This is a genomic window from Ruegeria sp. AM1 (genome assembly GCF_056540745.1).
Window position 1 is genome coordinate 53,696 of the sequence record NZ_JBQFXH010000008.1, and the last position, 53,175, is coordinate 106,870.

Here is a 53,175-nt window from a genome sequence, read left to right on the forward strand (position 1 = left end):
GCAGCTCATCTGCGGCGGCCAGCGCTTCTTCGGCGGCCTCAGCAGCCTCGCGGGCCTCTTCTTCACCCTCTTGCGCGGCCTCAAACGCCTCGCTGGCGCGGGTCAGGGCATTGCGCGCCTCATCCACTGCCGCGCGGGCTTTTTCTTCTTCGCCCTCAGAGCGGGCCAGCGTTTTGCGGCTGTCCTCGACCAGACGTTGCGCCGATTGGTGGCGCGCGACGAGGCGGGCCATGTCTTCGGTTTCCTGCGAGAGGTGATCCTCGCGGTCTTGCAGAACCGATGCCGCCTCGCGCGCGATCTCGGCAGCTTCGGCGACCTTTTCGTCATGGCCCTCGGCAGCTTTGGTCAGCTCGCGGGCTTCCCATTCCAGCCGTTCGATCATCTCACCCGCGTCCCGGTTCAGGCCGGTTTCGCGTTCGATATCGTTGCCGAGTTGCTGGATGCGGTTGGTCAGCGTTTCAATAGTCTGGCGCGCGCGGGTTTCCTGATCCGACAGCTGATCACGCTGCACCTGCTGGCGTTGCAGAACGGCGGCAGCGATGGCCTCTTCCTCGCGCAGGGGCGGCAGGGTTTCTTCGATCTCGGCGCGTTTGGCGGCGGCTTCGCGGGCGGCGGCCTCAGCGCGGGAGGCCTCAGTCAGGCGGTCACGCAGCTTTTCTTCTGCGGCCTGACGGGCCATGTCAGCCTCTTTCCAACGACGGTAGAGCAGCATGCCTTCGGCCTGGCGCAGTTGCTCGCCAATCTCGCGATAGCGCGCGGCCTGACGGGCCTGACGGGCGAGTTGCGCCAGTTGACCACCCAACTGTTCCAGCACGTCATCGACACGGGTCAGGTTGGCCTCGGTGCCTTTCAGCTTCAGCTCGGCTTCATGGCGGCGCTGATAGAGGCCCGAGATCCCGGCAGCCTCTTCCAGAATGCGGCGGCGGGCGCGGGGTTTGGCGTTGATCAGCTCGGCAATGCGGTTCTGCCCCACCAGCGCGGGCGAATGCGCCCCGGTTGAGGCGTCGGCGAACAACATCTGCACATCGCGGGCGCGGACATCCTTGCCGTTGGTTTTATAGGCGCTGCCCACGTCGCGGGTGATGCGGCGGACGATCTCAAGCTGGTCGTTGTCATTGAAGCCCGAGGGCGCAAGGCGTTCCGAGTTGTCCATGGTCAGGACCACCTCGGCAAAGTTGCGCGCGGGCCGTGTGGCGGCCCCGGCAAAGATCACATCCTCCATCGCGCCGCCGCGCATGGATTTGGGGCGGTTTTCACCCATAACCCAGCGCAGTGCTTCCAGCAGGTTGGACTTGCCGCAGCCATTGGGACCGACCACCCCGGTCAACCCGTCCGCGATGATAAGATCGGTCGGGTCCACAAAGCTTTTGAAGCCGGTCAGTTTGAGTTTGCTAAAGCGCAATGGCTGCTCTTGATATGATTCCTATGGATAAGAAGTCTGCGCAACCAACAGGCAAGGTGTCAACGTGATTGCGCCGGATATGGGGTGTTTGCCCGAGTTATCCACAATATCTTGCTGAAATACGCGGAAACAAGCGCATATCAGTATGGGTTGCATTCAAAGACCTGATAGCCGTAGCCGGCGCCGATATTTTCATAGATGCCATAATCGACGCATTCGTAATTGGGCGTTGAGGCCGCGGTCAGCAGCAGGCGTTCGCCCGCGGCGCGGTCGCAGGCCAGAACGCCAACCGTGACCGCCGCATCGCCCAACACGTCCAGGATCGGGCAGCCCGAGACCTGCGCCATGGCCAGCGCCGCCCGGTCGCGGATCGGGCCCAGACGCGGGGCGTATTGGGTGTTGATCCGCACGGCCTCAGCCAGTTCCCCGCGCACGCGCACGTCAAACACGCTGCCATTGACGGCCACCCGTGTGGCAGGCAGGTCGCGGAAATGGGGGGTGCCGGCGGAACAGGCCGCCAGCAGCATCAGGGCAAAGAACCGGATCATGCCGCAGCTTTGCGGCAATATGGTTAACGAAACCTTTCCCGGCTCAGGCGCGCAGCACCTCGCCCAACCTCCGAATGCCCTCGCGGATGGTGTTTTCGTCCGAGTTGGAGAAGCTCAACCGGATCGTATTGGCCCCAGAGCCGTCGGGAAAGAAGGCACGCCCCGGCACAAAGGCCAGCTTGACCGTCTCAAGCGCGCGGGCCAGCAACTCGGCCCCATCGGTGCCTTTGGGCAGGGTGACCCAGACGAACATGCCGCCTTCGGGCCGGGTCCATTCCACCCCCTCAGGCATATGCCGGGCCAGCGCGTCCAGCATGGCGTCGCGGCGGGTGCTGTAGACCTGACGCAGCATTGGCACATGCGCATCAAAACGGCTTTCAGCAACCTGATGCACCGCCATCTGATTGATCGTGGCCGAATGCAGATCGGCGGCCTGTTTCAGCAGCACCAGCTGCGAGATTACGGGTTTGGCGGCCACAACCCAGCCCATCCGCAATCCCGGCGACAGGGTTTTCGAGAAGCTGCCGCAATAGATCGTCCGGCAGTGTTCGATCGAGCCTTTGCGCGCGATTTCCAGTGCGAGGATCGGTGGGATCGGGTCGCCGTCATAGCGCAGGGCCTGATAGGCGCCGTCTTCGATCACCGCGCAGTCCAGTTCGCCGGAGAGATCCAGCAGAGCCTCCCTGCCCGCGATATCCACGGTCTCACCGGTTGGATTGGCGAAATCGGCAGAGAGATAGGCAAACTTAATCGGGCTGCCATTTGCGGCGTCGCGATATTCCGCCGCGCCGCGATTGCCCTGCGGGTCGAGCCGGTCAAAGTGCGGCTCATAGGCGTCAAAAGCGTTGACCGCGCCCAGATAGGTGGGCCAGCCGACCAGCGCGGTATCGCCCGGTGACAGAAACAGCTTGCCCAGATAGTCCAGCGCCTGTTGCGAGCCGGACGTGATCAGGATGTTGTCGATGTCGCAGTCCACGCCGATCTCGCGCATATGGTCCACCAGCCATTCGCGCAGCGGCGCGTACCCTTCGCTGACGGAATATTGCAGGGCCTGCGCCTGCTGTTCAGGGCCAAGCGCCTGTTGAAAGGCAGTTGCGAAATCGTCTGCCGGGAACAGGGCCGGATCGGGGATACCGCCCGCAAATGAAATGATACCGGGCTGGCCGAGCAGCTTGAGCAATTCGCGGATTTCAGACGCCTTCATCCGGGACGTGCGCGTGGCGTAGAGCTGGTCCATCTGTGCGGGGCCTCCTCTTCCCCTTGGGACGCAGCCTAAGTTCAGAATCATTTAAGTCAATAAAACTGACCTAATGTTTCAGTGGTACGTGAACAGCTTGAACACCGACCGCATACGTGGTCATGTGAGTTGACCAATTTCAAAACGCAGATCCGATGCCGTTTCAAAAAGTTCAGACCGAAAAGCTGTCTCTGGCGGTGATGCGCCAGATCGAATTGCTGATCCTGCGCGGCATCCTGCGCCCCGGTGAGCGCCTGCCATCAGAACGTGAACTGGCCGAGCGGATGGGCGTATCACGACCATCCCTGCGCGAGGCGATCTCGGACCTGCAGGCGCAGGGGTTGCTGACCGCAAAGGCGGGATCGGGAATTTATGTGGCCGAGGTACTGGGCTCGGCCTTCTCACCTGCCCTGATCCGGTTGTTTGGCAGCCATGATGAGGCGGTGTTTGACTATCTCTCGTTCCGGCGCGACATGGAGGGGCTAGCGGCAGACCGCGCCGCGCGGCTGGGCTCGGAAAGCGACCTGAAGGTGGTGCAGGCCATCCTGGACAAGATGGAAGCCGCCCATGCCCGCAATGCCTCGGACGAAGAGGCGCATCTGGACGCGCAGTTTCATATGGCGATTATCGAGGCCAGCCACAACGTGGTGATGTTGCATATGATGCGGTCGATGTTCGATCTGCTGCGGCAGGGCGTGTTCTACAACCGCAAGATCATGTTCCATCAGCGCACTACACGCGAGTCCATTCTGGATCAGCACCGCGCCATCAACGCGGCCCTGCAAGCACGCGATCCTAAAGGTGCCCGGCAGGCGGTCGAAGACCATCTGAACTTTGTCGAGCGTTGCATGGAAGACCAGCAAAAAGCGGTTCGGAACGAAGAGATTGCACAACAGCGGTTGCAGCACGAAACCGGAGAGGTCTGATGTTCATCGGACATCTGCCCGGCGCGTATCTGTTCTTTCGAGCAGCTGCGCCCAATATCGGACGGCTGGCCTTTGCTGCAGCAATGATTGGGGCCATCGCGCCAGATTTAGATATGCTGTGGTTTTACCTTGTCGATCACCGCGCGCATCATCACCATGAATATCTGACCCACCGCCCGGCCCTGTGGGCCTGTATTGCAGTGCTGGGATTGCTTCTGCGACTGTGGAGGCCGACCGCCGGCACGGTGCTGGCCTTTTTCGGCACCGGAGGGCTGGTGCATATGGCGCTGGATTCGATTGTCGGCAACGTGGCCTGGGCCTGGCCGTTTTCCGATTACACCCATCCGTTGGTGACCGTTCAGGCGACCCATTCGCACTGGATCCTGTCTTTTCTCAATCACTGGACTTTCAGTGTGGAAATCCTCATCACCCTTACCGCCTTGGCGGTCTGGTTCAGGCGTTCAAAGGTCAAGTAGGCAACACGCACGGGTGCCCGGTACGCTCAGGAATTCGACCCGCTGTCGCGCGATTTGACGCGCTGCTTCATCTCTTCATAGTCCTGCGGGGTAAGGCTGGCGTCGCGGTATTGCTTCTCAATCCGCCGCCGGTGCCACCAGTTGGGCCAACCAAGGTCCTTGCGCGTTGTGAACGCATAAAGGTCCCCTTTGATGTGGACTTTGTGCAGGCCAAGCTGACCGGCCATGTAATCCAGACATGCTTCGGAGAAAAAGCTGATATGCTGACCCGTCTCAAAGGCCCAGTACCACCAGTCCTGTTCGGGGATGGCATTGGGATCGAAACAGGTCGCGGTGAAAAAGACGGTATCGAACCCAAATGTCTCACGCGCCTCCCTGAGATGGGAGAGCGGGTCTTGCAGGTGCTCCAGCACTTCAAAAGCCGTCGCGACCGAATAGGTTCCACCATCTGCCTCAAACCCGCGGGCCAGCAGGTTGTCGGCATAAGGGTCAGACCAACTGAAATCGAGCCCCCGATCGCGCAGGCCCCGCACCAGCAGGCCATAGCCGCCACCGATATCGATGCCGCGCGCATCGGCAAGACCGTTGGCGCGCATCACGGTCGAGATGATCCGGATATTGGTCAGGTTCCGCGCCACAATACCCGTGTCGGTCAGGGCAATCGCATCACTATAGGCCTCGTCCAGCCAGGTGGGATTGTCGACCCAGATATAGCCGCAGCTTTCGTCCAGAAAGTACTGGGCGGCATGGCGTCCGATAACCTTTGTTTCGAAAAGTAGTCTGCCCGGCTGACCGGTGAGGGGTGAGTTTGGCATAGATCAGTCTGTTTTGCTTGGCGAGGTGTTCAGATGCTGTGGAAAAGGAAGGCCGCTGCCTTCGCCACAATGCTCCATCGCGGCGTTGGTGGTAAATGCCGGATCGATGAATAGGCGCGCGCCACGCGCACGCATCTGCTGATGCAGTGCGACATGTTCACAGATCAACCCGCCCTGCGGGTCGTGGCAGGCATATCGCAGCCCCTGCAGCGCCTCGGTACGATAGAGCCCCGCGCCCGCGAACGCGCTGTCGACGGGGATCAGCGGGCCGGTTTCGGGGATATCGAACTGACGCGCGTAGACCACAGACCTCAGCAGGTTGCGGCGCCACTTTTTCCGGCCGAACAGCGGCTTACGTGTCTTTCTGATTTTTTGCCAGATATCTTCGTCGCACCAGCCGGGACAGCGCAGGGCATACAGGTCATAATAGACCGGACGGGCATTGGCGAAAACCGCGTCCCAATGCGGTGTTTGACGGGCCGCAGCCTTTAGAACCTGATCGGCTTGCAGAGCCATGTTTGGCCCGTCCATATCCAGGATCAGCGTGAACGGGTGTGCCGTCTCTTCCTCCATCGCGTGATCGAGCACGGCATTTCGGGCAAAGGTGATCCGCTCGACCCGGTCCGTCACACGCGCGGCCAGACCATCCAGCGTGAGGACATGCACATCGGGATCTTGTGCCGCGTATTGCGCAAGATGCCGGTCGGTTCCGTCGGAATTGTCGTTGGTGGCAAGGGTGACGCGGCTGGCGGGCAACCGCGCGCGCAGCGCTGTGATCTGTGTCAGCGTTTCAACAAGAGCTTCACCGCCGTTGCGGACAACCCCAAGAATGTTCATTGACGGTTTCATCGCTCACAAACAGTGCCCTAAAACACTTGACCCGAAAGCAAGCTTTCGGGTCAAGGTTCTGATTGTCTCAAACTGTTAGTGCAGCTTGTCGCCGACATCGGCTATGGCCGCGTCGATCAGCTTGTTCGCCTGAGTGGCGGTCATCTGCTTGGCCAGAACCGCATTTGCGGCAGATACCGCAACGGTGATGGCCTGATCGCGCACTTCTTTGACAGCTGTTGCTTCGGCCGATGCGATCTGATCCTGAGCCGCAGCCAGACGGCGCGCGATGGATTTTTCCAGATCAACCTTGGCCTGTTCCGCAGCAAGTGCCGCATCTTCTTTCGCAGCGGCCACAATGGCATCCGCCTGCGTTTGCACTTCGCGCTGCTTGCGCTCGTACGAGGCCAGCAGGCTGCGGGCTTCTTCGTGCAGGGCGCGGGCTTCGTCCAGTTCGGATTTGATGCCAGCGGCACGATTGTCCAAAGCACCACCGATCATGCCGGGGACCTTGAAATAGAACAGGACCGCGATGAAGACGATGAAGCCCAGCGTGACGACAAAGTCGGTGTTGCCAAGCGAGAAGAACGGGCCGCTTGCGGCCAGCGCGGGGCTGGCTGCGCCAAAGGTCAGGATAAGGGCAAGAGTGTTCCGCATGTCACTTATCCTTTCATCTGCGAGTCGATTGCACTGTCGATGGCTTTGGCATCCGCCTCGCCGCCCAGTGCGGTGACCAGTTCAGCCGCCGTATCCTTGGCAACCACTTGAATGCTTTCCAGCGCACCGGCACGGATGTCGGCAATTGCCTTTTCCGATTCAGCCGCTTTTGCAGCGATATCCGCATCCGCCTTGGCAATCGCGTCATCCAGACCAGCCTGAATTTCCGCGCGTGCTTCGGCAGCGATCCGCTGCGCTTCGGCACGGGCATCGGCCAGCGCCTTGTTATAGGCCTCTTCGGCCTCGACCGCCTTGGCCTTCAGATCTTCGGCCGCAGCCAGGTCATTTGTAATGGTCCCCTGACGTTCAGCCAGGATTGCCGCGATGCGCGGCAGAGCCACGCGGGACAGGACCAGAAAGATGACGACCAGCGTGATGACCAGCCAGAAAATCTGGTTGGGGAACCACTCGAAGCAGAGCTGCGGCATCCCGATGGCAGAGCCATAGGAGTCGACGCACGAGCCGGCTACTTCTTTTGAAATCGGTTCAGTCGCCATGATGTCCTCCGTCGGAACGTTGTCTTTACAACAGGCGGGCCGCTATGGCTTGGGCCCACCTGCGCGTAAGGATCAGGTTCCGCAGATTATACGGCGAACATCAGCAGCAGCGAGACCAGGAATGCGAAGATCCCCAGGGCTTCTGCGAACGCGATACCGATGAACAGGGTTGCAGTCTGCGACGCAGCTGCCGAAGGGTTGCGCAGGGCGCCGGCCAGGAAGTTGCCTGCTACGTTACCCACCCCGATTGCGGCTGCGCCGGAACCGATTGCTGCCAGGCCTGCGCCGATGTGTGCGAGATCGCCTTCCATGATGTTTCTCCTTACGAATTGGAAGTTTCGATGTTGGGTGTTCGGACCTTAGTGCGACGGATGCAGCGCATCCTTGAGATATACACAGGTCAGAATGGTAAATACGTAGGCCTGGATGAAGGACACGAGGACCTCAAGGCCATACATTGCGGTGATCGCCAGCACGGACACGGGCGAGATCGCGGCAATCGCGGCAAAGCCTGCGAACACCTTGATCACGGCGTGGCCTGCCATGACGTTACCGGCAAGACGAATGGAGTGGCTGACAGGGCGCACGAAGTACGAGATCAGCTCGATAATCGCCAGAACGGGGCGCAGCGCCATCGGTGCGCTGGAGACCCAGAACAGGCCCAGAAAGCCAGCGCCGTTCTTGACGAAACCCAGAACGGTCACGGTCAGGAACACGGCCAGCGCCAGCGGGATGGTCACGGCGAAATGCGAAGTGGTGGTGAAGGACATGGGCAGCATGCCCAGGAAGTTTGCGCACACGATGAACATGAACAGGGTCATGACATAGGGGAAGTACTTGACGCCTTCCTTGCCGCAGATGTCTTCCAGCATCTTGTAGATGAAGCCATAGGCCAGTTCGGCCACCGACTGCATCCGGGTCGGAACAATCGCGCGTTTCGACGTGCTGAGAACCAGCAGAGCAAAAACCGCGGCAATCGCCAGGAACAGCCACAGGGTCACGTTGGTGGGCGTGTACCATGCAATTGCACCGTCGCCGAACAACGGCTTAACGATAAACTGGTCCATCGGGTGGAAAACCAGGCTGCTGCCTTCTGCTGCGGTGGTCTCAGTTGCCACGTTCAGTCCCTCTCGTCCTTCTCAGCAGCCGCCGCTGCCGCTTGTTTCTCTTGAACCTCTTTCGCGCTGCGGAGCATAACCTTCACGCCCGCGACAAGGCCCAGCAATGTGAACAGCACCAGAAAGATCGGGATCGTCCCGAGCAGGCTGTCCAGCCCATATCCGATGCCAAATCCGATCCCCAGACCGGATACCATTTCGATGACCATCCTCCAGGCAAGCTCACCCCCGGACACGTCAGCATCTGCGCGGGGTTTCGGCGCCTTGGCCTTTTTCGCCGCTGCGATCTTGGCCTCAAGCTGCGCCATACGCTGCTTTTGGTCATCATCGGTCACGGGCGTTTCCCTCGCACAGTCTTGGGTAGGGTGCTAAGGGGCTGAGGGCGCAGAGTCAACGGCGTTAAGCGCGCAGGCAGATAGTATGTAATTTATTGATTTTAATATATATAATATCACATCAACTTAGCCGCGCCGGAACATGAGGGACGCGGATTGGGCAGATTCACCCAAATCCGCATATTCAACCTTTTGGTTGATCTTTGCCTGGCCCTCCGCGCAACAGCCGCCTGACAATACGCCCGTCGATCAGCAGAAGGCTGACAAAGATTGCCCCCATTCCCAGCAGATGTTCGGGCAAAAGCGTCTCGCCCAGAACCCATGTGCCAAGCACCAGAGCCGAAACCGGCGCGATCAGCGTCGCGGTAGACATATTGGTCGGCCCCGCCTTTGGCAGCAACCAGTAGAAGGCGATGAAGGCGGCCGAAGTCAGGACAAATCCGATGACCAGCAGCGACGCCCATGTTTCCGGGCGCGTGACCACCGGCAGCCCCTCATGCCAAAGCGCAAGCGGGGCGATGGACAGGGTGGCCCCCGTCAGCGCCAGCGCCACCAGCACAACCGGCTGCATATCGCGAAACGCGCGGGCGATGTTCAGCGAGAAGGCATAACAGATCGGCGCGCAGAGGATCAGCAGGATCGCCCAGAATTCCGACGTCGCACCGGCCCGCACCACCGGCAGCGACAGGATGACGATGCCAGCAAAACCACAGACCACGCCGAGCGATTTCAGCAGGGTGGCCCGTTCGCTGCCCGGCCAGAAATGTGAAACAAGCACAGCAAAGGCCGGAGTGGTCGCGTTAACGATACCGGCGACACCCGAGGCAACATGCTGTTGCCCCATCGCATAGAACGCAAACGGCCCGGCATAGCTGAGCGCACCAAAGCCCAGCAACCCGAAGGCGCGGGCGAGGCTTAGGCGCACCGGCATGCGCGCTCCGATGACATAGATCCAGCACCCCAGCGCCCCGAACGCCACGCGCCCCATCGAGACGGATAGCGGCCCCAACTCGCGCAGCAGGATGGCGTTGAACATGAAGGACATGCCCCACCCGATCCCAAGGATACAGATCACCAGCCAGTATTTGAGTGACATTCTCTGCCCCTTCAGCGCGTTCCGGGGCACAGTGACTTTATCGCGGAAATTGTCAAACGGGTTCCTGCACTTTAGGAAAGGACCATGTCCAACGACCTCGACACCGTCTTTGCGGCGCTTGCCGACCCGACCCGCCGCACCATCCTTGCGATGCTGCTGGAGGATGATATGGCGGTCACTGACGTAGCCGAACCGTTCGAGATGTCGCTGGCCGCGATCTCTAAACATCTGGTAATCCTGACCAAGGCGAGGCTGATCTCGCAGGAGAAGCGCGGTCGGGTGAAATGGTGCAAGCTGGAGCCTGACGCGCTGCGCGATGCCTCGGTCTGGATGCAGGGGTTTGGTCAGTTCGAACCTGTCAATCTGGACGCGTTCGAGCAGTTTCTGGCCCGTGAGCTGCCCGACGCGGACGAAGACGCAACCGTTTAGGGTCAGGACCCCTTAATCCTGCGCCACTGGCGCGCGAACGGCAAGAAAGCAGAGGATTTGGGCGCGCAGGGACTGGCGGGGTCAATTCCAAGCGGTCAAAGCCGCTTTGCAGCGGTTCTCGCGTCCGAAGGATTGACCTGATTTTGCCTCTGAGCGTCGTTGCAGCCCCTGGAAATAGAACCATTATTCCTGCGGGGCTGCGCCTTGTCAGCGGCAAAATCAGGTCAACCAGTGGTGCAGGATTAAGGGGTCCTGACCCTAAGCCGCGTTTGGGGCGGTCAGCTCATCAGGTTTCAGCAACATGAGCAGCGCGACAATTGTCAGCACGACGCCCAGAAGGATCATGGCGGTGGGGACACCATTGCCCAATGCGATCTCCCACAGGATGACCCAGCTGGGCACAAGATACGTATAGGCCATGACCTTGGCGGACGGCAGACGCAGGGCCGAGTACTGCACCAGAACAAAGCTAGCCGCCGTGGCAAAGAGCGCCAGATAGAGCAGCCCCAGCCATACGATGAATGGCAGCGCCCTCCAATCCGTTGCCATGATGTCGGACCAGCCAAAGCCGAACAGCACCAGACATCCCGCAACCAGCGTGCCAAAGGTAAAGACCACAGCCGGTTCGCCCCGGTTCAGCTTACGCACCATCGGCGTATAGATCGCATGCGCCACACAGCCGCAGAAATAGATGATCTCGCCCGTACCGATTTCAAAGACGCGGAAGGCCTGCCAGTCGGCCCGAAAAATGACCCACAACGCGCCAACCGCGCCGATAGCTAGCGCAAAGGCCATCCGCGGCGTGGTGACCTGGCGCAACAGTACCCATCCGGCCAGCGCCGCAATGACCGGGGTCAGCGTAAAGACCGCCGCCGCGCTGACCGGCGGCGCCGTCCTAAGCCCGTAAAACATCAAAACAAAGTAGCAGGCAAAGAGGCCACCCAGTATCAGATAGCGCCAAGGCGCCTGCGCAGCGCTGCGGGAAATGCCCGTTGTCATCAACGCCGCCGCCCCGATCACAAGCGCAGCAATTGCAAACCGCACCGCATTCAGCGCAGCAGGCGCGATTTCGTTTGCAATCATAGAGCCCAGCGAAAAGCTGCCCGCGACAAGGGCCGAAAAGACCAGCATGGCCAGATGGCCACGCGCCTGCGGACTCATACCATCCAGTCCTTGGCGCGTTCTTTCAGGAAGGTCAGAAACGCTTGAACCTTGGTGGTGCGGTGCAGATCCACATGTGTCACCAACCACAATTTGCCGGACCAGTCGGGCAAGGGTTCCATCACCTCGACCAGTTCGGGATGGCGCGCCGCTTCCCACCGCGCCATGAAGCCGATACCGGCCCCTGCCAGAACCGCTTCACCCCCGGTGAAATTGTTCGAACAGCGAAAGGTGATCGCCTCAGCCGGTGCGTTGGCCCGCAACCATTTGGAAAACGGCGCCCGGCTGTTTTCGTCATCATTGCCAACAAAAGTATGGCCGGCGAATTCGTCGACGCCCGAGGGTTTACCGTTGCGCGCGATGTAGTCCTTGCTGGCATAGAGACCCACCTCTTGCGAAACAAAGGGCTGCACCACGTTGTCCGGCTGATCAGGGGCAGCGCCGGCACGGATGGCAACATGCGCCTCGCCATATTCCAGCCGAAACAGGCGGTCCCCGGTCAGATACCGCACGATCAGCCCCGGATGCATCTTTTGAAATTCGCTGAGGATCGGCACAACAAGCGGCCCGAGCGATGCAAGCGAGGTCACCACCAGCTCACCCGAGACATCATCGCCCCGCCCTTTCATGCGACCAATCAGCTGATTGAACTGATCTTCGGTGGCCTGCGCCACGCGCAACAGATCTTCGCCCGCTTCGGTCGGTGTATACCCGCGCGCATGGCGCTGAAACAGCTTGACCTTCAGGCGCGCCTCGATCGCATCAATGTGGCGGATGACCGTGGCGTGATGAACGCCCAGCACTTCGGCGGCGCCACTGACAGTGCCCATCCGGGCAACCTGAAAGGCGGTTCTGACTTCGTCCCAATTGTCCATGACCGTATCTACTTATGTGCGAATTCCAACAATTGATGTTGATATAACTCTGTTTTGTTCATCTGCGCAACATTCATATTGGTCACAAGAGCAAATCCTCGTCCATATCGGAGACAGAAAATGACCAGAACCATCCTGCACATCGACGCCTCAGCCCGCCGCGCGGGCTCGGCAACCCGCGACCTGTCCGAGCGCGTTGTCCGCCATCTGGGAGCCGAGCGCATCATCCGCCGCGATCTGGCCACGCCGTTGCCGCTGCTGACCGAGGACTGGATCGCCGCCAATTTTACGCCAGCCGATCAGCGCGACGCGGTGCAGCGCGATCAGCTCGCTCTGTCCGATGAACTGGTGCAAGAACTTCAGGATGCGGATACGATCGTGATCGGCCTGCCCATCTATAACTTTTCGGTGCCCGCCGCGTTCAAGGCCTGGATCGACCTTGTGGCCCGTGCCGGGGTGACCTTCAGCTATACCGAAAGTGGCCCCAAGGGCCTGCTGGACGGCAAGCGCGCGGTGCTGGCGGTGGCGTCGGGCGGGACCGCTGTCGGGTCCGAGATCGACTATGCCACCGGCTATGCGCGCCATGTGCTGGGTTTCATCGGCATCACCCAGGTGGACGTGGTCGCGGCCGACCAAATGGCGCTGGACCCCGAAAACACGCTGAGCAAGGCGCAGAAGGCAGTGTCCGAACTGGCCGCGTGAGCCCTCTGGCAATAGACCGGCAAAACGTCCAAGCTGCGCACGGATTAACTGCGTGGCTTGGGCGTTTGATATGAAAAAGATCGGCATTCTCGGTGGGGTCGGATGGGCCTCGACACTGGACTACTACAGGGCGATTGCAGAAGGAGCGAGCCGAACCGCTGCCGCGCACGGACATAGCACGCCGCTGCCAATCCCGCCCATGACCATCGAATCCGTCGTGCAGGCGCAGACCCGTGCCCTGCGGGGCATACCGGGCGAAGAAAACAGCTGGGCTGATTTCGACGCGGTGTTCCGGGCCGCACTGCTGACGCTCGAACAGGCCGGTTGCGATTTTGCGGTCATGGCGTCGAACACGCCGCACGCGCGGTTGCACGCGATCCGGCGCGGCGTGTCGATGCCCATTCTCAGCATCTTTGACGCCACGGCCGACGCGACCGCAAAGACCGGCGCCGACAGGGCCCTGGTCCTTGGAACCACTGTGACAATGCAGGCGCGCAACTATGCGGACCGGCTGGCCGAGGACGGGATCACCGCAAACGCGCCACTGGCCGACGAAGAAATCGCCGAGATGCAGGCAATGATCGATACCGATTTCCATGGTGGGGCATCGCAAAACGCACGGCAGCGTCTGCTGGCGTTTTGCAAACGTCATGCGGCCCCCGGCACCGCGATTCTATTGGCCTGCACTGAGCTGCCGCTGGCCTTTCCCGATCATCTGGACGATGCGATTTTCGAAGCTGACGGTTTTTTGTTCGTAAACCCGTCAGCCGCCCATGTGGCTGCAGCGCTGGCTCTTGCGCTGTCCGAAGGCTGATCAGGGCAACCAGTTCACCGCACATCCGATCCGGTCAAAGAATGCCATCAGATCAGACGGTGACATGGCGACGGTTCGGTCATTGACCAGCGGGTGCATGTTTATCATATCCGCAGTCTGCGCCGCCGCGTCCATGTAAAAGCTTACGTTGTGTTCCACCCCGTTGATCATTGCCAGCGGACTAACCGCGCCGGGGCGGATGCCCAGGTTCTGAAACAGACGATCTGCCGAACCAAAGGACAGGCTTCCCAAACCCAGTTCAGCCCCCAGCGCCTTGAGGTCGATCTGACGGTCCTGATCCAGCGTCACCAGATAGTTCCGCTTTTTCCGGTCGCGCAGATAGAGGTTCTTGAGCCGCAGCGTGTTTTCCCCCGGCACTATAAACCGATGTTCAACGCCCTTTGCATCCTCGACGGTACGCAACGGGATGTGGGTATGCAGCCGGTAGGTCAGCCCCCAATCTTCCAATTGCGCAAGCAACGCATCCGAGCTGAGTGGCAATGTATCCTGATAGCTGGATGATGCGTCCATGGAACCCTCCTGTCTGCCGCGCTCTTGACGCATGCGGCCGTTGAATTCAAGCGGGGACAGGCCCGAAAAACGGTGTTAGCGTGCGGCCATGAGAGTTAAACGTAACACGCCCAACCAGTTAATCCTGTCTGACACCCCTTGGTTCATCGGGATCATGCTGATCATCTTTATACTGGCCTTCGTCGGTGCGGGTCTGTTCGTCGCGAGCGAAGGCAGCAAGAACATTTTATTCGGGCTGGTTTTTGCGTTGGGCGGTGGCGGGCTGGGGTTTGGTGCCTTCTGCGCCTTTGTCCAACGTGTTCAGGTGATATTGGACCGGAACAAAAACTCGATCCTGATCCGGCGCCAATCCGTATTCGGCTATCAAGCGGTTGAGCATGAGCTGTCCAATCTGTCCCATGCAGAGACAGAAAGTACCGTTTCGCACAGCGACAAAGGATCCTCCACGCTGTATCGCCCAGTTCTAATACTGGATAAGGGCATGAGCGCAGGCCGTCATCCTATTGTTGAGGCATTTTCCAGCGGACGCGGAGCGCACCGGTTTGCCGAAGCCGTGAATGACTGGCTGCCATCGAAACGCAGGCAGGATGATGGTGTCAGGTCGGCGTAAGGACAATCCCCTCCTCAAGCCACGCGCGTTCTTCGGGGTTAACCAGCGCTGCCATATACGCATCATATCGCACCATGTCGTTCGGCGTCAGCTTCCCCTCCCACTTATTGCTGGTGCCTGCGGCAAAGAATTGAGCGTAGTCGCGGAAACCCGATTGGAAATCTGGTGCTTTTGCTGCGCGAACTGCGTTGTTTCTCATAGACGCAAAGCTGCCCGCCCTAGCGAAGTCGTTGACCAGTTTTTGATCGGCAGCGATTTTCATGATCTGCGCAATTCGCGCCACCTGCGCCGGCAAATCGCGACTGAGTTCTGCGTAATGCAGGAAATGAATATTCGGGAGGTTCCGGTAGGTCCAAAACGATCTGAAGTGATGCACAAAAGACTGGAGTGTCAGGTCGTCCGTGCCTTTGGGCGTCGAGGGATAATCCAGAAATCTGTCAAACGCCTTGGAAATATCATCAACGTACATATAGTCCAGCCAGTCATGCTTCATGTTCTCGACATGGCCACGCAGCGAGAAATGAACATCAACCGGGTGGCGGTGCACAACCAGATATTGCGCGTCAGGAGAATAGGTGATCCCGTCCAGCGGCGTATGTGTTTTGATGCAACGCCGATGGGTTTGTGCCTGCAACATATCTGTCAGCACGTCAGTCTTCCGAAAGCGAAAATCCAACCACGGTGAGATTTTGTTGTCATAAACACTCGGATCAGCCTTTTGGGTGATCAGCATTCGAACCAGCGTTTGCGTCCATGTTGTTCCGCATTTCGGCGGGGTGCAGACGAAGATATCTCCGGGCCTCAGTTCAAAACTGGACCAGATGGCCGTGTCCGTGACCTCACCGAGATAGTCGGCTGTTCTGGTTGGTAGATTGTCTGTCATGTTGCCCTCGACTGAGCCTGATCTGATCAGAGTATCCGATAGCGAGGGCCTGACATAGCTTGTCTTGACTCAAACAGCCCAGAGGCGTAGACGACCCCAAACATCCGGAAGCGTCTGACCTTCCGGTCCCTTGAGTCGTTCAGGGATCGCCCCCCACCAGCGAGTTTCGCCCGTGGGGGCAATTGTGTATTTAGCCGGCGTTTCTTATCTGAGAAGCGCCACCAGATAACCGGCATAGGAGGCCGAAGGCATGTTTGAAAATCTATCCGAACGCCTCTCTGGCGTCTTTGACCGGCTGACCAAACAAGGTGCCCTGTCCGAGGAAGACGTCAAAACCGCCCTGCGTGAGGTTCGCGTGGCCCTGCTTGAGGCTGACGTCTCACTGCCGGTGGCGCGCGCATTCGTCAAGAAAGTGCAGGATCAGGCGACCGGTCAGGCCGTCACCAAATCGGTCACCCCCGGCCAGCAGGTCGTCAAAATCGTGCATGACGCGCTGGTCGATACCCTGCGCGGTGAGGAAGACCCCGGCAAGCTGAAGATCGACAATCCGCCTGCCCCGATCCTGATGGTCGGTCTGCAGGGTTCGGGTAAGACAACCACCACCGGTAAGCTGGCCAAGCGCCTGAAAGAAAAAGAGGGCAAGAAGGTCCTGATGGCCTCGCTCGACGTCTATCGCCCGGCGGCGATGGATCAGCTGGCCGTTCTGGGTACGCAGGTTGGTGTCGATACGCTGCCGATCGTGCCGGGCCAGTCGCCGGTGGATATTGCCAAACGCGCCAAACAGCAGGCGACACTGGGCGGCTACGACGTCTACATGCTCGACACTGCGGGCCGTCTGCACATTGACGAAGTGCTGATGGACGAGGTCGAGCAGGTCCGCAATGTGGTCGATCCACGCGAGACCCTGCTGGTGGTCGACGGTCTGACCGGTCAGGTCGCCGTTGAGGTCGCCGAAGAGTTTGACGCCAAGGTTGGCATCTCGGGCGTGGTTCTGACCCGGATGGACGGTGACGGGCGCGGCGGTGCAGCGCTGTCGATGCGCGCCGTCACCGGCAAGCCGATCCGTTTCGTCGGTCTGGGCGAGAAGATGGACGCGCTCGAAACCTTCGAGCCGGACCGGATCGCCGGTCGTATTCTGGGCATGGGCGACATCGTTGCTCTGGTCGAAAGGGCCCAGGAAACGATGGAGATGGAACAGACCGAGCGCATGATGAAGCGCATGGTCAAAGGTCAGTTCAACATGAACGACCTGAAAATGCAGCTGGAGCAGATGATCCAGATGGGCGGCATGCAGGGCATGATGGGCATGATGCCGGGCATGGGCAAGATGGCCAAACAGATGGATCAGGCAGGCCTGGACGACAAGATCCTGCGCCAGCAGATCGCGTTGATTCAGTCGATGACCAAGCGCGAACGCGCCAACCCTCAACTACTGCAGGCCAGCCGTAAGAAACGGATTGCTGCGGGTTCGGGGATGGAGGTCAGCGACCTCAACAAGCTGCTCAAGATGCACCGGCAGATGTCGGACATGATGAAGAAGATGGGCAAGATGGGCAAAGGCAAGATGCTGAAACAGGCCATGAAGGGCATGTTCGGCAAAGGCGGCCCCAGCCCCGAGGATATGGCCGCAGGCATGGATCCCAAGGCGCTGGAACAAGCCGCCAAAGCCATGGGCGGCAAGATGCCCGGCGGCCTGCCCGGACTGGGCGGTGGCATGGGTCTGCCCCCGGGGCTCAGCGGGTTCGGAAAGAAAAAGTGAGCCTGATCGCCCAACATATCCCCAAGCTTGAGACCGAGCGCCTGATCCTGCGCGCGCCGTCCGAAGCAGACTTTGACGCCGAGGCAGAGTTCTTTGCCAGCGACGCGTCGAAATTTGTCGGCGGGCCAAAGCGCCCGGACGAAACATGGCGCTCCATTGCCATGCTGTTGGGCCACTGGGCGATGCGGGGCTATGGGTTCTGGGGCGTCGAGGAAAAAAGCACCGGCACCTATGTCGGACATGTGGGCCTGTGGTTCCCGCACAGCTGGCCCGAACCGGAAATCGGCTGGACGTTGATGAATAACGCCACCGGCAAGGGCTATGCCACCGAGGCCGGGCTGGCCGCGCGCGCATATGCCTATGACGTGTTGGGTTGGGAGACAGCGATTTCACTGATCGACCCCGACAATACCGGCAGCCGTGCGGTCGCCGAACGTCTTGGGGCGCAGTTTGACTACATCTTTGAGCATCCTGCTTATGGCACGATGCAGGTCTGGCGCCATCCGGCCCCCGGTGAGCTGGAGAACGGTGGAATGGAGGCCTACGCATGACCTCTTTCAGCATTCCAAGCTTTGAGACCAACCGTTTGATCCTGCGCGCACCGCACGAGGATGACCTGCCTGCGATGATCGACTTCTTCGCGACCGAGCGCAGCCACATGGTTGGCGGACCCAAAGACGCATTCGCCTGCTGGAGCTCTTTGGCGGGTCGCTTGGGCCATTGGGCCATAAAAGGGTTTGGCCTTTGGCATCTGACCGAAAAAGCCAACGGCGCATTTGTGGGATGGGCCGGTATGATCGACGCCCCTGGCTGGGCCGAGCCCGAGCTGGGCTGGACGCTGATGGCTGAGGCCGAAGGCAAAGGGCTGGGCTTTGAGGCGGCGCAGGCCGCGCGCGCCTACGCGGCGCGGCATCAGGGGCTGAACGGCGTCATGAGCTATATCGCGCATGCCAATGACCGTTCGCGCGCACTGGCCGAACGCCTTGGGGCCACTTACGAGCGCGAGGCCGAACTTTTGGGCAAGACAGCCCAGATGTGGCGCCACCCGCATATCGACATATCTGACACCGTTTCGACCTCTGAGGGAACCGGCCAATGAACAACCCTGTCACACGCGCAGCCACGTTGCTGAAAGAGCATCGCGAAAGCATCGACCGGCTGGACGCGATCCTTGTCTACACGCTGGGTGAACGATTCAAACACACGCAGGCCGTTGGCAAGCTCAAGGCCGAACACGACCTTCCCCCGTCCGATCCCTCGCGCGAGGCCGCGCAGATCGCACGGCTTGAAGACCTGGCGAACCAGGCCGATCTGGACCCCGATTTCGCCAAGGCTTTCCTGAATTTCATCATTCAGGAAGTCATCCGACACCACCGGAAACATCAAAAGTGAACCTCCGGTTCAACAAACATCAGAACTAACCGGCACTACGCCGGATACGCCATTCAAAGGAGATATCACCATGGCAATGAAAATTCGTCTCGCCCGCGGCGGCTCGAAAAAACGTCCTTTCTATCGCATCGTTGCGGCTGACAGCCGTATGCCCCGCGATGGCCGTTTCATCGAGAAACTGGGCACCTACAACCCGCTGCTGCCGAAAGACAGCGAAGAGCGCGTGAAAATGAACATGGAGCGCATCCAGTACTGGCTGGATCAGGGCGCCCAGCCCACCGACCGGATCGCACGCATGCTGGAAGCTGCGGGCACCCGTGAAAAGGCCGAGCGTAACAACCCCAACAAGGGCACCCCGGGCAAGAAAGCTCAGGAACGCGCCGAAGAGAAAGCTGCTAAAGCTGCCGAGGCGGCCGAAGCAGCTGCTGCACCGGCTGAAGAAGCGGCAGCAGAAGAATAAGCAGGCGGACGCGTGCAGGATCAGGCTTTTACCGACGATTTTCGCACGCAGTTCGATCTGTTGATGCGGCTCCGGCGCGATGTGCGCCGGTTCCGCACGGATGCAATTGACGAGGCGGTGCTGAAGCGCTGCCTCGACGCGTTTCGACTGGCCCCCTCGGTTGGGCTGAGCGAACCCTGGCGCGTGATCCGCGTCGAAAGCGAGGCCGCGCGTGCTGCGGCATTGAAGAATTTTCAGGCCGCCAATGCAGAGGCTTTGGATGGCTATTCCGGCGCGCGGGCGCAGCTGTATAGCACATTGAAACTGTCCGGTATGCAGAACGCCCCCGTGCAGCTGGCGGTGTTTTGCGACGACGCCACCGATAAAGGGCATGGCCTGGGCGCCGGGTCCATGCCCGAGATGCGGCGCTATTCCGTGGTGTCGGCCATCACCCTGTTCTGGCTGGCACTGCGGGTCGAAGGGCTGGGTCTGGGGTGGGTATCGATTCTGGACCCCGATCAGATGGCGCTTGATCTGAACGCCCCCAGAGATTGGCGGCTGATCGGGTATTTCTGTGTCGGCTGGCCCGAGGCCCCTTCAGACACGCCGGAACTGGAACAGGCTGGCTGGGAAACCCGCGAAGACGCCCTGCAGATTGAAGTGCGATAGCAGTATGTTTGGATTGATACGACTTCCCATCCTGTTGATGATCGCCTTTATTGCGGGAGTGTTTTTTGAACGCTCGAACCAGCGTGAGGCCTGCGAGGTGATCGGGCAATGGCGGGATGGACTATGTGTAACGGAAGGCTCAAATGAGTGATCTGATCTGCGTCGGCAGCGTTGCGGGCTCTTACGGCGTGCGCGGCGAAGTGAGGCTGAAGAGCTTCTGCGCCGTCCCCGAAGATATCGAGGCCTATTCGCCGCTGACCGATGAGGCCGGGCAAGAGCGTTTCCCGGTGGTTTTGACCCGTACTATCAAGAACGGATTTGCGGCCCGTCTGGGCGGGATCGAGACCAAGGAACAGGCCGACGGACTGAATGGTCTGCGCCTTTATGCGCGGCGCGATCAACTGCCTTCGTTGCCGGATGACGAGTTCTATCACACCGATCTGATCGGGCTTGAGGTTTACGATACCGGCGGCACGTTGCTGGGGCGCGTGAAATCGGTTCAGAACCACGGTGCCGCAGACCTGTTGGAACTGCACGGGTCGGGCCTGAAGGCAACCGTTTTTCTGCCCTTCACGCTGGAGGCCGTGCCAACGGTTGATCTAGACAAGGGCCGCATCGTGGCTGACCCGCCCGAAGGTCTGTTCTGATGCGGCGCGTTCTGCTGCATCTGGGGCTGCACAAAACCGGCACCACTGCGGCGCAGTCGTTCCTGCATGAAAACCGCGAGCTGATCTGGCCGCATTTTGCGCTGATCCTACCCTATAAGACGCGCAAGTCAGGGCTGTCCGACGCGGCCACCCGACACTCGATCTATGGCACGGTCGGGACGCTGGCCGATTTTGGCAACCAGGCCCGAGAGCTTCTGGACAGCTTGGATTTTGGCGACAAACGCGGGCTGATCCTAAGCGAAGAGAACCTGTCAGGGCTGCGTCCCAGTCGGAATGTGGCCGTCGGGTATCTGGCTGCCCCCGAGCTTGCGGCCTGTCTGATCGATATGGTCCACAACCGGTTTAAGCATCAGAAGATCGAAGTAACTGTTTATCTGTCGCTGCGCCAGCGCGGCGGATGGTTGCGCAGCCTCTGGGCGCATGATCTGCAACGCACCCGGCTTGTGCAGGACTTTGACACTTTCCGCAGCCATATGGACGAGCTTCCATCGCCTCAGGCCACGGCAGAGGCCATTCGCAAAAGGCTGCCTGCCATTGACGTGCAGACCGAGTGGCTGGAAGACCTGCAGGAGCGCAGATTTGGCCCCGGCGCGCCGTTTGTCGATTTCCTCGACCTGCCGCGCAACAAGATGTGGGAGCTGACCACAGCCACCCGGACCAATCCGCGCTTGCCCGAGGACGCGTTGCAAGACCTGCTTGCGCTGAACCGATCGGGGCTGGACGACGCGGAACTGGTGCGACAAAAGGCTGACATCGTTCAATCCGTTCAAGATGGGCTGGTCAGCACCAAATGACAGAGAAACCCGGCAAATCCCATGGCCGCAAAGCCATTCGTCCGACGCTGAAACCGCGTGAATTGCTGACCCCGACACCCGACCTGCATGGCGTGTGGAAGGCCAAGATCATCACCTTGTTTCCCTCGGCCTTTCCGGGCGTTCTGGGCGAAAGCCTGACGGGCAAGGCGCTGCAAGAGGGGCTGTGGCAACTGGAAACCGTGGACCTGCGTCAGTTCGGCATCGGCAAGCATCGCAATGTCGACGGCACGCCAGCAGGCGGCGGCGCCGGGATGGTGCTGCGTGCGGATGTGCTGGGGGAGGCTATCGAACACACGATGAGAGGCGTTCAGGGGAACTGGCCGCTGATCTACCTCAGCCCGCGTGGACGCCGGATGGATCAGCGCATGATGCAGACCCTGGCGCGGTGTGAAGGGATGACCCTGCTGTGCGGTCGCTTCGAAGGCGTCGACGAGCGCGTATTGGAGCATTACGGCGTCCAAGAGGTCAGCTTGGGTGATTTTGTGATGACCGGCGGCGAGATCGCCGCGCAGGCGCTGATTGATGCCACGGTGCGCCTGATCCCCGGTGTGCTGGGCAATCAAGCCTCGACCGAAGAAGAAAGCTTTTCTTCCGGCTTGCTGGAGCATCCGCAATACACCCGCCCCGCAGACTGGAAAGGCCGCCCGATCCCCGAGATTCTGATGTCCGGTCACCATGGCCGCATCGCGCAATGGCGGCACGAGATCTCGCAGTCTTTAACCCGCGAGCGGCGCCCTGATCTGTGGGCAGACTACCTTAAATCACAAGGCGATAAGCCCGAGTAATCGTGGCACGTGTGGCCCTCACGCCTCAGCACCGGAATTTGGCGGAATGCGATTTGCAGTTGAACCGCGCAGGGTCTACTCACCCCAGGAATCATTTTGAAACCAACCTCTTGAACTGCGAGTCCGCCTGAAACATGAGAAAGATTCTGCTTGGCACAGCCATGTGCCTGTCTGCTTGCGCGTCGTCACATGGCCCTTCGATCCCCGTCAAACCCGGCCACGACATGGATTATGCTCGACGTGCTGTCAGCGCCTGCACGGCTGACGCCAAAGAAGGTGGAAACAGCGCTGTCGCGGGTGGCTATGTCACAGGGATCATTTTGGGTGGGTTGATCTTGGGGCCAGCTGTGGTCGGCGCGTCTCAGGACAATATTCGGGCGACCGGCGAAGTTGACGCTGTTGACCGCTGTCTGGAAGAAAACGGCTTTGAACGCCGCGATCTGACAAATGCCGAAACCCTGTGGCTGAACAACGCCTATGGCAGCGAGCGGGAACGCAGGCTTGATCATCTGGTCGGCGGCGGCACCATCGAAACCTATACGCTGACGCCCGTTCAGTAAGCAGCGCCCGCCTTCCAGCGCGCCCAGATATCCGGTGTACCGTTAAAGGTATTGATATCCACCTTGCCCTGTACGCCGGGCACCAACCCGGTGCCGGTGTACTGCCAGAACCGCCAGATGGCCTCGGGGTAGACCTGTCTTGGATGCCCCGCCACTGACCTGAGCCAGAAGTCGGTGTTGGACAGGCGGCCAATATCGGTGTCTTCGTAAAAATCTACGGTGGTGTAGACGATCGGCCTGCGCCCATAATGGCGTTCAAGGATGTTCAGAAACTTCTGCGCCTCAGCGCGCACGGTCCGCCCGTCGGGGCGCAGGGTGCAGGTTTTGGAATGGGGCGTCCATTCCATATCCAGCACATGCGGCAGTTCAGCCCCTTTGGGTACGTTCTGAATAAACCAGCGGGCCTGCTCCTCTGCCGGGCGGCAGAAGTAGTAATAGTGATACGCCCCCCAAGGCACACCCGCCGCCTGGGCGCCGCGCCGGTGGTCGTCAAACAGGGGATCAGAGAAATCGCCGCCTTCGGTGGCCTTTAGGAACGCAAAACTGACGCCCGAAGCGCGCGCTGTATGCCAGTCAATCGGCCCCTGCCAGCGCGACACATCAAGCCCGTGGATCGGATATTGGCCGGGATGGCGCCCCTCCCACTCATGCGGGTCGGCATCGCCAAAGCGGGGATAGATCACCGCTGGGGCCGTTCGGTCCACAATCTGCTGCGAAGGCTCGACTACCTGAGGCTGGGGTCCGCGCCGCCCGCATGACATAAGCACAACGCCAATCAAGGCCAGCATCACCGCAATGCGCATTATCTGTTCCTGTCTGAAATATCTGCTCGTATTATTGCAACCAGAATGCCTGATCCCCCGGGCAACGCAACGTCCTATTTCGCAGGCGGCAAAAACCCACCTGCCGCTTTGAAAATATAGCAATTTAGGCTTGATCCCTGCCCGCAAATTCCTTAAACGAACGCCATCCGGTGCCGCGCCTGTGCGACTCCGGTGTTTTTGGTTTGCCTGATGTCGTGGCGCCTGACCTTCTTCGGTCAAGGCGCGACAAGGTGGACCAAACATAAGGAACAGTCGATCTGACCTCTGGCGGGCTGCAATGCGGGACCCGGTGAAGACCAAGAGCTCTCAGGCCGTACCCAAACTTCGTGGACCAACCACGAGCAGATAGGAGTAAATGCGATGGACCTGATCGCACAGCTTGAGGCGGAACAGATCGCCGCCCTGGGGAAAGACATCCCCGATTTCAAAGCCGGTGACACCATCCGTGTCGGCTTCAAAGTGACCGAAGGGTCGCGTACCCGTGTGCAGAATTACGAAGGCGTCTGCATCGCGCGCAAAGGTGGCAGCGGCATCGCCGGTTCGTTCACCGTCCGTAAGATTTCGTTTGGCGAAGGCGTGGAGCGTGTGTTCCCGCTGCATTCGACCAACATCGACAGCATCACCGTTGTCCGCCGTGGCCGCGTCCGTCGCGCCAAACTGTACTATCTGCGCACCCGTCGCGGTAAATCCGCACGTATCGCAGAGGTCACCAACTACAAGCCCAAGGCTGGCGCCGAGGCGTAAGGAGCGGAAAGATGAAAAAAGACATCCATCCCGATTATCACGTCATCAACGTCAAAATGACCGATGGCACCGTGGTTCAGATGAAATCCACCTGGGGCGCCGAGGGCGACCAGCTGGCTCTGGAAATCGACCCCTCCTCGCACCCGGCATGGACCGGTGGCGGCACCCGTCTGATGGACGCTGGCGGCCGCGTGTCGAAGTTCAAGAAGAAATACGAAGGTCTGGGTTTCTAAACTCACACCTCGATACGTTTCCGAAGGGCCGTCCGATTGGGCGGCCTTTCTTTTTTGGTCAGAAGGTTTCGAAGTCTGGGGCTTGCGAACATGGGTGGCATCTATTGGGCGACGCGGTCTTAGAGTGCCTTGCCCTGCATTGCATATCTTCTGTAGCGGCCAGTTCCATGGCAATGTAGCTGTGGTCCGTCAACAGAAGGAGACCGCAATGGCGCAGACATCGGATGTAAACCGTCAAATTGTGCTCGCTGAGCGCCCCAAAGGTCAGCCAGACGACAACACGTTGAAATTACAGGCAACCGATGTGCCCGTGCCCGGCGAAGGCGAAATGCTGGTGCGCACGGTGTATCTGTCGCTGGACCCTTACATGCGGGGACGCATGAATGATGCCAAGTCCTATGCCGAGCCTGTGGCGATCGGAGAGGTCATGACAGCTCAGGTCGTTGGGCAGGTGGTGATGTCCAATTTGCAGGGCTATGAAGAAGGGGACTTCGTACTGTCCGGCAGTGGCTGGCAGGACTACGCAATCTCGGACGGAACGCAGGTCATGAATCTGGGTAAGGACCCGCAGAACCCATCATGGGCCTTGGGTATTCTTGGGATGCCGGGCTACACCGCCTATGCGGGTCTGTTGAAAATTGGCGAGCCGAAACCGGGCGAAACGGTTGTTGTGGCAGCGGCAGCTGGCCCGGTCGGTGCAACTGTCGGGCAGATCGCAAAACTGAAAGGGTGCCGGGTGGTTGGCATTGCAGGAGGCCCCGAGAAATGCGCCCATGTGGTCGAAAATCTTGGGTTCGATGCCTGCGTCGATCACCGGTCAGAGAATTTGGCCGCTGAATTGCGTGAAGCCTGTCCGAACGGGATCGATGTCTATTTCGAAAATGTTGGGGGCAAAGTACTTTATGCGGTGTTGCCGCTGCTTAACCCGTTTGCCCGCGTCCCGGTTTGTGGCGTGGTGGCCTGGTATAACTTGCCGGGTCTGCCAGAAGGGCCTGATATGGGGCCGGCTATCATGGGCACCATTCTACGTATGAAGGTAAAGTTGCAGGGCTTTATCATTTTCGACAGCTTTCCAGCGTCGCTTTACAAGGAGTTCGCACGGGACATGACGGCTTGGCTTCAAGATGGGTCGGTCAAATACAAAGAACACGTTGTGGACGGGCTTGAGAACGCGCCTGAAGCATTCAACCAGCTATTGGCTGGCGGGAATTTCGGAAAGATGGTGGTGAAAGTAGGCTAGGCTCACCACGTTTTAAAACCCCAGACCGTCAGAGACGCGCGCTGAACTCTGAGAACAGCAGCGGCACCTCATACATTTTCAGAACCTTGGCGGCCGTCGGGCCATAGCTGTTACGCGACAGCGACAGGATATCGGGAAATATCTCGTACAGCTCGCGCTTGGACTCAGCCGCCATGCCGCGCAGGGCGATGTCACCGGGATAGAGGCTTTCGGTCGGGGCACCGTTTGAGATGACAATCTCATGCGTGTCGAAGAGGAAATGATAGTATGCGACGCGCGGCGTTTGATGCTGAACACGCACCCCCGGCAAATCCAGCAAAGCCTTGGCAGGAACAAGGACAGCCTCGGCCTCGAAGTAGATCTCGCTGTTGGCGTTTGCGATCATGATCCGATGGTTTGGCGACACATACAGATCCGTCCTAGGAACCCCGGCACCTAACGCACCTGCGGCAATTCGAATGGGCTTGAGATGCGCAAACTGCTCCTGCGACACATCCACAATGCGCGAGCCGATCCAACGTATCGTCCGGGTATCGCCGTCCACCGTCGACACCGGATCGCCTGTCTCCAGATGTTCGACAGGGGTTTGACCGAAAGGGGTCGCGATCAATGTGCCTGACACAAAACAGGGCACATCGACCAACGCAGTGGGATCGGTTGTGTCCGGCGCGTTGGTGGGGGTCACGTTCGAGCGCACGAATGTATATGTCACGCCCGCAACCAGCGGCTCGGAGGTGATGTAGCCTGCCAGCGCGCCTTCGACCTCGACCCGGTAGACATCGATGGTGCCGCCGCCCGGCTTGGCTAGCGCATAGGTTTCTTCAAGATAGATCGCGCCGCTCAGAAACGTCGTCGAGCCATCCAGATTGGTCACATCACCTGATTGCGTAAGGTCATCCCCATCCTCATCATCGAACCTGTCACCGTTGAAATCTGTGCCATTGTCCGGAGCGCCATTAACCAGGGTGCCACCCGCCGCGTCCTCAACGTCAAACACGCGCCGGTCGGTGGACGGGTCATAGCTGGCCGACAGGGTGATGTTCCCCGTGCTGAACGTGGTGAACGAAACAGAAATGACACCTGGCGCATAGCCGATATAGGAGTAATTCGCCATGATCTGACCTCGCGATCATATTGAGGTATATGAATATACATACCGAAGCGGGCTTTTCTATGGCTTCGAGTGGACATTCAACGCAGACGTGGCGTCAACTTACGTCAGAGGCCGTAAGACAGCGCCAGTGGCAGAACCAGAATAGTCGTTAGTGTCGAGACCAGAATGAAACCCGCAACGTCGGGGCCGTATTCCGGAACATGCTGATCGATGAACAGATATGTGGCGACCGAGGATGGCATCAGACAACACAGGATCAGGGCGCCCCGCTCGACCCCTGTAAATCCGAACAGCCAGACCAGCGTGCCGGCGATAAGAACCGCCATCACCAGATGCAAAATGGTCAGCAGCACCGCAAGGCCAAGGGATTTGATCCGCAGGGTTGCCAGCGTATGCCCAAGCGTCAACAGCATCAAAGGGATCGAAAGACCGCCCAATATGTCAAAGGATTTGGCGAGCGGGTCTGGAAGACTTTGCCCTGTTGCCATCAGGATCAACGCGATGACAACCGCATAGATGATCGGAGAGGTCGCCAGTTTCCGGGCCGAGAACGTTCCGGCCGGAATCCACATACCAAGTGTGAAGATACTGACCAGTACAACAACGACAAAGGCCATCGTATAGGCCATACCTGCGTCGCCCAGCGCAAGCAGCGTGATCGGCAGCCCGATATTGCCGACATTCCCATGCATCAACGGGGTCAGAAAAGCGCGCACTGGCAGGCGCAGCACCTTGAGGACCGCAAAGCCAAGCACACCGAAGCTGGCCACCGCCAACGCCGCGGCGCTCATCATATCCAGAAATGTGCCGATCTGGATGCTGGTGGCCGACAGATGCGATATAATCAGTGTCGGGTATCCAACTCTGGACACGATCCCTCCGATCACCTTGTTGTCGAACGGGGCGTTCATCAGGGCGAGGCAATATCCCACCCCCGCGCAGATCAGCACCGGCAGAACCACATTCAGCACATTCAGAAATAGGTGATCCAACCCTGCCCCTTTCGTGCTGAACCGTTGATGAGGACAGTGAAACAGGTCCGCGCGATTGGCAACCATAGCCTGCAAACCACGGTCAGCGCGTCTTTTTCGAAATTAGAGCCGGATATTGCGGGCGAGAGCGGCCCGAGGTTCTTCCCTTCACTGTCCACACAACATATAGTGGCCAACAACAACGTGTAGATAAACACGGCGGGACTTGGGAATACAAGCATGGCACATATCATTGTCGTCGGGAATGAAAAAGGTGGCGCAGGGAAATCGACCGTGTCGATGCATGTGGCGACCGCTCTGGCCCGGTTGGGTCACAAGGTCAGCACGCTGGATCTGGACCTGCGTCAGCGCAGCCTTGGGCGCTATTTCGAAAACCGCATGAATTTTCTGAACGGCGCCGAGATCACGCTGCCCAGCCCGCGCCACCACGATCTGCCGGAAATTGATGCCAGCCAGCTGAAACCCGGCGAGAACATCTATGACCATCGCCTGTCGGCTGCAGTTGCTGAACTGGAAAGCGACAGCGACTTTATCCTGATCGACTGCCCCGGCTCGCACACGCGCCTGAGCCAGGTGGCGCATTCGCTGGCCGATACGCTGATCACGCCGCTGAACGACAGCTTTATCGACTTTGATCTGCTGGCCCGGATCGATTCAAAGGGCGAAAAAATCCTTGGCCCGTCAGTCTATTCCGAGATGGTTTGGAACGCACGGCAGTTGCGGGCACAGGCCGGTCTGAAACCTATCGACTGGGTTGTGGTGCGCAACCGGGTGGGCACGCAGCGCATGGTCAACAAGGAAAAGATGCAGCGCGCGATCGAGATGCTGTCGCAGCGCATCGGCTTCCGCGTCGCATCAGGCTTTTCCGAACGTGTGATTTTCCGCGAGCTGTTCCCGCGCGGCCTGACCCTGCTGGACCTCAAGGATATCGGTGTCAAACAGCTCAACATCTCAAACATCGCGGCCCGGCAGGAATTGCGCGATATGATGAAAGAGCTGAGCCTGCCGGGGGTAGAGATCGACTTTTGACAGAGCGCAGTTGGTGCTGAGCGGACAAACCGGGTGCGCAATCTTCAGTCACTCCGGTTTGCCCTGTCTGCGGTCTAGCGCAAGCAGTTACGCGTCATAGGCAGAGGTGTCCCAATATTCGGGCTGCATGACAGGCTCTACAGCAACCGTTTTACCGCTGAGCGGCGCCACGGCCCCGGCAGTCAACTCAAGCACCATCCACGACTGCGGGATCGTCAACAGGTCCGGATATGGCGTTTGCTTGTCGGTCGGAACATATCCGTATCTGGGATAGAACGCAGGCACGCCCAGCACGAACACCGCATCAACCCCGATAGAGCTAAGATGCTCTGTGCTGCGCTCCATCAGTTCTTTCCCGACGCCGCGCCCCTGAAATTCGGGCAGCACGCCACACGGGGCCAGCAGATAGCATGTCGCTTCGGGGTGGTCCTGAAAGACAAACGGCGTGAACAGGACATTGCCCACGATTCTGCCCTCACGCGTTGCGCTGATTGAAATCGTGTCCGGCAGATCCAGAAATCCTTTGGCAAGATGCGCAACTTCGGGACCTTCTGCATCGCCGAAGGCCAGCCTGTGGACCTGCAGAACGGCCTCTTCGTCTGATTTGTTCATGGCTTTTCCTATCTTTGGTTCATTTGCGCGCGCGCGGATTTGACCCCCAACGGAGAGGCCCTGTAGGGCCCGCCGTTTTTTGAATGGATAAATCCCCGCTTCAGCAGGCGCTTGAAGACGTTAAGGGTGCAATCGATCAGCACGTGACCGTTGCGCGTGTAACAGGTGATGTCATGAATTTTTCCGTTTTCCAGACGTTCATGACGGATGGACCCACCAAGGGCGAGTTCATGCAAAACACGTTGCTCGTGCTTTGAGATATTCATTGGGATGTCCCGATATTATGAAAGTACAGAAACAGGTTCACTCAGTCTTGCGCGTGAGTGTGTTTGCTCGTGTCGGTGTTCCTGAATTGGCTCGCCAGGAACGGGCGTTATGCCCGGGACTCTTTCATAAAATCTCCATCGTACAAGGCGATCTGCCTCAGACGTTCTGTTCAACTAGTCCCGGATCGGCGACACGTCAACCCTCTGACCGACAGACCAAAAACGCGGATCGCGTTATGCCGGATCATAAACCGTAAAGAGCTCTTTCGGTTCATTCACACCCCGCAGCATATACCGCCCAACCGAGATCATCTCTTGGCTGCAAGGCTGCGCGACGCGGGCCACATCGTCAGAGATCAGGATTCGCTGCCCAAGTGAACGGTGCATACCGGCAATGCGGGCGGCCTGATTCACCGTCGGGCCGATCACCGTAAAATCCAAACGATTTTCGGCGCCGATATTACCATAGAGAATTTCACCCGCATGCAGAGCAAGCGTATATTTGGCTGTTGGCAACCCCTCGGCTTGACGGCTGGCGTTCATCTCGGACATACGTTTCTGCAACAGGGTCACCGCGCCCAGCGCCGCGCGGGCGTCCGCGTCGATCTCGCCAACATCGAACATCGCCATCAGGCCGTCGCCCATGAATTTCAGAATGCTCCCGTCGCATTCGTGGACAACCGACACCGCCACGGCGAGATAGTCGTTCAGCATCCCGATGATCTCATCGCCGGGCAACTCTTCGGAGAGGCTGGTGAACCCTTCAAGATCAAAATTCCAGATCACCGCATCAATCTGCTGCAACGACCCGCGCCGGATTTCACCGGACAAGACGCGCTGACCCGCATCCCGCCCCAGATAAACCCGCAGGAGGTCCTTCGCCATCTTGGCGGTTCTGGCCGATTTCAAAGCAAGGCCGAGATGCGGCTTAACTGCGTTGATCAGGGCCAGATCAGAATCGCTGAAGCCGGTGGGCGCATTGCTGGTCCAGGACATCAGGACGCCGTCGCCCACCTTTTTGGTCTCGTCTGCCCAGAACTTCTCGGTCGGCTCAAACGAGATTCCGGTGGCATAATAGTCCGTCGCGCCGTCCTGGCGCAGCTCGTTGAGCAGCGGGAACCGGCTGGGTTCGTTCTGATCCACCAATCGCTCACGCAATTCGCTGAGGTTTTCGTTCAGTACCGCAAAGAGCGGGCTGGCGCGCCAGACTTCGCTGGGCGTCTCTGTGTATTCATAATTCTGGGACTCGCCGCCCTGCCCCTGATACCAGCTGTAACCGCTGCCTCCGTAAACCGGGTGCAGGGCCGATTGGGCCGCATGAAATCGCATCAACGGAACACCCATGTCCAGCAGACGGTTACAATACCCGTCCAGCAGCTCATCCTGCTTTGCCCCTTCCAATCCGCGCTCGGTAATCCATTCGATCAATTCATGTGCCTTGGCGGTGGGGATATCCGCTGATGTCATGTTTTGTCCTGTGTTCTGTTCGGTACCTATCTGGGAACAAGCCGTCTGAATTACCAGTCTTACTCCATTCCGGCCAATCGGCGCAGCATCATCCGCAACAAGGCGGCTTCGCCTGTTGTAAACATGCCCGCCAGCTTTGCGTCATACTGTTCCGCAATACCCCGCAACTCACGATAAACCGACTGACCCGCGAGCGTCAGTGTAAGCCACTCAACCCTGCGGTCCTCTTCGTCGCGCGTTCTTTTGAGAAAACGGCGCAGCTCAAGCTTGCGTACCGCGCGGCTGATCTTGGTTTTGTGAATCTTGGCCCGCTCACCGATATCTTTGGCCGTCAGTTCGCCATAATTCCCCAAGTGGAACAACACGCGCCACTCAGTGCGCAGCATCCCATACCGATTCTTATAGACCTGTTGAAACTCCAGCGAGCTCTCTTCCGCCGCCTGATTCAGTAGGAATGGCAGGAAATTTCGCAGATCAAACTCATCTTTTTGGTCATCTTCAGGCTGTGTCATGCTTGTTAGTTACAAAATCAACTATTATTCGACAAGCAGCAATGGAGGAGATCACGATGAATCGGCAAACCGATCCGCATCAAATGACCCAGGCCAGCACCCCTGTCGGCACCCATGCGGGATACATGCCCGGCTTTGGAAATGATTTCGAAACCGAAGCGCTGCCAGACGCGCTGCCACAGGGGATGAACAGCCCCCAAAGATGTAACTATGGCCTGTATGGCGAACAGCTGAGCGGCACAGCCTTTACCGCGAACCCGCCCGAGAGGACATGGTGCTATCGCATTCGCCCGTCAGTCAAGCATTCGCACCGTTACAAAAAGATCGACCTGCCGCATTGGAAATCTGCGCCATGTGTCGATCCGGATGTGATCAGCTTGGGACAGTATCGTTGGGATGCTATTCCACATTCTGACGAAGGACTGAACTGGCTGACCGGCATGCGCACCATGACCACGGCGGGGGATGTGAACACGCAAGTGGGCATGGCGAGCCATATCTATCTGGTCACGGAATCCATGGTTGATGACTATTTCTTCTCGGCAGATTCCGAACTGCTGGTAGTGCCACAGGAAGGCCGTCTGCGCTTTTCCACCGAGTTGGGCATCATTGATCTGGAACCCAAAGAGATCGCCATCATCCCGCGCGGCCTGCTCTATCGTGTCGAAGTGCTGGAGGGACCGGCGCGCGGTTTTGTCTGCGAAAACTACGGTCAGAAATTCGAACTGCCCGGACGTGGCCCAATCGGCGCAAACTGCATGGCCAATCCGCGCGATTTCAAAGCCCCAGTTGCGGCGTTTGAAGATCGTGAGGTGCCGTCGACCGTCACAATCAAATGGTGCGGCCAGTTCCACACCACCAAGATTGGTCACAGCCCCCTGGATGTGGTCGCCTGGCACGGCAACTATGCGCCTTACAAATACGACCTGCGCACCTATTGTCCGGTCGGTTCGATCCTGTTCGACCATCCAGACCCGTCGATCTTTACCGTTCTGACGGCACCATCCGGTCAGCCGGGCACGGCCAATATCGACTTTGCCCTGTTCCGCGAACGCTGGATGGTGATGGAGGATACATTCCGCCCGCCCTGGTATCACAAGAACATCATGTCCGAGATGATGGGCAATATTTATGGCCAGTACGATGCCAAGCCGCAGGGCTTTGTTCCGGGTGGCATGAGCTTGCACAACATGATGATCCCGCACGGGCCGGACAAAGAAGCGTTTGAAAAGGCCTCCTATTCGAATCTGGGCCCGGATAAGCTGGATAATACGATGTCGTTCATGTTCGAAACCCGCTTCCCGCAGCACCTGACCGAGTTTGCGGCAAAAGAGGCGCCCCTTCAGGACGACTACATCGATTGCTGGACCGATATCGAAAAGAAATTCGACGGGACCCCCGGTAAGAAATAAACATAGCGTGCGGCTCGGAGTTCATTGCAGGACTACGCGCCGCTGCAAAGGTTCGGAGATGATATGCCTTTGATGAAATCCTGGGTGGCCTCGGCCAATGACCCAAGCCAACCGTTCCCCCTGAACAACCTGCCGTATGGAGTCTTTTCAACACCCGACGCTGAACCCTGCTGCGGCGTTGCGATCGGGGATATGATCCTGAACATCACCGCCGCGGAAGAGGCGGGCCTGATCACGTTGGCAGATGAGCCCCTGTTCGACCTGCCGTTCTGGAATCCGCTGATGGAGGAAGGCCCCGCCGTCTGGGCCGCGCTGCGTGACCGGTTGGTAGCCTTGCTGGCCGAGGGGTCCGAGGAAGAGGCGAAGGTTGTCCCCCTGCTGGTTGCACAAGCAGAGGCCACGATGCACATGCCCTTTGCCGTCAGCGAATACACGGATTTCTACGCAGGCCGGAACCATGCATTTAACGTGGGCACCATGTTCCGCGGACCGGAAAACGCGCTGCCGCCGAACTGGCTGCACATTCCTATTGGCTACAACGGGCGCGCATCGTCTGTAGTCGTCTCAGGCACAGATATTCGTCGACCATGGGGTCAGTTGAAAACACCCGATCAGGACAAGCCGTCCTTCCTGCCCTGCCGCCGGTTCGATATCGAGTTAGAGATGGGTGCAATCGTTGGCACACCTTCTGACGGACCAATTTCGGTGCAGGAGGCCGATGACCATATCTTTGGCTATGTCCTGCTGAACGACTGGTCTGCACGAGATATCCAGGCCTGGGAATACCAGCCGCTTGGCCCGTTTCAGGCCAAAGCCACGGCAACCTCGGTCAGCCCCTGGATCGTGACCAAAGCCGCGTTGGAACCCTTCCGTTGCAATACACCCGCCCGCGAGTTCGAATTGCTAGATCATCTGAAAGACTGCGGTCCGATGCTGTACGACATAGACCTGCAAGTGACCATGGCACCCGCCGGCAAGGCCGAGACTGTCATCGCGGAGACCAATTATAACCAGATGTACTATTCCGCCGCACAGCAGCTGTCGCACCATACGACATCGGGTTGCCCGATGAATGTGGGCGACCTGTTAGGATCAGGCACGATCTCGGGCCCAACCAAGCCCGAACGAGGTTCACTGCTTGAACTGAGTTGGGGCGGTAAAGAGCCGCTGACGCTGGATACCGGAGAGACCCGCAGCTTTATCGAGGATGGTGATACTCTGACCTTGAAAGGCGCAGCCAAAGGGGATGGATACACCATCGGTTTTGGCGATTGTGTTGGTGCGGTCCTGCCCGCCGTCGAAAACCCCTACGCAAGATAAGGATTCAGTCATGGCCAAAGCATTCGCGTCTCAGGGGGATATGTCGGAAAAGGAAATCTCGTTCACCGAGGTTGGAGAAGGTCTCTATGCCTTTACCGCCGAAGGTGATCCGAATTCAGGTGTCATCATCGGGGATGACAGCGTGATGATCGTCGAGGCGCAGGCGACCCCGCGTCTGGCAAACAAAGTGATCGAATGCGTTCGCTCGGTCACGGACAAGCCGATCACGCACGTCGCCCTGACCCATTATCACGCGGTGCGTGTTCTGGGGGCGAGTGCCTTTGGCGCGCAGCAAATCCTGATGTCGGACATGGCCCGCGCCATGGTGGTGGAACGCGGCCAAGAGGACTGGGACAGCGAATTCCAACGCTTCCCGCGCTTGTTCGAAGGGCATAAGAGCATTCCGGGTCTGACCTGGCCCACCACCACGTTCAGCGACACGATGACCGTGTATCTGGGCAACCGCCGGATTGACCTGATGCATCTTGGGCGGGCGCATACTGCCGGTGACATCGTGATCCACGTACCGGACCAGAACGTCATGTTCACCGGTGACATCGTCGAATACCACTCGGCCTGCTATTGCGGCGATGGTCATTTCGGCGATTGGGGCGACACGCTGGACGAAATCAAATGGTTCGACGTCGATGCCATCGCTCCGGGTCGGGGGGATGCGCTGGTCGGCAAAGAGATGGTCAATGCGGCGATCGAAAACACCCGCGATTTCGTCGAAAGCACCTATCGCCCGGCGGCCAAGGTCGCGGCGCGCGGCGGGTCGCTTAAGGAAGCATGGGATGCGGTTCGGGCGGAATGCGACCCGAAATTCGCCGATTACGCCATTTACGAGCATTGCCTGCCCTTCAACGTCGCCCGCGCCTATGACGAGGCGCGCGGCATCGACACACCGCGCATCTGGACCGCACAGCGCGATCTGGAGATGTGGGAGGCTCTGCAGGGCTGAGGAAACTACGGGCGACTTTGATCCAGATCGTGTCGCCCGACCGGAATCGATGAAACCCTCCGGTACAGGTTCCGGCACACCGTGGCCGGAGAACAGTATTTGTGTGCCTGCCGCGCACAGACATTGGGGGAGAGCCCATGAACAAGATTTTTGAAGTTCCACTCTACACCTATGAGCGCAGCCCGGATCAGGACGCCTCGGCGCCCGTACGACACAAGGTTATTGTTATTGGTGCAGGACCGATCGGACTGGCCGCAGCCATCGATCTTGCGCAACAGGGGATCGAAGTTGTTGTTCTGGACGACAATGACAAGGTCAGCTTCGGTAGCCGTGCCATCTGCTTTGCCAAGCGCACTCTGGAGATCGCCGATCGCCTGGGCGGTGGCAAACCCATGGTCGACAAGGGGGTTCAATGGAACGTCGGCAAGGTGTTCTTTGACGAACGCGAAGTCTATCAGTTCAATCTGTTGCCCGAAGCAGGCCATGCCAATCCGGCCTTCGTCAATCTGCAGCAGTATTACTTTGAACAGTTCCTGGTTGACCGCGTCCGCGCGCTTCAGGCGCAGGGGGCTCCGATCGAAATCCGGGGCCGCAACAAGGTCGAGGCCATTGGCACCCATGATGATCACGTCAAGCTGGAAGTCGAGACCCCCGAAGGGTCCTATACGGTCGAGGCGGACTGGCTGATCGCATGTGATGGTGCCGGATCGCCCACGCGGCGGATGCTGGGTCTGGATTTCGTGGGCCGGATTTTCGAAGATAATTTCCTGATCGCCGATGTGATCATGGACGCGGATTTCCCGACCGAGCGGTGGTTCTGGTTCGATCCACCATTCAACAAAGGTCAGTCCGCGCTGTTGCACAAACAGCCCGACGGCGTGTGGCGCATTGACCTGCAATTGGGCTGGGATATCGACAAAGAGCGCGAAAAGCGGCCCGAAAACGTTATCCCACGCCTCAAGTCAATGCTGGGAGAAGATGTCGACTTCGAACTGGAATGGGTTTCGATCTATACATTCCAGTGCCGCAGAATGGAAAAGTTCCGTCACAACCGGGTCATCTTTGCCGGTGACAGCGCCCATCAAGTCAGCCCGTTCGGTGCGCGCGGTGCCAATTCCGGAATGCAGGACACCGACAATCTGTGCTGGAAGCTCAAGCTGGTGATCGACGGCAAGGCGCCCGAAACGCTGCTGGACAGCTATGATGCGGAACGTATCCAAGGGGCGGATGAAAACATCCTGAATTCGACCCGTTCCACCGATTTCATCACACCCAAATCGCAGATGTCACGTATCCTGCGGGACGCTGTACTGGACCTGAGCGAGCATTACGAATTTGCCCGCCCGCTGGTAAACTCGGGCCGCCTGAGCCTGCCATGCACCTATGACGGGTCGCCGCTGAATTCGGCGGACGCACTGAACGGTCCTGCGCACAGTCGGCCGGGATCGCCCTGCCCCGATGCGCCTTTGGGTGACGCGTTTCTTTTGCCGAAACTCGCCGGAAAGTTCACCCTGCTGACCATCGACGCGGACGCACCTGATGTGATCGAGGAAGACGGGATCGAAGTCACGCGCCTGGCCCTGTCCGTCAAGGACGATCCGACGCTGGCGCTGAAACGGCGGTATCTGGGGGATGCCACGAGCGCCGTCTACCTGATCCGCCCGGATCAGCATGTGGCCGCCCGGCGCGACACGTATGAAGACAACACCTTCCGGCATGCGATCCGCCGGGCCTGCGGCAAGGAGTAAGCACAATGAGTGATCTGATCCTCACCCCGAATATCAAAAACGCCGACGATTTCTATGCCGACCTGCTGGCCGTACATGAAGGGCTTGAAAAGGCCGATAGTGACGCGCTAAACGCGCGCCTGGTGCTGGTTCTGGCCAATCATATCGGCGACCCGGCAGTTCTGAGACAGGCGCTGAAGGCTGTAAACCTCAGCGACACATGAAAGGACGCCAGCATGGGTGATATCGTTCTGTATGACTATTGGCGCTCATCGGCCAGCTATCGGGTGCGGATTGCGCTGAACCTGGCCGACCTCAACTATCGTCAGGTGGTCGTGAACCTGGCCAAGGGCGAGCACCGCGATGCAGTACATCTGTCCCGCAATCCGCAGGGTCTGGTACCGGTGCTCGAGATTGATGGCGTTCAACTCACGCAATCGCTGGCCATTCTCGATTATCTCAGCCAGACCCGTGGCCTGTACCTCTTGCCCAACGACCCAGTTCAGCGGGCGCGGGTTCAGGCGCTGGCCCATACGGTGGCTGTAGACGTTCACCCGGTCTGCAACCTATCGGTCGCCAAACACGCAACCGCGCTGAGCGGTGGCGCAGACGGGATGCCGGGCGACTGGATGCGCCATTTCATCCGCCCCGGCCTGCTGGCGTTCGAAGCCCAGCTGGCAGAGTTCGAGCAAGCGCCCTATTGCGCTGGCTCCAAGCCGGGACTGGCCGACATTTGCCTGATGCCGCAAATATACAATGCCCGTCGGTGGGAGGTTGATCTGACCGATATGCCGCGACTGCTGAGCGTCGAGGCCGCTTGCACCGAACATCCGGCCTTTGCGGCGGCCCATCCCGACGCCAACGCGCCAACCTGAGAATGACGCACAGTTTCTGTGTGTGGACGCTGGTGTAATTCATTGCTGATCCCTCCTACCTTTGACCAAACAGTGATAGGAGGCCACGATGCCAGAGATTACCGGCTACCACGCGCATGTGTATTTCGACGCCGACACCCAAGAGACGGCACAGAGAATCTGCGAAGAAGCTGCACGCCTGTTTCCGGTTCAGATGGGGCGCATGCACGCGCGCAATGTCGGGCCGCACCCACGCTGGAGCTGTCAGCTGGGGTTTGCCGCAGACGCGTTCGATCAGGTCATCCCCTGGCTGATGCTGAACCGGCAGGGCCTGACCGTCTTCACACATCCAGAAACCGGCGATCATCTTGCAGACCACCGGGATCACGCCATCTGGATGGGTGAGATGCCGCCACTGGATCTGTCGATTTTTGACAATCTCAAGACCTAGGTGAGCGCCCGCGCCCGGTCACGCAGCACAAATTTCTGTATCTTGCCGGTCGAGGTTTTGGGCAACACCCCGAACACCACCGTTTTGGGCGCTTTGAAATGGGCCATGTTATCCCGGCAAAAGGCAATCAGATCGGCTTCGGCCACATCGCCCCCGGGTTTCAGTTCGACAAAGGCACAGGGTGTTTCCCCCCATTTCTCATCCGGTCGCGCAACCACGGCGGCCTCCATCACGGCGGGGTGCTGATAGAGGATGCCCTCGACCTCGACAGACGAGATGTTCTCGCCCCCTGAGATGATGATGTCCTTGGACCGGTCCTTGAGCGCGATATAGCCATCGGGATGCATCACACCCAGATCGCCCGACGCAAACCAGCCGCCGCGAAAGGCTTTGTCGGTGGCTTCGGCGTTTTTGAGATAGCCTTTCATCACGATATTGCCCTGCATGAAGATCTCTCCCATGGTCTCGCCATCCGGGGGCACGGGCTGCATCGTTTCAGGATCCGCGACCATCAGACCCGACAGGGCCACGTATTTGACGCCCTGCCGCACCTTAAGGGCAGCGCGGTCTTCGGCGGGCTTGTCGTTCCACTCATCTTTCCAGGCACAGACCACGGATGGCCCGTATGTTTCGGTCAGACCATAGACATGGGTGACCTCGACGCCCATCCCCTCCATCGCCGCGATCACGGTGGCGGGCGGCGGCGACCCGGCGGTCATAACCTTGATTTGCTGTTGGAAATCCTTGAGTTCGTCCGGTGCGTTGGCCAGCATGTTCAGCACAATCGGCGCGCCACAGAAATGTGTGACACCTTCTTCGCGAAAGGCGCGATAAATCGGCGCGTCCCGCACTGCGCGCAGGCAAACCGACGTGCCCGCATTCGCCGCCATGGTCCAGGGAAAGCACCAGCCGTTGCAATGAAACATCGGCAACGTCCACAGATAGACCGAATGCTGCGGCATCCCCCAGGTCAAAATGTTGGACGTCGCGTTCAGCGCTGCGCCCCGGTGATGATAGACCACTCCCTTGGGATCGCCCGTTGTGCCAGAGGTATAATTCAGCGTAATCGCGTCCCATTCGTCGACGGGCAGCGACCAGTCAAATGTGGGATCACCCTCGGCCAGAAGCCCCTCATAGGTCAGTTCGCCCAGCCGTTCACCGCCATCGAAGCTGGCATCTTCGATATCGATGACCAACAGATCGCGCTCGAGCAGCGTCAGCGCCTGTTTCACAACCTCCGAAAACTCTAGATCGACCAGCAGCACCCGCGCTTCGGCATGTGCCAGAATGAACGCGATAACCAGTGCATCCAGCCGTGTGTTGATGGCGTTCAGTACGGCCCCCGCCATGGGCACCGCAAAATGCGCCTCATAAAGCTCGGGAAGGTTTGCCGCGATGATTGACACCGTATCCCCGGGGCCGACCCCTTTTGCGACAAGGGCGCTGGCCAGTTGGCGGCAACGATCATAGGTCTGAGACCAGCTGTAGCGACGGTCTCCATAGACCACAGATGGATAGTCCGGATACACCGCCGCTGTTCGTTCCAGATAGCTGAGCGGGGACAGAGGCGTAAAATTCGCCGGGGTTTTATCCAGATGGCGCTGATAGATGGGTGCTGATGTCATCCGCCATTCCTCCCAAAATCTCGAATTGGTGTATTGAGCACGATGCGATCCCCAAAACAAACCCGTAATACTACCCATGCGCCACTACTGGAGCTAAGATAGGGGGCAATCTGGCCCTAGTTTACACGGTCCATTCGCGCTGATCTGCAGCATCACGTCAATGCGCGGTGACCGGACCCGTGTGATTCCCCGCGCGACGCTCCATTTTTGAAAGGACTGGTCATGGACGGCACGTTCAACGAAAACGATCTCTCCCGCGTAGTCGAAGCAGACCGCGCTCATATCTGGCATCACCTGCTTCAGCATAAACCCTTTGAAACCAATGACCCCCGCATCATTGTCGAAGGCAAAGGTATGCGCGTCTGGGACCAGAAGGGCAAAGAGCATCTGGATGCAGTTTCGGGTGGCGTCTGGACCGTGAACGTGGGCTATGGCCGCGAATCGATCTGTAAGGCGGTGTATGACCAGCTGATGAAGCTGTGCTATTTCGCGAACACTGCGGGCTCAATCCCCGGTTCGATCTTTGCGGAAATGCTAATCGACAAGATGCCCGGCATGACCCGCGTCTACTACACCAACTCGGGCTCTGAGGCGAACGAGAAGGCGTTCAAGATGGTGCGCCAGATCGCACACAAGAAATACGGCGGCAAGAAAACCAAGATCCTGTACCGCGACCGTGACTATCACGGCTCGACGCTGGCGACGATGTCGGCAGGTGGCCAGGACGAGCGCACCGCGCAATACGGCCCCTTCGCGCCCGATTTCGTGCGTGTGCCGCACTGCATGGAATACCGCAAGCACGAGCTGGGCGGCGCGCCCGAAGAGAACTTTGGCGAATGGGCCGCAGACCAGATCGAAGAGGTCATCCTGCGCGAAGGTCCCGACACCGTTGGCGCGCTGTGCCTTGAGCCCGTGACCGCAGGCGGCGGCGTTATCGAAGCGCCCGAGGGCTATTGGCAGCGTGTGCAGGAAATCTGCAAGAAATACGACGTGCTGTTGCATATCGACGAGGTTGTCTGCGGCGTTGGCCGGACCGGCACCTGGTTCGGTTATCAGCAATACGGCATCAAGCCGGACTTCGTAACCATGGCCAAAGGCGTGGCCTCGGGCTATGCGGCGATTGCCTGCATGGTCACCACCGAGGAAGTCTTTGAGATGTTCAAGGACGACGCGGCAGATCCGATGAACTATTTCCGCGATATCTCGACCTTCGGTGGCTGCACCGCCGGTCCCGCAGCCGCGGTTGAGAACATGCGGATCATTCAGGATGAAAACCTGCTGCAAAACTGCGTCGATATGGGCGAGCGCATGAAGGGCAACCTGAACGCGCTGATGGAAAAGCACAAAGTCATCGGCGATGTACGCGGCAAGGGCCTGTTCCTGGGTGCCGAACTGGTTGCCGATCGCGGCACCAAAGAGCCGATGGACGAGAAGAAGGTCCAGGCGGTTGTGGCCGATTGTATGGCGCAGGGCGTGATCATCGGTGCCACCAACCGCTCGATCCCCAGCCGGAACAACACGCTGTGCTTCTCGCCCGCATTGATCGCAACGGCTGACGACATCGACCAGATCACAGACGCGGTCGACGGCGCATTGGGGCGTGTATTCTGCTAACCCTGCCCGGTCAAACCTATTGAAAACCGGCGCCCTGCGGTGCCGGTTTTCTTGTTTATAATGTGGTATTTGCCAAATTCAGGAACTCGGGTAGCCTGCATGCATCTTATGCAGGAGTTTTCCTAATGTTGCTCAACCTCATTCGCAGTCTTGCCGCAGCGCTGATTCTGGCCGCCGCCGGTTCGGCCAGTGCAGAAACTGGCAGCGGGTTCCCCCAGATCGTAGGGACCTGGCACGGCACCTATCTGGTGGGTTTTGCCAAATCCAACCCAAACCACGCAAAGGGCCTGCTGAAGACCGAGATGGAGTTGGAGATCACCAAGCTGGACGGCAACCTGATCACCGCCACCAACCGCTGGCGGCGCATCGGCGACACTGACTGGATTGTGGAAGAGGCCATGGGTACGTTCAGCCTGGATGACCCTACCCGCTTTGTTCTGGCCGAGGCGGGTATCTCGGGGGATGATGTCTCCTCGGGGATTTTCCACGGGGTGTATCTGGATGACGTGTTGATGGTCACCTATGCCGGGCCCGGAACCGGTGTGGCCTTTGCGGCGCAGTTGGTGAAGAAAGAGGACAAATAGTCCGGCTTCCAAAACTCAAAAAACAGATGGCAGCGGGCCTATCACGCCCATCGCAGTTTGCCGTTCGGTTATTGTGTGACGGGCATCATGGCCTCACCACTGCCGTTCTGAATAGCTTTTAAGGCGTGTTGATAGGCAGGCTGATCACGGATCACATCCATATAGGCCTGACCCAGCACTTGCCCGGACACAACATCCATCGGGTAATGCACGCCGCCTATCACACGACCGTATCCAATTTCACGGCCAAGCTGTTCAAGCGTCTCGGATTGCTCGGGGAATACATCCGATAGGACCGATGTATAGACAATGGCACGGATCGTATGTCCGCTTGGATATGAAGTGACAGGAAACGCTGTCGCGACAGGTTCAACGGCGTCATTGATCACGAAAGGACGCGGAATATCATAGTTCGCCTTAACCATGTTGTAATCATTGCGCACGTCATCGACGATCTGATCCAACGTCTCACTCAGAACCTGTGTGTCGATATCCAGCAACCCCGTCGCAACCAAGGGTGCAAAGCGATCCAGATCAACCGGTTTTTGAACAAATTCAATTTGCTCGGCCGTTCGGCTTTCCTGCAACCACATGACTGTGAACATTTCTTTCTCGAACTCCACCGAACCGGGTTCGGCTGGGGGTCCAATCAGCGCAACCGTATCAATTGAGTTCGCCGGATAGAATTCGCCCGATAGGGCGGGGCCAGAGAGGGCCACGAAGGCGATAGCGGCAAAAGTTCTTTTGATCATCGCAATTTCCTTTTCATACGGGCAAAGGCATCTTCACGACAGCATCAGGCTTCGGCGACCATGGTTCCCCAACTTGAGAAGTGACCATCCGCTTCGCAGATGATTGTCTCCATACCGGTGATCGTATCAGTCCCGAAATAGCAGGCTGCAGATGCGGGGCTGTTTACAAAAGCTAAGCTCAGGGTGACGACCCCCAGCGCAATACAATGTTTCATCGAACTCACTCCAGCTAAGTGAGCTTCATGTGTTGATGATTTCTGGCTTTGAGTACTGTGTTTCGATTAAGTTTGCTTAATGCTTTGATCATCGATCTCAGTATGAATCCGGGGAACGACGCTGTGGCGCGGGCGCTGGAAGATATAAGCTGGCGCGCAAAAACAACCGGACATCAAAAAAGCCGCCCCAAACGGGACGGCCTTTCTTTCACTGTCTCTCGAAAGAGGATCAGGCAGCCAGAGCGGCCTGAGCTTTGGCGACGATCGCGCCGAACGCTTCGGGTTCGTGCACGGCCAGGTCGGCCAGAACTTTGCGGTCCACTTCGATACCGGCCAGGTTCAGGCCGTTGATGAAGCGGGAATATGTCAGAGCTTCGTCATGCGAACGCACGGCAGCATTGATCCGCTGGATCCACAGCGCGCGGAAGTTGCGCTTGCGGTTCTTACGGTCGCGGGTTGCGTACTGGTTGGCCTTGTCGACGGCCTGACGGGCAACCTTGAAGGTGTTCTTGCGGCGGCCATAGTAACCTTTGGCGGCCTTGATGACCTTCTTGTGACGGGCGTGAGTTACGGTTCCACCTTTAACGCGGGACATATCGGTATCTCCTCTTAGCGGTCGTAGGGCATGTAGCCCTTGACGATCTTGGCGTCGGGGGCGGACAGGGTGGTGGTGCCACGGGCGTCGCGGATGAATTTCTTGGTCCGCTTGATCATGCCGTGCCGTTTGCCGGCCTGGCCTGCCATGACCTTGCCGGTCGCAGTCACCTTAAAGCGCTTTTTGGCGCTCGACTTTGTCTTCATCTTAGGCATTTCCGTCTCCTTTTCCGGGTTCGGTTTCAAACGCGACTCGGCATGCCATCTCGGCCGGTCACGCGATCAGAAGCGCCGTTTACGCAAGTTTGGTCATACTGGCAAGGGGGGAGAGACCAGAATCTGCGCTTTTCGCAGTTGGTCTCGCACCGGGGCGACGCTGGCCGCCCCGGTGGTGTTTCTTAGTGCTCGAATTTGCGGATATCACCGCTCCGCAGCCGTTCTGCGTAAGAGGCCAGTTCCTGACGCACCACTTTCATCAGGAAGTAGAGCGCAAAGACGTTCACAACCGCCATCGCAAAGATCGCCGCATCCGAGAAGTCGATGACCGGGCCCAGATTGGCCGCTGCACCGATGACCACGAAGACGCAAAAGATGATCTTGAACACCAGCTCTTTGGTCTCGCCTTCGCCGAACAGATAGGTCCAGGCCTTGAGGCCATAATAGGACCAGCTGATCATGGTCGAGAAGGCAAACAGAACCACGGCAATCGCCAGCACATAGGGGAACCAGCTGAAGGCACTGCCGAAGGCCGCCGACGTCAGGCTGACGCCCGAGTTGCCATCGACTGTGGCAATCGCATTACCCGCTTCGTTCAGCATGTAGTTGCCGGTTGCCGGATCAACGATCAGCTGCTGCGTGATGATGATAACCAACGCTGTCATCGTACAGATCACAACCGTATCGATGAACGGCTCCAGCAGGGACACAAAGCCCTCGGTGATCGGCTCTTTGGTCCGCACCGCCGAGTGTGCAATCGCCGCAGACCCAACGCCCGCTTCGTTCGAGAACGCAGCACGACGGAAGCCCTGGATCAGCGCACCGACCATGCCGCCTGCAACGCCAAGCCCGGTAAAGGCGCCCGCGAAGATTTGGCCAAAGGCCCAACCGATCTGATCTGCGTGCATGATAATGATGACCAAAGCGGCCAGCACATACATGATACCCATGAAGGGCACGACCTTTTCAGTCACACGTGCGATGGATTTCAGGCCGCCCACAATCACTGCAAACACGATGGCCGCAAAGACGAGCCCCGTGATCCAGCCGGGATAGTCACCGGTGATGCCCGCAATCTGCTGATGCGCCTGATTGGCCTGGAACATATTGCCCCCGCCCAGCGCGCCAAGGATACAGAAGATCGAGAACAGAACCGCCAGTATTTTGCCTCCGGGCAGGCCGAGCTCGGCAAAACCCTTGGACATATAATACATCGGGCCACCCGAAACGGTGCCATCCTCGTATTCATTGCGGTATTTCACGCCGAGGGTACATTCGGTGAATTTCGACGCCATGCCCAGCAGGCCTGCGACGATCATCCAGAAGGTTGCGCCCGGCCCGCCAATGCCGACGGCCACCGCCACACCGGCAATGTTGCCAAGGCCAACTGTCCCCGAAAGCGCGGTTGCCAAGGCTTGGAAGTGGCTGACCTCACCCGCGTCGTTGGGATCGGAATAGTCGCCTTTGACCAGGCTGATCGCGTGGCCAAAAAAGCGGAACTGCACAAAGGCAAAATACAACGAGAACACCGTCGCCGCGATCACCAGCCAGCCCACGATCCATGGGAACCCCGTCCCCGGGAACGGCGCGAAGATAAAGCTGACGAATGGCCCTGTGAAATCAGCGAAAGCCTGATTGATCTTTTCATCAAGGCCCACCGTCTCCTGCGCCGAAGCCTCGCTGGCCATCAAGGACGCCGCAACAACGGGAAGGCTCAGTTTCTTTAGCGTTTCCATTTTGATCCCCTTCCCTCAGTTCACAACTGTGACTGGCACATCGGCATGCATGACCAGATTCTGCGTCGAGCTACCGAACAAACGTTTCTTGAAACCGTCTGCCGATGAGCGACCAACAACGATCTGCGAGCCACCGTTTTCCACGGTGATGCTGTTCAGCGTTTCCGCAACATCGCCATGGCGGACAATACCGCGGGCCTCGAAACCTGCTGCTTTCAGGGCGTCAACGGCTGGGTTGACGACACGCGAGGTCGCAAGCTCAACCTCTTCCTCCCGGCGCTTGTGGCGCAGGGCATTCTCTTCCGGTGTCTGGAAAGTGAATGGGGACCATTCAATAACGTAAACTGCAAGCAGCTCGCATTCACCAATGCGCTGCGCCAGATCTTTGGCAAAAGCAATCGCGCGCTCGCCGGTTTCTGTCCCGTCCAGTCCTATGACAATTTTTGTTGTCATCTCGTTCCTCCATTTTTTGTTTATGTGACCGGGGCCCGTGCCCCCGGCAAAGCGGTCAGAACTGGGAACATTTCAACCAGACCGCCTTTGATCAGTATTAGGAAAAATCACTAGGAATTGGGGATGTTTTTGGTCTATTCTTAGTGGAATATGTCGTTATGCGCTAAAAAAACAGGGATTATTACTGATTAGCAGAGGTTTGGATAATATCGACCAACGCATCCTGAGCGAGCTTGAGGCCAACGGGCGGCTCTCAATAGTTGAACTTGCGGCCCGGGTAAACCTGACCAATACACCATGCTCAGAACGGGTAAAACGACTGGAGAAGAACGGCTTTATTAGAGGCTACAGCGCCATTGTCGATAAAGAGCGGATTGGACTGGCTCTGCTCACAGTGGTGCAGGTCTCACTGACCGCCACGGCCGAACGTTCTTTAGAAAAATTCAACGAAGCTGTCCGCAACGTACAAGAGATTGAAAGTTGCCTGATGGTCGCCGGGTCATTCGACTACCTTATCACCGTACGCACTCGCGACATTGCCCATTTCCGGATGGTTCTGGGCGAAAAGATCAACAAGCTGCCCGGAATCCACCAGACCAGCTCTTTCACAGTCATGGAAGCTGTGAAAGAGCCTGTAGGTCAGAGGGTTTCAGGGGCCTGAAACACGCGTTATTCCGGATCGGTGCTGTAGATCAGCCGTTCATCGCAGGGTGCCACCCGCAGAATGTTCGTCGTGCCGGGGACGTTGAAGGGCACACCAGCGGTCACGACGATCTGATCAGACTGGCCCGCAAATCCACCGGACCGTGCCGCGCGCGCGGCGTTGACTACGGCGCTCTTGAACCGCTCAAGCTCGGGCGTCATCACGCAGTTGCAGCCCCAGCTGAGGCACAGACGGCGGGCCGTGCCCTTAAGCGATGTCATCGCTATGATCGGAACCCCGGGGCGTTCGCGCGCGGTCAGCAATGCGGTGGTTCCGCTTTGCGTGAAACTGCAGATGGCCTTGATCTCGGTCTTTTCAGCAATTTCGCGCGCTGCCGCGACGATACCGTCCGCAACCGTCGTGCCTTTGGCCGTGCGCGAGGCGGCGATGATCTGGGTATAGGTCGGGTCGGCCTCGACCTCGATCGCGACCTTGTTCATGGTCTGCACAGCTTCGATCGGATATGATCCGGCGGCGGATTCCGCGCTGAGCATGATCGCGTCGGTGCCCTCATAAATCGCGGTTGCCACGTCTGAGACCTCGGCCCGTGTCGGCATTGGGCTTTCGATCATGCTTTCCAGCATTTGGGTGGCCACGATCACCGGTTTGGCTGCGGCCCGGCATTTGCGCACCAGACGCTTTTGGATCGGGGGTACAGCAGAGACCGGCAGTTCCACGCCCAGATCGCCGCGCGCGACCATGATCCCGTCGGAGGCATCGAGGATGTCGTCAAACGCCTCAACCGCAGCCGGTTTCTCGATCTTGGACAGGATCGCCGCGCGGCCATCGGCAAGCGAGCGCGCCTCAAACACATCCTTGGCACGCTGAACAAAGCTGAGCGCCAGCCAGTCGACGCCCAGTTGGCACACGAACTCCAGATCGTCACGATCCTTTTCGGAAAGGGCCGCCAGCGGCAACACCACGTCGGGGACGTTTACTCCTTTGCGGTTCGAGATCGTGCCACCGTTCTCTACCTTGCAATCCGCAAAATCCTGTCCGCATTTCTCGACGGTCAGACGAATTTTCCCATCGTTGACCAAGAGACGAGCACCGGGTTCAAGCGCTGCAAAAATCTCGGGATGCGGCAGGCAAACCCGATTTGCATCGCCAGGGGCCTCGTCGAGGTCGAGACGAAACGCATCGCCTTCAGCGAGTTCCTCCGCATCATTTGCAAAGACGCCAACGCGCAGTTTGGGACCCTGAAGGTCCGCCAGAATGGCAATCGGACTGTCCAGATCTTTCTCAACCTGACGGATGATCCGATGCCGTTCGCGAATCTCATCATGGCTGCCATGGCTCATGTTCAGGCGAAACACATCCGCTCCGGTCTCGTGCAGGGCGCGGATGGTGTCATAGTCATTGGACGCCGGTCCCAGCGTCGCCACGATTTTTACATTTCTCAGGCGTCGCATTGGTCTTGCTCTCCTCAATCGCTCAGATGTTACCGCAAACAGGGCTTGGTTGTGCTTATTGCGCAATTCCCTTTCGCAGGCAACTGCCCTACACCTGCGACAAACAAGATGACAGGCCTATGACATACACTCCGTTCTTTGTGCATGGCGCGGATCGCCCATCCCGCTGGCTGATTACATGCGATCACGCAACCAATACCGTGCCCCCTGAGATCAACGGGGGCGACCTCGGCCTGCCCCGCGAGGATATGGAGCGTCACATCGCCTATGATGTGGGCGCGTATGAAGTCTCGCGACATCTCGGAGAGATTCTGAACGCGCCGGTCATTGCAGCCAATTTCTCACGTCTTGTGATTGATCCGAACCGGGGAGAGGATGACCCGACACTACTAATGAAGCTTTATGACGGCTCAATCATCCCTGGCAACCGGCATGCTGACGCGGCAGAACGCGAACGCCGCCTGAATATGTGCTACCGCCCCTATCACGATGCACTGGCGCAATTGGCCGCCCTGCCCCATGCGATCATCATTTCGATGCACTCCTTCACCCGCCAATTGCGGGGACGCGAACCGCGCCCCTGGCATATCGGCGTTCTGCACACCCCGGACGAGCGGTTTTCGCGACCGTTGATCAATCGGCTGGAGGCCGAAAACGATCTGTGTGTTGGCGTGAATGAACCCTATACCGGCGTTCTGCCGGGCGACGCAATTGATCAGCACTGCACCGGGTTCGGGCGGCCCAACGCGCTGATCGAACTGCGCAACGATCTGATCGCCGACCACAAAGGACAGCGCGCATGGGCCGAGCGTCTGGCCATCATACTGGAAGACTCCCTGAACGACAGCGGGCTATAGCCGGGCCTATCCTGCGCTAGATGCTATTTCCGACGACTTTGGTCGCGCTCATAGAACCGCCAGAAAAGCTTCCAGAGCGAAACGATAGCCCACCCCACAAACAGGACGGCGAGTACCAGAAACAGCCCGTGCAACAGCTCAAACTCTTCATAGTTTGTCGGTTGCAAAGAAAACGGGGCGTATTTGAGCGGCACTGTCATCGTGTGGATACCCCGTGAATTGACGGAAGCAACTGTTCAAACCTGCATCAAGCTCTTAAATGAATAAAAGCACGCCACCGGGGAATTCAATATGGATCAGCAAACCGAAATCGAACTTCAGGCCGCAGCCTTTCGTCGCCTGCAAAAGCATCTGATGCAAGACCGCACCGATGTGCAGAACATCGACATGATGAACCTCGCCGGGTTCTGTCGCAATTGCCTGTCACGTTGGTATCAGGAGGCGGCGAATGAAAAGGGCATCGAGATGGGCAAAGACGAAGCCCGCCAGATTTTCTACGGCATGACTATGGATGAATGGAAAGCCAACTATCAAACCGATGCGAGCCCGGAAAAACAGGCCGCTTTCCAAGTGGCGTTCGAAGAGAATGTCGGGAAAGAGGGCTAGCACCCAAAGGAACAAGGCCCGCCAGTTGGCGGGCCCTTTCCGTCAGATCGCCGCTTTACGACTTTCATCCAGATAAATCTCGCGCAGACGTCTCGCGATGGGGCCCGGCGTACCATCACCCAGCGCAATCCCGTCAATCTCGACCACCGGCATGACAAAGGCACTGGCCGATGTGGTAAAGGCCTCATCCGCCTCTTTGGCTTCGTCGATAGTGAACAGGCGCTCTTCGATTTCCATCTGCGCCTCGGCCGCCAGACGCAGAACCGCCTTGCGGGTGATGCCGTGCAGGATGTCGTTCGACAGCGGGCGGGTCACGATCTTGCCGTTCTTGACGAAATAGGCGTTGTTGCTGGTGCCTTCAGTCACGTAGCCATCTTCAACCAGCCATGCATCATCGCACCCGGCCTTTTTGGCCATCATCTTACCCATCGACGGGTAAAGCAGCTGTACGGTTTTGATGTCGCGGCGGCCCCAACGAATGTCGTCGATCGAGATGATCTTGGCGCCCTTCTTTGACGCCGGGCTGTCGGCCAGGCCGGGCTTGTTTTGAGTGAACAGAACAAGGCTGGGTTTGGTATCGGCTGACGGGAAAACAAAATCCCGGTCGCCGTCCGACCCGCGGCTAACCTGTAGATAGACCAGACCCTCTTCGATGCCGTTCAGTTCGACCAGTTTGCGGTGAATGTCCAGCAGTTCATCCTTGGTGCAGGGCTCTGCCATATCCAACTCGTCCAGAGAGCGTTTGAGGCGGACCGCGTGACCTTCGAAGTCGATAAGCTTGCCGTCCAGCACGCTGGTCACTTCATAGACCGCATCCGCGAACAGAAAGCCACGATCAAAGATCGACACCTTCGCTTCGGTTTCGGGCAAGTATTCGCCATTTACATAAACGGTGCGGATCATTTCTTATCTCCTCAGCCCCAGAGTTCCGCTTTGGGCGGATGCACTCCGGCGTCATCAAATTTCAGCGGGGTATCGCGGTCTTCGGCCAAAAGCAGCGGACCGTCAAGGTCGGTGACCATCGCGCCCTGCGCAACCAAAGTGGCAGGTGCCATGGCCAGCGAACTGCCAACCATGCAGCCGATCATGATGCCATAGCCTTCGGCCAACGCGGCCTTGCGCAGCTCGAGCGCCTCGGTCAGGCCGCCGGTTTTATCAACCTTGATGTTGATGACATCGTATTTGCCCTTCAACGCCGGAAGGCTGTGGCGATCATGGCAGCTCTCATCCGCACAGACAGGCACTGGGCGGTCCATGCCGATCAGCGCGTCATCCTCGCCGGCGGGCAAAGGCTGCTCGACCAGTGCAACGCCCAGACGGACGAGATGCGGCGCGAGATCGGTGTAAACCTCAGCACTCCAGCCTTCGTTCGCGTCGATAATGATGCGCGCGTCGGGCGCGCCAGCACGTACGGCTTCGAGCCGGGGCATATCGTCTGGCGTTCCAAGCTTAATTTTCAACAACGGACGATGGCTGTTTGCAGCCGCCTGCGCCTGCATCGCCTCAGGTGTGTCCAATGACAGGGTATATGCGGTGATTTCAGGCCCGGGCACGGGCAGCCCGGCCAGTTCCCACGCGCGCTTGCCGGCCCGCTTGCATTCCAGATCCCATAGCGCGCAGTCAACCGCGTTGCGCGCGGCCCCTGCGGGCAGAAGGTCCATCAGCGATTGCCGGGTAAACGTCTCGGGCAGTGCCGCGATTTCCGCCTCGACCGAGTCGAGCGTTTCGTCATAGCGGGCATAGGGCACGCATTCCCCCCAGCCTTGCGCGGTTCCGTCAGACAGGCTGACCGTCAGAACCTTGGCTTCGGTCCGTGATCCGCGGGAAATGGTGAAGGCCTGTGCCAGACGGAACACATCGTGCGAGACGTTTACTTGCATGCCGAGTTCTTTCTGTTGTTGGAGTAGAGCGCTGCCCGCATCTGGGGGCAGCGTCTCTTTCTGTTTACAGGGCGTCCAGCGCGTCTACCAGCTTACCCGCGCCAAACCGGTAGGGGTCAGTTGCGGGAATACCCATCTCGTCCTCGACCTTGGCGATATATTCGCGGGCCTCGTCCTCACCCAGATGCTGGGTGTTGATCGACACGCCTGCAACCTGACAGGCCGGGTTTGCTATACGCGCCAGCGGCAGCGCTGTGTCGCGCAGCTGCTCTAGCGTCGGCAGCGCGTATTCAGGCAAGCCGCGCATATGCGTCCGGGTGGGTTCGTGGCAAAGGATCAGCGCATCGGGCTGACCGCCATGGATCAGGGCCATGGTGACGCCCGAGTAAGAGACATGGAACAGCGAGCCCTGCCCTTCGATGTGATCCCAATGGTCTGGATCATTGTCCGGTGTCAGGTATTCGACTGAACCGGCCATGAAATCAGCAATAACAGCGTCAAGCGGAACGCCCTGACCGGTGACCAGAATACCAGTCTGGCCCGTGGCTCGGAAGCTGGATTTCATGCCACGCTTGCGCATCTCGGCATCCATCGACATCGCGGTGTACATCTTACCGGCCGAGCAATCGGTTCCAACGGCCAGACACCGTTTGCCGCTGCGTTTTTTGCCATTGGCAATCGGATATCCAACGGTCGGCACACGCACGTCGTGCAGGGTGCAGCCATGGGTTTGCGCCGCCGCAACCAGATCGCCTTCGTCACGCAGCAGGTTGTGCAGGCCCGAGGCCAGATCATAGCCCATCTCAAGCGCTTCAATCAGCACTTCTTTCCAGGTTTCGCTGATAATGCCACCCCGGTTTGCAACGCCGATCACCAGCGTCTTGGCACCAGCGGCCTTACCTTCGGCCAGCGTCATTTCCGTCAGACCCAGATCGGCGTTGCAGCCGTCCAGACTGATTTGACCAACCGCGTTTTCCGGACGCCAGTCCCGGATACCAATGGCCACTTTGGCTGCCAGCAGGTCGGGCGCATCGCCCAAAAACAGCAAATACGGTGTCTCGATCATTGCGCGCACTCCTTTGA

67 protein-coding genes (1 of these 67 running past the window's edge) are annotated in these 53,175 nt (G+C 58.8%); 33 read left to right on the forward strand and 34 right to left on the reverse strand.

Translation table 11 applies throughout. From position 1 onward, the window contains the following. The 3 genes from ACR0I7_RS15365 to ACR0I7_RS15375 all read right to left on the reverse strand — a co-directional run. A protein-coding gene (locus ACR0I7_RS15365) for a chromosome segregation SMC family protein (RefSeq protein ID WP_480512558.1) crosses the window boundary here: on the reverse strand, window positions 1–1,402 show its 5' end (the start). 2,054 nt of this gene lie to the left of the window's left edge; 1,402 of the gene's 3,456 nt are visible here — the first part of the coding sequence; its start codon is at window positions 1,400–1,402; its stop codon lies off the left edge, out of view. Window positions 1,403–1,542: 140 nt separating this feature from the next. Then, window positions 1,543–1,950 (reverse strand): hypothetical protein, encoded by a 408-nt coding sequence (locus ACR0I7_RS15370; protein WP_480512560.1) that lies wholly within the window; start codon window positions 1,948–1,950, stop codon window positions 1,543–1,545. 43 nt (window positions 1,951–1,993) lie between these two features. Further along, window positions 1,994–3,187 (reverse strand): aminotransferase-like domain-containing protein, encoded by a 1,194-nt coding sequence (locus ACR0I7_RS15375; RefSeq protein WP_480512562.1) that lies wholly within the window; start codon window positions 3,185–3,187, stop codon window positions 1,994–1,996. Window positions 3,188–3,342: 155 nt separating this feature from the next. On the opposite strand from ACR0I7_RS15375, the gene ACR0I7_RS15380 reads away from it, so the two are divergent. Both ACR0I7_RS15380 and ACR0I7_RS15385 read left to right on the forward strand, forming a co-directional pair. Next, entirely contained in the window at window positions 3,343–4,113 is a 771-nt protein-coding gene (locus tag ACR0I7_RS15380) for a FadR/GntR family transcriptional regulator (protein WP_480512564.1), read from the forward strand. After that, window positions 4,113–4,589, forward strand: coding sequence for a metal-dependent hydrolase (locus tag ACR0I7_RS15385; RefSeq protein ID WP_480512566.1), 477 nt, complete (start codon window positions 4,113–4,115; stop codon window positions 4,587–4,589). The genes ACR0I7_RS15380 and ACR0I7_RS15385 overlap by 1 nt, the downstream gene beginning before the upstream one ends. Window positions 4,590–4,615: 26 nt before the next feature. Here ACR0I7_RS15385 and ACR0I7_RS15390 read toward each other — a convergent pair whose 3' ends face one another. The 8 genes from ACR0I7_RS15390 to ACR0I7_RS15425 form a co-directional block, all read right to left on the reverse strand. Next, window positions 4,616–5,404 carry a class I SAM-dependent methyltransferase gene (locus ACR0I7_RS15390; RefSeq protein WP_480512568.1) on the reverse strand — a complete coding sequence of 263 codons (789 nt, stop codon included), beginning with the start codon at window positions 5,402–5,404 and terminating at the stop codon, window positions 4,616–4,618. Between the two features lie 3 nt (window positions 5,405–5,407). After that, a complete protein-coding gene (locus tag ACR0I7_RS15395) occupies window positions 5,408–6,241 on the reverse strand; it encodes a hypothetical protein (protein ID WP_480512570.1) in 834 nt (277 codons plus the stop codon). Between the two features lie 87 nt (window positions 6,242–6,328). Beyond that, window positions 6,329–6,889, reverse strand: a complete 561-nt coding sequence (locus ACR0I7_RS15400) for a F0F1 ATP synthase subunit B (RefSeq protein WP_480512572.1) — start codon at window positions 6,887–6,889, stop codon at window positions 6,329–6,331. Between the two features lie 5 nt (window positions 6,890–6,894). Continuing rightward, a complete protein-coding gene (locus ACR0I7_RS15405) occupies window positions 6,895–7,446 on the reverse strand; it encodes a F0F1 ATP synthase subunit B' (RefSeq protein WP_480512574.1) in 552 nt (183 codons plus the stop codon). A gap of 86 nt (window positions 7,447–7,532) precedes the next feature. Further along, window positions 7,533–7,757, reverse strand: a complete 225-nt coding sequence (locus ACR0I7_RS15410; RefSeq protein ID WP_005981269.1) for a F0F1 ATP synthase subunit C — start codon at window positions 7,755–7,757, stop codon at window positions 7,533–7,535. Window positions 7,758–7,805: 48 nt separating this feature from the next. Then, window positions 7,806–8,564 (reverse strand): F0F1 ATP synthase subunit A, encoded by a 759-nt coding sequence (locus ACR0I7_RS15415; RefSeq protein ID WP_480512576.1) that lies wholly within the window; start codon window positions 8,562–8,564, stop codon window positions 7,806–7,808. Between the two features lie 2 nt (window positions 8,565–8,566). Next, window positions 8,567–8,899: an AtpZ/AtpI family protein gene (locus tag ACR0I7_RS15420; protein ID WP_480512577.1), complete on the reverse strand. Its 333-nt coding sequence runs from the start codon at window positions 8,897–8,899 to the stop codon at window positions 8,567–8,569. A 184-nt stretch (window positions 8,900–9,083) separates the two neighbouring features. Further along, the gene (locus ACR0I7_RS15425; RefSeq protein WP_480512579.1) at window positions 9,084–9,995 is read right to left on the reverse strand and encodes a DMT family transporter; all 912 of its coding nucleotides are present in this window, start codon (window positions 9,993–9,995) and stop codon (window positions 9,084–9,086) included. 84 nt (window positions 9,996–10,079) lie between these two features. Between ACR0I7_RS15425 and ACR0I7_RS15430 the strand changes: the two genes are divergently transcribed. Then, window positions 10,080–10,424, forward strand: a complete 345-nt coding sequence (locus tag ACR0I7_RS15430; RefSeq protein WP_480512581.1) for an ArsR/SmtB family transcription factor — start codon at window positions 10,080–10,082, stop codon at window positions 10,422–10,424. A gap of 258 nt (window positions 10,425–10,682) precedes the next feature. On the opposite strand, the gene ACR0I7_RS15435 is transcribed toward ACR0I7_RS15430, so the two are convergent. Then, a complete protein-coding gene (locus tag ACR0I7_RS15435) occupies window positions 10,683–11,585 on the reverse strand; it encodes a DMT family transporter (RefSeq protein WP_480512583.1) in 903 nt (300 codons plus the stop codon). Continuing rightward, window positions 11,582–12,460 carry a LysR family transcriptional regulator gene (locus ACR0I7_RS15440; RefSeq protein ID WP_480512585.1) on the reverse strand — a complete coding sequence of 293 codons (879 nt, stop codon included), beginning with the start codon at window positions 12,458–12,460 and terminating at the stop codon, window positions 11,582–11,584. The genes ACR0I7_RS15435 and ACR0I7_RS15440 overlap by 4 nt, the downstream gene beginning before the upstream one ends. Before the next feature lie 120 nt (window positions 12,461–12,580). Between ACR0I7_RS15440 and ACR0I7_RS15445 the strand changes: the two genes are divergently transcribed. After that, complete coding sequence (locus ACR0I7_RS15445) at window positions 12,581–13,162, forward strand: FMN-dependent NADH-azoreductase (protein WP_480512587.1); 582 nt, start codon at window positions 12,581–12,583, stop codon at window positions 13,160–13,162. 70 nt (window positions 13,163–13,232) lie between these two features. Continuing rightward, window positions 13,233–13,976, forward strand: a complete 744-nt coding sequence (locus ACR0I7_RS15450) for an aspartate/glutamate racemase family protein (protein ID WP_480512695.1) — start codon at window positions 13,233–13,235, stop codon at window positions 13,974–13,976. Here ACR0I7_RS15450 and ACR0I7_RS15455 read toward each other — a convergent pair whose 3' ends face one another. Beyond that, a complete protein-coding gene (locus ACR0I7_RS15455; protein WP_480512589.1) occupies window positions 13,977–14,507 on the reverse strand; it encodes a prolyl-tRNA synthetase associated domain-containing protein in 531 nt (176 codons plus the stop codon). A gap of 88 nt (window positions 14,508–14,595) precedes the next feature. On the opposite strand from ACR0I7_RS15455, the gene ACR0I7_RS15460 reads away from it, so the two are divergent. After that, window positions 14,596–15,117, forward strand: coding sequence for a hypothetical protein (locus tag ACR0I7_RS15460; protein ID WP_480512591.1), 522 nt, complete (start codon window positions 14,596–14,598; stop codon window positions 15,115–15,117). Here ACR0I7_RS15460 and ACR0I7_RS15465 read toward each other — a convergent pair. After that, complete coding sequence (locus tag ACR0I7_RS15465; RefSeq protein ID WP_480512593.1) at window positions 15,104–16,000, reverse strand: sulfotransferase domain-containing protein; 897 nt, start codon at window positions 15,998–16,000, stop codon at window positions 15,104–15,106. The two genes, ACR0I7_RS15460 and ACR0I7_RS15465, sit on opposite strands and share 14 nt — an antisense overlap. Window positions 16,001–16,250: 250 nt before the next feature. Here ACR0I7_RS15465 and ffh point away from each other — a divergent pair, with 250 nt between their 5' ends. From ffh to ACR0I7_RS15520, 11 genes are all read left to right on the forward strand, one after another. After that, window positions 16,251–17,759 carry a signal recognition particle protein gene (gene ffh / locus ACR0I7_RS15470; RefSeq protein WP_480512595.1) on the forward strand — a complete coding sequence of 503 codons (1,509 nt, stop codon included), beginning with the start codon at window positions 16,251–16,253 and terminating at the stop codon, window positions 17,757–17,759. Then, on the forward strand, window positions 17,756–18,310 hold the full coding sequence (locus ACR0I7_RS15475; RefSeq protein ID WP_480512597.1) for a GNAT family N-acetyltransferase: 555 nt from the start codon (window positions 17,756–17,758) through the stop codon (window positions 18,308–18,310). The genes ffh and ACR0I7_RS15475 overlap by 4 nt, the downstream gene beginning before the upstream one ends. After that, window positions 18,307–18,858: a GNAT family N-acetyltransferase gene (locus ACR0I7_RS15480; RefSeq protein WP_480512599.1), complete on the forward strand. Its 552-nt coding sequence runs from the start codon at window positions 18,307–18,309 to the stop codon at window positions 18,856–18,858. Before ACR0I7_RS15475 ends, ACR0I7_RS15480 begins: the two co-directional genes overlap by 4 nt. After that, window positions 18,855–19,151, forward strand: coding sequence for a chorismate mutase (locus ACR0I7_RS15485; RefSeq protein WP_480512601.1), 297 nt, complete (start codon window positions 18,855–18,857; stop codon window positions 19,149–19,151). Before ACR0I7_RS15480 ends, ACR0I7_RS15485 begins: the two co-directional genes overlap by 4 nt. A gap of 70 nt (window positions 19,152–19,221) precedes the next feature. Continuing rightward, the gene (gene rpsP / locus ACR0I7_RS15490) at window positions 19,222–19,611 is read left to right on the forward strand and encodes a 30S ribosomal protein S16 (protein WP_170388164.1); all 390 of its coding nucleotides are present in this window, start codon (window positions 19,222–19,224) and stop codon (window positions 19,609–19,611) included. Window positions 19,612–19,623: 12 nt separating this feature from the next. Beyond that, window positions 19,624–20,259, forward strand: coding sequence for a 5,6-dimethylbenzimidazole synthase (gene bluB, locus ACR0I7_RS15495; RefSeq protein ID WP_480512603.1), 636 nt, complete (start codon window positions 19,624–19,626; stop codon window positions 20,257–20,259). A 13-nt stretch (window positions 20,260–20,272) separates the two neighbouring features. Continuing rightward, window positions 20,273–20,410, forward strand: coding sequence for a hypothetical protein (locus tag ACR0I7_RS15500; protein WP_480512697.1), 138 nt, complete (start codon window positions 20,273–20,275; stop codon window positions 20,408–20,410). Next, on the forward strand, window positions 20,403–20,906 hold the full coding sequence (gene rimM / locus ACR0I7_RS15505; RefSeq protein WP_480512605.1) for a ribosome maturation factor RimM: 504 nt from the start codon (window positions 20,403–20,405) through the stop codon (window positions 20,904–20,906). Before ACR0I7_RS15500 ends, rimM begins: the two co-directional genes overlap by 8 nt. Next, a complete protein-coding gene (locus ACR0I7_RS15510) occupies window positions 20,906–21,721 on the forward strand; it encodes a hypothetical protein (RefSeq protein ID WP_480512607.1) in 816 nt (271 codons plus the stop codon). The genes rimM and ACR0I7_RS15510 overlap by 1 nt, the downstream gene beginning before the upstream one ends. Next, on the forward strand, window positions 21,718–22,527 hold the full coding sequence (gene trmD / locus ACR0I7_RS15515) for a tRNA (guanosine(37)-N1)-methyltransferase TrmD (RefSeq protein ID WP_480512609.1): 810 nt from the start codon (window positions 21,718–21,720) through the stop codon (window positions 22,525–22,527). The genes ACR0I7_RS15510 and trmD overlap by 4 nt, the downstream gene beginning before the upstream one ends. 134 nt (window positions 22,528–22,661) lie before the next feature. Next, window positions 22,662–23,087 carry a hypothetical protein gene (locus ACR0I7_RS15520; protein WP_480512611.1) on the forward strand — a complete coding sequence of 142 codons (426 nt, stop codon included), beginning with the start codon at window positions 22,662–22,664 and terminating at the stop codon, window positions 23,085–23,087. Here the strand turns inward: ACR0I7_RS15520 and ACR0I7_RS15525 are convergent. Next, window positions 23,081–23,890 carry a glycoside hydrolase family 25 protein gene (locus tag ACR0I7_RS15525; protein WP_480512613.1) on the reverse strand — a complete coding sequence of 270 codons (810 nt, stop codon included), beginning with the start codon at window positions 23,888–23,890 and terminating at the stop codon, window positions 23,081–23,083. The genes ACR0I7_RS15520 and ACR0I7_RS15525 overlap by 7 nt on opposite strands. Window positions 23,891–24,271: 381 nt before the next feature. Here ACR0I7_RS15525 and rplS point away from each other — a divergent pair, with 381 nt between their 5' ends. The 3 genes from rplS (at window position 24,272) to ACR0I7_RS15540 (ending at window position 26,128) form a co-directional block, all read left to right on the forward strand. After that, window positions 24,272–24,655, forward strand: coding sequence for a 50S ribosomal protein L19 (gene rplS / locus ACR0I7_RS15530; protein ID WP_039541573.1), 384 nt, complete (start codon window positions 24,272–24,274; stop codon window positions 24,653–24,655). A gap of 11 nt (window positions 24,656–24,666) precedes the next feature. After that, window positions 24,667–24,888 (forward strand): 50S ribosomal protein L31, encoded by a 222-nt coding sequence (rpmE, locus tag ACR0I7_RS15535; RefSeq protein WP_008757924.1) that lies wholly within the window; start codon window positions 24,667–24,669, stop codon window positions 24,886–24,888. 208 nt (window positions 24,889–25,096) lie between these two features. Continuing rightward, complete coding sequence (locus tag ACR0I7_RS15540; protein WP_480512615.1) at window positions 25,097–26,128, forward strand: NADP-dependent oxidoreductase; 1,032 nt, start codon at window positions 25,097–25,099, stop codon at window positions 26,126–26,128. Window positions 26,129–26,156: 28 nt separating this feature from the next. Here the strand turns inward: ACR0I7_RS15540 and ACR0I7_RS15545 are convergent, their stop codons facing one another. Both ACR0I7_RS15545 and ACR0I7_RS15550 read right to left on the reverse strand, forming a co-directional pair. Then, window positions 26,157–27,242, reverse strand: a complete 1,086-nt coding sequence (locus tag ACR0I7_RS15545; RefSeq protein WP_480512617.1) for a Hint domain-containing protein — start codon at window positions 27,240–27,242, stop codon at window positions 26,157–26,159. Between the two features lie 104 nt (window positions 27,243–27,346). Continuing rightward, window positions 27,347–28,234, reverse strand: coding sequence for an AEC family transporter (locus tag ACR0I7_RS15550; RefSeq protein WP_480512619.1), 888 nt, complete (start codon window positions 28,232–28,234; stop codon window positions 27,347–27,349). Between the two features lie 219 nt (window positions 28,235–28,453). On the opposite strand from ACR0I7_RS15550, the gene ACR0I7_RS15555 reads away from it, so the two are divergent. After that, window positions 28,454–29,263, forward strand: a complete 810-nt coding sequence (locus tag ACR0I7_RS15555; protein ID WP_480512620.1) for a division plane positioning ATPase MipZ — start codon at window positions 28,454–28,456, stop codon at window positions 29,261–29,263. Between the two features lie 87 nt (window positions 29,264–29,350). Here the strand turns inward: ACR0I7_RS15555 and ACR0I7_RS15560 are convergent, their stop codons facing one another. From ACR0I7_RS15560 to ACR0I7_RS15575, 4 genes are all read right to left on the reverse strand, one after another. After that, complete coding sequence (locus ACR0I7_RS15560) at window positions 29,351–29,875, reverse strand: GNAT family N-acetyltransferase (protein WP_480512622.1); 525 nt, start codon at window positions 29,873–29,875, stop codon at window positions 29,351–29,353. Between the two features lie 8 nt (window positions 29,876–29,883). After that, window positions 29,884–30,141 (reverse strand): YjhX family toxin, encoded by a 258-nt coding sequence (locus tag ACR0I7_RS15565; protein ID WP_480512624.1) that lies wholly within the window; start codon window positions 30,139–30,141, stop codon window positions 29,884–29,886. 234 nt (window positions 30,142–30,375) lie between these two features. Next, a complete protein-coding gene (locus ACR0I7_RS15570; RefSeq protein ID WP_480512626.1) occupies window positions 30,376–31,608 on the reverse strand; it encodes an adenylate/guanylate cyclase domain-containing protein in 1,233 nt (410 codons plus the stop codon). A 59-nt stretch (window positions 31,609–31,667) separates the two neighbouring features. After that, window positions 31,668–32,120, reverse strand: coding sequence for a MarR family winged helix-turn-helix transcriptional regulator (locus ACR0I7_RS15575; RefSeq protein ID WP_480512628.1), 453 nt, complete (start codon window positions 32,118–32,120; stop codon window positions 31,668–31,670). A gap of 56 nt (window positions 32,121–32,176) precedes the next feature. On the opposite strand from ACR0I7_RS15575, the gene hmgA reads away from it, so the two are divergent. From hmgA to ACR0I7_RS15610, 7 genes are all read left to right on the forward strand, one after another. Further along, entirely contained in the window at window positions 32,177–33,532 is a 1,356-nt protein-coding gene (gene hmgA, locus ACR0I7_RS15580; RefSeq protein ID WP_480512630.1) for a homogentisate 1,2-dioxygenase, read from the forward strand. Window positions 33,533–33,595: 63 nt separating this feature from the next. Further along, window positions 33,596–34,852: a fumarylacetoacetase gene (gene fahA, locus ACR0I7_RS15585; RefSeq protein WP_480512632.1), complete on the forward strand. Its 1,257-nt coding sequence runs from the start codon at window positions 33,596–33,598 to the stop codon at window positions 34,850–34,852. A 10-nt stretch (window positions 34,853–34,862) separates the two neighbouring features. Then, the gene (locus tag ACR0I7_RS15590) at window positions 34,863–35,813 is read left to right on the forward strand and encodes an MBL fold metallo-hydrolase (RefSeq protein WP_480512635.1); all 951 of its coding nucleotides are present in this window, start codon (window positions 34,863–34,865) and stop codon (window positions 35,811–35,813) included. A 137-nt stretch (window positions 35,814–35,950) separates the two neighbouring features. Next, on the forward strand, window positions 35,951–37,561 hold the full coding sequence (locus ACR0I7_RS15595) for an FAD-dependent oxidoreductase (RefSeq protein WP_480512637.1): 1,611 nt from the start codon (window positions 35,951–35,953) through the stop codon (window positions 37,559–37,561). A gap of 5 nt (window positions 37,562–37,566) precedes the next feature. Continuing rightward, window positions 37,567–37,764, forward strand: coding sequence for a DUF2783 domain-containing protein (locus tag ACR0I7_RS15600; RefSeq protein WP_480512639.1), 198 nt, complete (start codon window positions 37,567–37,569; stop codon window positions 37,762–37,764). A gap of 12 nt (window positions 37,765–37,776) precedes the next feature. Further along, window positions 37,777–38,415: a maleylacetoacetate isomerase gene (maiA, locus tag ACR0I7_RS15605; RefSeq protein ID WP_480512641.1), complete on the forward strand. Its 639-nt coding sequence runs from the start codon at window positions 37,777–37,779 to the stop codon at window positions 38,413–38,415. Between the two features lie 88 nt (window positions 38,416–38,503). Further along, complete coding sequence (locus ACR0I7_RS15610; RefSeq protein WP_480512643.1) at window positions 38,504–38,845, forward strand: DOPA 4,5-dioxygenase family protein; 342 nt, start codon at window positions 38,504–38,506, stop codon at window positions 38,843–38,845. Here ACR0I7_RS15610 and ACR0I7_RS15615 read toward each other — a convergent pair. Continuing rightward, window positions 38,842–40,470: an acyl-CoA synthetase gene (locus ACR0I7_RS15615; protein WP_480512645.1), complete on the reverse strand. Its 1,629-nt coding sequence runs from the start codon at window positions 40,468–40,470 to the stop codon at window positions 38,842–38,844. The genes ACR0I7_RS15610 and ACR0I7_RS15615 overlap by 4 nt on opposite strands. 222 nt (window positions 40,471–40,692) lie before the next feature. On the opposite strand from ACR0I7_RS15615, the gene ACR0I7_RS15620 reads away from it, so the two are divergent. Both ACR0I7_RS15620 and ACR0I7_RS15625 read left to right on the forward strand, forming a co-directional pair. Then, window positions 40,693–42,084, forward strand: coding sequence for an aminotransferase family protein (locus tag ACR0I7_RS15620; RefSeq protein ID WP_480512647.1), 1,392 nt, complete (start codon window positions 40,693–40,695; stop codon window positions 42,082–42,084). Window positions 42,085–42,209: 125 nt separating this feature from the next. Next, entirely contained in the window at window positions 42,210–42,668 is a 459-nt protein-coding gene (locus tag ACR0I7_RS15625) for a hypothetical protein (RefSeq protein ID WP_480512649.1), read from the forward strand. Between the two features lie 68 nt (window positions 42,669–42,736). Here ACR0I7_RS15625 and ACR0I7_RS15630 read toward each other — a convergent pair whose 3' ends face one another. The 6 genes from ACR0I7_RS15630 to ACR0I7_RS15655 all read right to left on the reverse strand — a co-directional run bounded on the left by ACR0I7_RS15630 (window position 42,737) and on the right by ACR0I7_RS15655 (window position 46,634). Then, a complete protein-coding gene (locus tag ACR0I7_RS15630) occupies window positions 42,737–43,420 on the reverse strand; it encodes a phosphatase PAP2 family protein (RefSeq protein WP_480512651.1) in 684 nt (227 codons plus the stop codon). A gap of 44 nt (window positions 43,421–43,464) precedes the next feature. Further along, window positions 43,465–43,635, reverse strand: coding sequence for a hypothetical protein (locus ACR0I7_RS15635; RefSeq protein ID WP_480512653.1), 171 nt, complete (start codon window positions 43,633–43,635; stop codon window positions 43,465–43,467). Window positions 43,636–43,864: 229 nt separating this feature from the next. Further along, on the reverse strand, window positions 43,865–44,230 hold the full coding sequence (gene rplT, locus ACR0I7_RS15640) for a 50S ribosomal protein L20 (protein ID WP_093965154.1): 366 nt from the start codon (window positions 44,228–44,230) through the stop codon (window positions 43,865–43,867). Window positions 44,231–44,244: 14 nt separating this feature from the next. Further along, window positions 44,245–44,445 carry a 50S ribosomal protein L35 gene (gene rpmI / locus ACR0I7_RS15645; protein WP_005981143.1) on the reverse strand — a complete coding sequence of 67 codons (201 nt, stop codon included), beginning with the start codon at window positions 44,443–44,445 and terminating at the stop codon, window positions 44,245–44,247. A 182-nt stretch (window positions 44,446–44,627) separates the two neighbouring features. Beyond that, a complete protein-coding gene (locus tag ACR0I7_RS15650) occupies window positions 44,628–46,181 on the reverse strand; it encodes an alanine/glycine:cation symporter family protein (protein ID WP_480512655.1) in 1,554 nt (517 codons plus the stop codon). Between the two features lie 15 nt (window positions 46,182–46,196). After that, window positions 46,197–46,634, reverse strand: coding sequence for a universal stress protein (locus ACR0I7_RS15655; protein WP_480512657.1), 438 nt, complete (start codon window positions 46,632–46,634; stop codon window positions 46,197–46,199). 199 nt (window positions 46,635–46,833) lie between these two features. Here ACR0I7_RS15655 and ACR0I7_RS15660 point away from each other — a divergent pair, with 199 nt between their 5' ends. After that, a complete protein-coding gene (locus tag ACR0I7_RS15660) occupies window positions 46,834–47,295 on the forward strand; it encodes a winged helix-turn-helix transcriptional regulator (RefSeq protein ID WP_480512659.1) in 462 nt (153 codons plus the stop codon). An 8-nt stretch (window positions 47,296–47,303) separates the two neighbouring features. On the opposite strand, the gene pyk is transcribed toward ACR0I7_RS15660, so the two are convergent. Then, entirely contained in the window at window positions 47,304–48,749 is a 1,446-nt protein-coding gene (gene pyk / locus ACR0I7_RS15665) for a pyruvate kinase (protein WP_480512661.1), read from the reverse strand. 119 nt (window positions 48,750–48,868) lie between these two features. Between pyk and ACR0I7_RS15670 the strand changes: the two genes are divergently transcribed. Continuing rightward, complete coding sequence (locus ACR0I7_RS15670) at window positions 48,869–49,606, forward strand: N-formylglutamate amidohydrolase (RefSeq protein ID WP_480512663.1); 738 nt, start codon at window positions 48,869–48,871, stop codon at window positions 49,604–49,606. A 23-nt stretch (window positions 49,607–49,629) separates the two neighbouring features. Here ACR0I7_RS15670 and ACR0I7_RS15675 read toward each other — a convergent pair whose 3' ends face one another. Further along, entirely contained in the window at window positions 49,630–49,806 is a 177-nt protein-coding gene (locus tag ACR0I7_RS15675; RefSeq protein ID WP_480512665.1) for a hypothetical protein, read from the reverse strand. A gap of 91 nt (window positions 49,807–49,897) precedes the next feature. Between ACR0I7_RS15675 and ACR0I7_RS15680 the strand changes: the two genes are divergently transcribed. Then, window positions 49,898–50,212 (forward strand): DUF1244 domain-containing protein, encoded by a 315-nt coding sequence (locus ACR0I7_RS15680; RefSeq protein ID WP_480512667.1) that lies wholly within the window; start codon window positions 49,898–49,900, stop codon window positions 50,210–50,212. Window positions 50,213–50,254: 42 nt separating this feature from the next. On the opposite strand, the gene ACR0I7_RS15685 is transcribed toward ACR0I7_RS15680, so the two are convergent. The 3 genes from ACR0I7_RS15685 to dgcN form a co-directional block, all read right to left on the reverse strand. After that, a complete protein-coding gene (locus ACR0I7_RS15685; RefSeq protein WP_480512669.1) occupies window positions 50,255–51,115 on the reverse strand; it encodes a D-amino-acid transaminase in 861 nt (286 codons plus the stop codon). 11 nt (window positions 51,116–51,126) lie between these two features. Further along, window positions 51,127–52,092, reverse strand: a complete 966-nt coding sequence (gene dgcA, locus ACR0I7_RS15690) for an N-acetyl-D-Glu racemase DgcA (protein WP_480512671.1) — start codon at window positions 52,090–52,092, stop codon at window positions 51,127–51,129. Window positions 52,093–52,156: 64 nt separating this feature from the next. Next, window positions 52,157–53,158 (reverse strand): N-acetyltransferase DgcN, encoded by a 1,002-nt coding sequence (gene dgcN / locus ACR0I7_RS15695; protein ID WP_480512673.1) that lies wholly within the window; start codon window positions 53,156–53,158, stop codon window positions 52,157–52,159. Between the last annotated feature and the right edge of the window lie 17 nt (window positions 53,159–53,175).

Coding starts and splice junctions, on each gene's coding strand:
- ACR0I7_RS15370 (WP_480512560.1), bottom strand. CDS start 1,950: ATGATCCGGTTCTTTGCCCTGATGCTGCTGGCGGCCTGTTCCGCCGGC.
- ACR0I7_RS15375 (WP_480512562.1), bottom strand. CDS start 3,187: ATGGACCAGCTCTACGCCACGCGCACGTCCCGGATGAAGGCGTCTGAA.
- ACR0I7_RS15380 (WP_480512564.1), top strand. CDS start 3,343: ATGCCGTTTCAAAAAGTTCAGACCGAAAAGCTGTCTCTGGCGGTGATG.
- ACR0I7_RS15385 (WP_480512566.1), top strand. CDS start 4,113: ATGTTCATCGGACATCTGCCCGGCGCGTATCTGTTCTTTCGAGCAGCT.
- ACR0I7_RS15390 (WP_480512568.1), bottom strand. CDS start 5,404: ATGCCAAACTCACCCCTCACCGGTCAGCCGGGCAGACTACTTTTCGAA.
- ACR0I7_RS15395 (WP_480512570.1), bottom strand. CDS start 6,241: ATGAACATTCTTGGGGTTGTCCGCAACGGCGGTGAAGCTCTTGTTGAA.
- ACR0I7_RS15400 (WP_480512572.1), bottom strand. CDS start 6,889: ATGCGGAACACTCTTGCCCTTATCCTGACCTTTGGCGCAGCCAGCCCC.
- ACR0I7_RS15405 (WP_480512574.1), bottom strand. CDS start 7,446: ATGGCGACTGAACCGATTTCAAAAGAAGTAGCCGGCTCGTGCGTCGAC.
- ACR0I7_RS15410 (WP_005981269.1), bottom strand. CDS start 7,757: ATGGAAGGCGATCTCGCACACATCGGCGCAGGCCTGGCAGCAATCGGT.
- ACR0I7_RS15425 (WP_480512579.1), bottom strand. CDS start 9,995: ATGTCACTCAAATACTGGCTGGTGATCTGTATCCTTGGGATCGGGTGG.
- ACR0I7_RS15430 (WP_480512581.1), top strand. CDS start 10,080: ATGTCCAACGACCTCGACACCGTCTTTGCGGCGCTTGCCGACCCGACC.
- ACR0I7_RS15435 (WP_480512583.1), bottom strand. CDS start 11,585: ATGAGTCCGCAGGCGCGTGGCCATCTGGCCATGCTGGTCTTTTCGGCC.
- ACR0I7_RS15440 (WP_480512585.1), bottom strand. CDS start 12,460: ATGGACAATTGGGACGAAGTCAGAACCGCCTTTCAGGTTGCCCGGATG.
- ACR0I7_RS15445 (WP_480512587.1), top strand. CDS start 12,581: ATGACCAGAACCATCCTGCACATCGACGCCTCAGCCCGCCGCGCGGGC.
- ACR0I7_RS15450 (WP_480512695.1), top strand. CDS start 13,233: ATGAAAAAGATCGGCATTCTCGGTGGGGTCGGATGGGCCTCGACACTG.
- ACR0I7_RS15455 (WP_480512589.1), bottom strand. CDS start 14,507: ATGGACGCATCATCCAGCTATCAGGATACATTGCCACTCAGCTCGGAT.
- ACR0I7_RS15460 (WP_480512591.1), top strand. CDS start 14,596: ATGAGAGTTAAACGTAACACGCCCAACCAGTTAATCCTGTCTGACACC.
- ACR0I7_RS15465 (WP_480512593.1), bottom strand. CDS start 16,000: ATGACAGACAATCTACCAACCAGAACAGCCGACTATCTCGGTGAGGTC.
- ffh (WP_480512595.1), top strand. CDS start 16,251: ATGTTTGAAAATCTATCCGAACGCCTCTCTGGCGTCTTTGACCGGCTG.
- ACR0I7_RS15480 (WP_480512599.1), top strand. CDS start 18,307: ATGACCTCTTTCAGCATTCCAAGCTTTGAGACCAACCGTTTGATCCTG.
- ACR0I7_RS15485 (WP_480512601.1), top strand. CDS start 18,855: ATGAACAACCCTGTCACACGCGCAGCCACGTTGCTGAAAGAGCATCGC.
- rpsP (WP_170388164.1), top strand. CDS start 19,222: ATGGCAATGAAAATTCGTCTCGCCCGCGGCGGCTCGAAAAAACGTCCT.
- rimM (WP_480512605.1), top strand. CDS start 20,403: ATGAGTGATCTGATCTGCGTCGGCAGCGTTGCGGGCTCTTACGGCGTG.
- ACR0I7_RS15510 (WP_480512607.1), top strand. CDS start 20,906: ATGCGGCGCGTTCTGCTGCATCTGGGGCTGCACAAAACCGGCACCACT.
- trmD (WP_480512609.1), top strand. CDS start 21,718: ATGACAGAGAAACCCGGCAAATCCCATGGCCGCAAAGCCATTCGTCCG.
- ACR0I7_RS15520 (WP_480512611.1), top strand. CDS start 22,662: ATGAGAAAGATTCTGCTTGGCACAGCCATGTGCCTGTCTGCTTGCGCG.
- ACR0I7_RS15525 (WP_480512613.1), bottom strand. CDS start 23,890: ATGCGCATTGCGGTGATGCTGGCCTTGATTGGCGTTGTGCTTATGTCA.
- rplS (WP_039541573.1), top strand. CDS start 24,272: ATGGACCTGATCGCACAGCTTGAGGCGGAACAGATCGCCGCCCTGGGG.
- rpmE (WP_008757924.1), top strand. CDS start 24,667: ATGAAAAAAGACATCCATCCCGATTATCACGTCATCAACGTCAAAATG.
- ACR0I7_RS15540 (WP_480512615.1), top strand. CDS start 25,097: ATGGCGCAGACATCGGATGTAAACCGTCAAATTGTGCTCGCTGAGCGC.
- ACR0I7_RS15545 (WP_480512617.1), bottom strand. CDS start 27,242: ATGGCGAATTACTCCTATATCGGCTATGCGCCAGGTGTCATTTCTGTT.
- ACR0I7_RS15555 (WP_480512620.1), top strand. CDS start 28,454: ATGGCACATATCATTGTCGTCGGGAATGAAAAAGGTGGCGCAGGGAAA.
- ACR0I7_RS15560 (WP_480512622.1), bottom strand. CDS start 29,875: ATGAACAAATCAGACGAAGAGGCCGTTCTGCAGGTCCACAGGCTGGCC.
- ACR0I7_RS15565 (WP_480512624.1), bottom strand. CDS start 30,141: ATGAATATCTCAAAGCACGAGCAACGTGTTTTGCATGAACTCGCCCTT.
- ACR0I7_RS15570 (WP_480512626.1), bottom strand. CDS start 31,608: ATGACATCAGCGGATATCCCCACCGCCAAGGCACATGAATTGATCGAA.
- ACR0I7_RS15575 (WP_480512628.1), bottom strand. CDS start 32,120: ATGACACAGCCTGAAGATGACCAAAAAGATGAGTTTGATCTGCGAAAT.
- hmgA (WP_480512630.1), top strand. CDS start 32,177: ATGAATCGGCAAACCGATCCGCATCAAATGACCCAGGCCAGCACCCCT.
- fahA (WP_480512632.1), top strand. CDS start 33,596: ATGCCTTTGATGAAATCCTGGGTGGCCTCGGCCAATGACCCAAGCCAA.
- ACR0I7_RS15590 (WP_480512635.1), top strand. CDS start 34,863: ATGGCCAAAGCATTCGCGTCTCAGGGGGATATGTCGGAAAAGGAAATC.
- ACR0I7_RS15595 (WP_480512637.1), top strand. CDS start 35,951: ATGAACAAGATTTTTGAAGTTCCACTCTACACCTATGAGCGCAGCCCG.
- ACR0I7_RS15600 (WP_480512639.1), top strand. CDS start 37,567: ATGAGTGATCTGATCCTCACCCCGAATATCAAAAACGCCGACGATTTC.
- maiA (WP_480512641.1), top strand. CDS start 37,777: ATGGGTGATATCGTTCTGTATGACTATTGGCGCTCATCGGCCAGCTAT.
- ACR0I7_RS15610 (WP_480512643.1), top strand. CDS start 38,504: ATGCCAGAGATTACCGGCTACCACGCGCATGTGTATTTCGACGCCGAC.
- ACR0I7_RS15615 (WP_480512645.1), bottom strand. CDS start 40,470: ATGACATCAGCACCCATCTATCAGCGCCATCTGGATAAAACCCCGGCG.
- ACR0I7_RS15620 (WP_480512647.1), top strand. CDS start 40,693: ATGGACGGCACGTTCAACGAAAACGATCTCTCCCGCGTAGTCGAAGCA.
- ACR0I7_RS15625 (WP_480512649.1), top strand. CDS start 42,210: ATGTTGCTCAACCTCATTCGCAGTCTTGCCGCAGCGCTGATTCTGGCC.
- ACR0I7_RS15630 (WP_480512651.1), bottom strand. CDS start 43,420: ATGATCAAAAGAACTTTTGCCGCTATCGCCTTCGTGGCCCTCTCTGGC.
- ACR0I7_RS15635 (WP_480512653.1), bottom strand. CDS start 43,635: ATGAAACATTGTATTGCGCTGGGGGTCGTCACCCTGAGCTTAGCTTTT.
- rplT (WP_093965154.1), bottom strand. CDS start 44,230: ATGTCCCGCGTTAAAGGTGGAACCGTAACTCACGCCCGTCACAAGAAG.
- rpmI (WP_005981143.1), bottom strand. CDS start 44,445: ATGCCTAAGATGAAGACAAAGTCGAGCGCCAAAAAGCGCTTTAAGGTG.
- ACR0I7_RS15650 (WP_480512655.1), bottom strand. CDS start 46,181: ATGGAAACGCTAAAGAAACTGAGCCTTCCCGTTGTTGCGGCGTCCTTG.
- ACR0I7_RS15655 (WP_480512657.1), bottom strand. CDS start 46,634: ATGACAACAAAAATTGTCATAGGACTGGACGGGACAGAAACCGGCGAG.
- pyk (WP_480512661.1), bottom strand. CDS start 48,749: ATGCGACGCCTGAGAAATGTAAAAATCGTGGCGACGCTGGGACCGGCG.
- ACR0I7_RS15670 (WP_480512663.1), top strand. CDS start 48,869: ATGACATACACTCCGTTCTTTGTGCATGGCGCGGATCGCCCATCCCGC.
- ACR0I7_RS15675 (WP_480512665.1), bottom strand. CDS start 49,806: ATGACAGTGCCGCTCAAATACGCCCCGTTTTCTTTGCAACCGACAAAC.
- ACR0I7_RS15680 (WP_480512667.1), top strand. CDS start 49,898: ATGGATCAGCAAACCGAAATCGAACTTCAGGCCGCAGCCTTTCGTCGC.
- ACR0I7_RS15685 (WP_480512669.1), bottom strand. CDS start 51,115: ATGATCCGCACCGTTTATGTAAATGGCGAATACTTGCCCGAAACCGAA.
- dgcA (WP_480512671.1), bottom strand. CDS start 52,092: ATGCAAGTAAACGTCTCGCACGATGTGTTCCGTCTGGCACAGGCCTTC.
- dgcN (WP_480512673.1), bottom strand. CDS start 53,158: ATGATCGAGACACCGTATTTGCTGTTTTTGGGCGATGCGCCCGACCTG.